50 protein-coding genes, 3 tRNA genes and 3 pseudogenes are annotated in these 53,410 nt (G+C 47.0%); 33 read left to right on the top strand and 23 right to left on the bottom strand.

Annotated features, from left to right (window positions below; all coding sequences use genetic code 11):
- The 3 genes and pseudogenes from H6F56_RS26525 to H6F56_RS21725 form a co-directional block, all read left to right on the top strand.
- Positions 1-165: pseudogene (locus H6F56_RS26525) on the top strand (IS630 family transposase); the annotation flags it as partial.
- A gap of 140 nt (positions 166-305) precedes the next feature.
- Positions 306-1,943: a CHAT domain-containing protein gene (locus H6F56_RS21730; RefSeq protein ID WP_190672662.1), complete on the top strand. Its 1,638-nt coding sequence runs from the start codon at positions 306-308 to the stop codon at positions 1,941-1,943.
- Between the two features lie 99 nt (positions 1,944-2,042).
- Entirely contained in the window at positions 2,043-2,663 is a 621-nt protein-coding gene (locus tag H6F56_RS21725; RefSeq protein WP_190672658.1) for a hypothetical protein, read from the top strand.
- 121 nt (positions 2,664-2,784) lie between these two features.
- Here the strand turns inward: H6F56_RS21725 and H6F56_RS21720 are convergent, their stop codons facing one another.
- From H6F56_RS21720 to H6F56_RS26985, 4 genes are all read right to left on the bottom strand, one after another.
- Complete coding sequence (locus H6F56_RS21720) at positions 2,785-4,125, bottom strand: PrsW family glutamic-type intramembrane protease (RefSeq protein ID WP_190672637.1); 1,341 nt, start codon at positions 4,123-4,125, stop codon at positions 2,785-2,787.
- A gap of 93 nt (positions 4,126-4,218) precedes the next feature.
- The gene (locus H6F56_RS21715; protein ID WP_190672634.1) at positions 4,219-4,422 is read right to left on the bottom strand and encodes a hypothetical protein; all 204 of its coding nucleotides are present in this window, start codon (positions 4,420-4,422) and stop codon (positions 4,219-4,221) included.
- 163 nt (positions 4,423-4,585) lie between these two features.
- Positions 4,586-5,152, bottom strand: coding sequence for a peptide deformylase (gene def, locus H6F56_RS21710; protein WP_190672681.1), 567 nt, complete (start codon positions 5,150-5,152; stop codon positions 4,586-4,588).
- 7 nt (positions 5,153-5,159) lie between these two features.
- Positions 5,160-5,282, bottom strand: coding sequence for a hypothetical protein (locus H6F56_RS26985; RefSeq protein ID WP_255513766.1), 123 nt, complete (start codon positions 5,280-5,282; stop codon positions 5,160-5,162).
- A gap of 12 nt (positions 5,283-5,294) precedes the next feature.
- Here H6F56_RS26985 and H6F56_RS21705 point away from each other — a divergent pair, with 12 nt between their 5' ends.
- Both H6F56_RS21705 and H6F56_RS21700 read left to right on the top strand, forming a co-directional pair.
- A complete protein-coding gene (locus H6F56_RS21705) occupies positions 5,295-5,579 on the top strand; it encodes a hypothetical protein (RefSeq protein ID WP_190672631.1) in 285 nt (94 codons plus the stop codon).
- Between the two features lie 336 nt (positions 5,580-5,915).
- Positions 5,916-7,964, top strand: coding sequence for an ATP-binding protein (locus H6F56_RS21700; RefSeq protein ID WP_190672627.1), 2,049 nt, complete (start codon positions 5,916-5,918; stop codon positions 7,962-7,964).
- A gap of 48 nt (positions 7,965-8,012) precedes the next feature.
- On the opposite strand, the gene H6F56_RS21695 is transcribed toward H6F56_RS21700, so the two are convergent.
- Complete coding sequence (locus H6F56_RS21695) at positions 8,013-8,891, bottom strand: sugar kinase (protein ID WP_190672678.1); 879 nt, start codon at positions 8,889-8,891, stop codon at positions 8,013-8,015.
- 372 nt (positions 8,892-9,263) lie between these two features.
- Here H6F56_RS21695 and H6F56_RS21690 point away from each other — a divergent pair, with 372 nt between their 5' ends.
- From H6F56_RS21690 to H6F56_RS21660, 7 genes are all read left to right on the top strand, one after another.
- Positions 9,264-12,785 (top strand): PAS domain S-box protein, encoded by a 3,522-nt coding sequence (locus H6F56_RS21690; protein ID WP_190672625.1) that lies wholly within the window; start codon positions 9,264-9,266, stop codon positions 12,783-12,785.
- 65 nt (positions 12,786-12,850) lie between these two features.
- On the top strand, positions 12,851-13,711 hold the full coding sequence (gene rsmI / locus H6F56_RS21685; RefSeq protein ID WP_190672621.1) for a 16S rRNA (cytidine(1402)-2'-O)-methyltransferase: 861 nt from the start codon (positions 12,851-12,853) through the stop codon (positions 13,709-13,711).
- A gap of 334 nt (positions 13,712-14,045) precedes the next feature.
- Positions 14,046-14,759 carry a hypothetical protein gene (locus H6F56_RS21680; RefSeq protein WP_190672618.1) on the top strand — a complete coding sequence of 238 codons (714 nt, stop codon included), beginning with the start codon at positions 14,046-14,048 and terminating at the stop codon, positions 14,757-14,759.
- The gene (locus tag H6F56_RS21675) at positions 14,729-15,019 is read left to right on the top strand and encodes a hypothetical protein (RefSeq protein ID WP_190672615.1); all 291 of its coding nucleotides are present in this window, start codon (positions 14,729-14,731) and stop codon (positions 15,017-15,019) included. The genes H6F56_RS21680 and H6F56_RS21675 overlap by 31 nt, the downstream gene beginning before the upstream one ends.
- Positions 15,020-15,269: 250 nt before the next feature.
- Positions 15,270-16,004: a hypothetical protein gene (locus tag H6F56_RS21670; protein ID WP_242032118.1), complete on the top strand. Its 735-nt coding sequence runs from the start codon at positions 15,270-15,272 to the stop codon at positions 16,002-16,004.
- Positions 16,005-16,176: 172 nt separating this feature from the next.
- Entirely contained in the window at positions 16,177-17,616 is a 1,440-nt protein-coding gene (locus tag H6F56_RS21665; protein ID WP_190672612.1) for a phosphoglucomutase/phosphomannomutase family protein, read from the top strand.
- Positions 17,617-17,651: 35 nt separating this feature from the next.
- Positions 17,652-17,987 carry a LapA family protein gene (locus H6F56_RS21660; protein ID WP_242032117.1) on the top strand — a complete coding sequence of 112 codons (336 nt, stop codon included), beginning with the start codon at positions 17,652-17,654 and terminating at the stop codon, positions 17,985-17,987.
- 22 nt (positions 17,988-18,009) lie between these two features.
- On the opposite strand, the gene H6F56_RS21655 is transcribed toward H6F56_RS21660, so the two are convergent.
- The 3 genes from H6F56_RS21655 to H6F56_RS21645 all read right to left on the bottom strand — a co-directional run bounded on the left by H6F56_RS21655 (position 18,010) and on the right by H6F56_RS21645 (position 20,978).
- On the bottom strand, positions 18,010-18,906 hold the full coding sequence (locus tag H6F56_RS21655) for a transposase (protein ID WP_190672609.1): 897 nt from the start codon (positions 18,904-18,906) through the stop codon (positions 18,010-18,012).
- Positions 18,907-19,086: 180 nt separating this feature from the next.
- Positions 19,087-20,157, bottom strand: a complete 1,071-nt coding sequence (locus H6F56_RS21650) for a hypothetical protein (protein WP_190672606.1) — start codon at positions 20,155-20,157, stop codon at positions 19,087-19,089.
- A gap of 143 nt (positions 20,158-20,300) precedes the next feature.
- Entirely contained in the window at positions 20,301-20,978 is a 678-nt protein-coding gene (locus H6F56_RS21645) for an Npun_F0813 family protein (RefSeq protein WP_190672603.1), read from the bottom strand.
- 384 nt (positions 20,979-21,362) lie between these two features.
- On the opposite strand from H6F56_RS21645, the gene H6F56_RS21640 reads away from it, so the two are divergent.
- A tRNA-Arg gene (locus H6F56_RS21640) sits at positions 21,363-21,436 on the top strand.
- Between the two features lie 166 nt (positions 21,437-21,602).
- Here the strand turns inward: H6F56_RS21640 and H6F56_RS21635 are convergent.
- The 3 genes from H6F56_RS21635 to H6F56_RS21625 all read right to left on the bottom strand — a co-directional run bounded on the left by H6F56_RS21635 (position 21,603) and on the right by H6F56_RS21625 (position 23,083).
- Positions 21,603-21,674, bottom strand: a tRNA-Thr gene (locus H6F56_RS21635).
- A gap of 56 nt (positions 21,675-21,730) precedes the next feature.
- Positions 21,731-21,815: transfer RNA gene (locus H6F56_RS21630), tRNA-Tyr, on the bottom strand.
- A 140-nt stretch (positions 21,816-21,955) separates the two neighbouring features.
- Positions 21,956-23,083: a hemolysin family protein gene (locus H6F56_RS21625; RefSeq protein WP_323799341.1), complete on the bottom strand. Its 1,128-nt coding sequence runs from the start codon at positions 23,081-23,083 to the stop codon at positions 21,956-21,958.
- A gap of 504 nt (positions 23,084-23,587) precedes the next feature.
- On the opposite strand from H6F56_RS21625, the gene map reads away from it, so the two are divergent.
- A complete protein-coding gene (gene map, locus H6F56_RS21620) occupies positions 23,588-24,415 on the top strand; it encodes a type I methionyl aminopeptidase (RefSeq protein ID WP_190672601.1) in 828 nt (275 codons plus the stop codon).
- A 355-nt stretch (positions 24,416-24,770) separates the two neighbouring features.
- A pseudogene (locus H6F56_RS21615) lies at positions 24,771-25,054 on the top strand (IS701 family transposase); the annotation flags it as partial.
- 7 nt (positions 25,055-25,061) lie between these two features.
- On the opposite strand, the gene H6F56_RS21610 reads toward H6F56_RS21615, so the two are convergent.
- Positions 25,062-26,771, bottom strand: a complete 1,710-nt coding sequence (locus H6F56_RS21610) for a hypothetical protein (protein WP_190672598.1) — start codon at positions 26,769-26,771, stop codon at positions 25,062-25,064.
- On the bottom strand, positions 26,755-28,809 hold the full coding sequence (locus H6F56_RS21605) for a hypothetical protein (protein WP_190672595.1): 2,055 nt from the start codon (positions 28,807-28,809) through the stop codon (positions 26,755-26,757). Before H6F56_RS21605 ends, H6F56_RS21610 begins: the two co-directional genes overlap by 17 nt.
- Before the next feature lie 82 nt (positions 28,810-28,891).
- Between H6F56_RS21605 and H6F56_RS21600 the strand changes: the two genes are divergently transcribed.
- From H6F56_RS21600 to H6F56_RS21585, 5 genes and pseudogenes are all read left to right on the top strand, one after another.
- Positions 28,892-29,080: a hypothetical protein gene (locus H6F56_RS21600; RefSeq protein WP_190672592.1), complete on the top strand. Its 189-nt coding sequence runs from the start codon at positions 28,892-28,894 to the stop codon at positions 29,078-29,080.
- Positions 29,081-29,143: 63 nt separating this feature from the next.
- Positions 29,144-29,355 (top strand): annotated as a pseudogene (locus H6F56_RS21595) (transposase); the annotation flags it as partial.
- Positions 29,356-29,661: 306 nt separating this feature from the next.
- Positions 29,662-29,847 (top strand): HepT-like ribonuclease domain-containing protein, encoded by a 186-nt coding sequence (locus tag H6F56_RS27395; protein ID WP_416361005.1) that lies wholly within the window; start codon positions 29,662-29,664, stop codon positions 29,845-29,847.
- A gap of 125 nt (positions 29,848-29,972) precedes the next feature.
- Positions 29,973-31,385 carry an amidase gene (locus H6F56_RS21590; protein WP_190672589.1) on the top strand — a complete coding sequence of 471 codons (1,413 nt, stop codon included), beginning with the start codon at positions 29,973-29,975 and terminating at the stop codon, positions 31,383-31,385.
- Positions 31,386-31,459: 74 nt separating this feature from the next.
- A complete protein-coding gene (locus H6F56_RS21585) occupies positions 31,460-32,299 on the top strand; it encodes a 7-carboxy-7-deazaguanine synthase QueE (protein WP_190672586.1) in 840 nt (279 codons plus the stop codon).
- A gap of 163 nt (positions 32,300-32,462) precedes the next feature.
- On the opposite strand, the gene H6F56_RS21580 is transcribed toward H6F56_RS21585, so the two are convergent.
- Positions 32,463-33,125, bottom strand: coding sequence for a DUF3318 domain-containing protein (locus H6F56_RS21580; protein ID WP_190672583.1), 663 nt, complete (start codon positions 33,123-33,125; stop codon positions 32,463-32,465).
- Between the two features lie 393 nt (positions 33,126-33,518).
- Here H6F56_RS21580 and H6F56_RS21575 point away from each other — a divergent pair, with 393 nt between their 5' ends.
- Positions 33,519-34,988 (top strand): CHAT domain-containing protein, encoded by a 1,470-nt coding sequence (locus H6F56_RS21575; RefSeq protein WP_242032116.1) that lies wholly within the window; start codon positions 33,519-33,521, stop codon positions 34,986-34,988.
- A 20-nt stretch (positions 34,989-35,008) separates the two neighbouring features.
- On the opposite strand, the gene H6F56_RS21570 is transcribed toward H6F56_RS21575, so the two are convergent.
- Entirely contained in the window at positions 35,009-35,875 is an 867-nt protein-coding gene (locus H6F56_RS21570; RefSeq protein WP_190672580.1) for a lipid kinase, read from the bottom strand.
- Between the two features lie 248 nt (positions 35,876-36,123).
- Positions 36,124-36,924, bottom strand: a complete 801-nt coding sequence (locus H6F56_RS21565; protein WP_190672577.1) for a Uma2 family endonuclease — start codon at positions 36,922-36,924, stop codon at positions 36,124-36,126.
- A 162-nt stretch (positions 36,925-37,086) separates the two neighbouring features.
- Here H6F56_RS21565 and hemC point away from each other — a divergent pair, with 162 nt between their 5' ends.
- The 7 genes from hemC (at position 37,087) to H6F56_RS21530 (ending at position 45,360) form a co-directional block, all read left to right on the top strand.
- Positions 37,087-38,064 (top strand): hydroxymethylbilane synthase, encoded by a 978-nt coding sequence (hemC, locus tag H6F56_RS21560; protein ID WP_190672575.1) that lies wholly within the window; start codon positions 37,087-37,089, stop codon positions 38,062-38,064.
- Positions 38,065-38,284: 220 nt separating this feature from the next.
- Positions 38,285-39,046 carry a glycosyl hydrolase 108 family protein gene (locus tag H6F56_RS21555; protein WP_190672572.1) on the top strand — a complete coding sequence of 254 codons (762 nt, stop codon included), beginning with the start codon at positions 38,285-38,287 and terminating at the stop codon, positions 39,044-39,046.
- Positions 39,047-39,148: 102 nt separating this feature from the next.
- A complete protein-coding gene (gene glgA / locus H6F56_RS21550; protein WP_190672569.1) occupies positions 39,149-40,573 on the top strand; it encodes a glycogen synthase GlgA in 1,425 nt (474 codons plus the stop codon).
- Between the two features lie 177 nt (positions 40,574-40,750).
- On the top strand, positions 40,751-42,301 hold the full coding sequence (locus tag H6F56_RS21545; protein WP_190672566.1) for a bifunctional metallophosphatase/5'-nucleotidase: 1,551 nt from the start codon (positions 40,751-40,753) through the stop codon (positions 42,299-42,301).
- Positions 42,302-42,707: 406 nt separating this feature from the next.
- Complete coding sequence (locus H6F56_RS21540; protein WP_190672564.1) at positions 42,708-43,673, top strand: peptidoglycan DD-metalloendopeptidase family protein; 966 nt, start codon at positions 42,708-42,710, stop codon at positions 43,671-43,673.
- Between the two features lie 182 nt (positions 43,674-43,855).
- Positions 43,856-44,389, top strand: a complete 534-nt coding sequence (locus tag H6F56_RS21535) for a peptidoglycan-binding domain-containing protein (RefSeq protein WP_190672561.1) — start codon at positions 43,856-43,858, stop codon at positions 44,387-44,389.
- Between the two features lie 11 nt (positions 44,390-44,400).
- On the top strand, positions 44,401-45,360 hold the full coding sequence (locus H6F56_RS21530) for an NAD-dependent epimerase/dehydratase family protein (protein WP_190672558.1): 960 nt from the start codon (positions 44,401-44,403) through the stop codon (positions 45,358-45,360).
- A 161-nt stretch (positions 45,361-45,521) separates the two neighbouring features.
- Here the strand turns inward: H6F56_RS21530 and H6F56_RS21525 are convergent, their stop codons facing one another.
- Positions 45,522-46,016 carry an acyl-CoA thioesterase gene (locus H6F56_RS21525; protein ID WP_190672556.1) on the bottom strand — a complete coding sequence of 165 codons (495 nt, stop codon included), beginning with the start codon at positions 46,014-46,016 and terminating at the stop codon, positions 45,522-45,524.
- A gap of 365 nt (positions 46,017-46,381) precedes the next feature.
- Between H6F56_RS21525 and H6F56_RS21520 the strand changes: the two genes are divergently transcribed.
- Entirely contained in the window at positions 46,382-47,218 is an 837-nt protein-coding gene (locus tag H6F56_RS21520; RefSeq protein WP_190672553.1) for a universal stress protein, read from the top strand.
- Positions 47,219-47,311: 93 nt separating this feature from the next.
- Here H6F56_RS21520 and psbM read toward each other — a convergent pair whose 3' ends face one another.
- Both psbM and H6F56_RS21510 read right to left on the bottom strand, forming a co-directional pair.
- Positions 47,312-47,428: a photosystem II reaction center protein PsbM gene (psbM, locus tag H6F56_RS21515; RefSeq protein WP_190672550.1), complete on the bottom strand. Its 117-nt coding sequence runs from the start codon at positions 47,426-47,428 to the stop codon at positions 47,312-47,314.
- A gap of 45 nt (positions 47,429-47,473) precedes the next feature.
- Positions 47,474-47,770, bottom strand: coding sequence for a 2Fe-2S iron-sulfur cluster-binding protein (locus H6F56_RS21510; RefSeq protein ID WP_190672547.1), 297 nt, complete (start codon positions 47,768-47,770; stop codon positions 47,474-47,476).
- Between H6F56_RS21510 and H6F56_RS26980 the strand changes: the two genes are divergently transcribed.
- On the top strand, positions 47,760-47,894 hold the full coding sequence (locus tag H6F56_RS26980; RefSeq protein ID WP_255513765.1) for a hypothetical protein: 135 nt from the start codon (positions 47,760-47,762) through the stop codon (positions 47,892-47,894). The two genes, H6F56_RS21510 and H6F56_RS26980, sit on opposite strands and share 11 nt — an antisense overlap.
- 251 nt (positions 47,895-48,145) lie before the next feature.
- Here the strand turns inward: H6F56_RS26980 and H6F56_RS21505 are convergent, their stop codons facing one another.
- Positions 48,146-48,775, bottom strand: a complete 630-nt coding sequence (locus tag H6F56_RS21505) for a peptidoglycan-binding domain-containing protein (protein ID WP_190672544.1) — start codon at positions 48,773-48,775, stop codon at positions 48,146-48,148.
- A gap of 479 nt (positions 48,776-49,254) precedes the next feature.
- Here H6F56_RS21505 and H6F56_RS21500 point away from each other — a divergent pair, with 479 nt between their 5' ends.
- Both H6F56_RS21500 and H6F56_RS21495 read left to right on the top strand, forming a co-directional pair.
- Positions 49,255-49,425, top strand: a complete 171-nt coding sequence (locus tag H6F56_RS21500; protein ID WP_190672541.1) for a hypothetical protein — start codon at positions 49,255-49,257, stop codon at positions 49,423-49,425.
- A gap of 268 nt (positions 49,426-49,693) precedes the next feature.
- On the top strand, positions 49,694-49,873 hold the full coding sequence (locus tag H6F56_RS21495) for a hypothetical protein (protein WP_190672538.1): 180 nt from the start codon (positions 49,694-49,696) through the stop codon (positions 49,871-49,873).
- A 283-nt stretch (positions 49,874-50,156) separates the two neighbouring features.
- Here the strand turns inward: H6F56_RS21495 and H6F56_RS21490 are convergent, their stop codons facing one another.
- The 3 genes from H6F56_RS21490 to H6F56_RS21480 all read right to left on the bottom strand — a co-directional run bounded on the left by H6F56_RS21490 (position 50,157) and on the right by H6F56_RS21480 (position 51,546).
- Positions 50,157-50,396 carry a hypothetical protein gene (locus H6F56_RS21490; protein WP_190672534.1) on the bottom strand — a complete coding sequence of 80 codons (240 nt, stop codon included), beginning with the start codon at positions 50,394-50,396 and terminating at the stop codon, positions 50,157-50,159.
- A 17-nt stretch (positions 50,397-50,413) separates the two neighbouring features.
- The gene (locus H6F56_RS21485; RefSeq protein WP_190672531.1) at positions 50,414-50,602 is read right to left on the bottom strand and encodes a hypothetical protein; all 189 of its coding nucleotides are present in this window, start codon (positions 50,600-50,602) and stop codon (positions 50,414-50,416) included.
- Positions 50,603-51,312: 710 nt separating this feature from the next.
- On the bottom strand, positions 51,313-51,546 hold the full coding sequence (locus H6F56_RS21480) for a KGG domain-containing protein (RefSeq protein WP_190672528.1): 234 nt from the start codon (positions 51,544-51,546) through the stop codon (positions 51,313-51,315).
- Positions 51,547-51,868: 322 nt separating this feature from the next.
- Between H6F56_RS21480 and H6F56_RS21475 the strand changes: the two genes are divergently transcribed.
- Complete coding sequence (locus H6F56_RS21475; protein WP_190672525.1) at positions 51,869-53,047, top strand: PAS domain S-box protein; 1,179 nt, start codon at positions 51,869-51,871, stop codon at positions 53,045-53,047.
- Positions 53,048-53,410: the final 363 nt, after the last annotated feature.

Below are 53,410 nucleotides of genomic sequence, written 5' to 3'. Positions count from 1 at the left end.
CCCATCGAGAATTGCTGGTCAAAAATCAAAGGGATATTGCGGACGATAGGAGCAAGAACTTATCGAGCCTTGGATGAAGCGATTACACTAGCCTACCAACAAGTGTCCTCTCAAGACCTTCTTAATTGGTTTACTCACTGCTGTTACTGTACTTCATCTATTTGAGAAACGCTATAATTAATAGCAATAACTTTTAAAAAGCCAATCAAAAATCAGATAATTTAGTCAAGATGCCTGAAGAGCGAAATTTCAAACCGGCGATGGAACAGATAGACTGATAAAAAACCTCTTACCCCCGGTATTGAATGTCTCGGTCTGAGAGTCCTTGCCTCAGCATTTGCATCGCCCGCCTAAAAGCCACTGCTTCGGCAGAACACTTTGCTATCTGGGTTCTCAAAGCGCCTTATCCCGGTGGATACGTCCATCACGATTGTATGTTGCCGGCAGACTTGAGCCAAACTTGGTACGCTTGGCAACAGCTATTTTCCTTGGAAAGTATACCCTTGCCGGTTGCAGCCACCCAGTCGGCTACAGTAATTCCTGCCATTCCCCTAGCATCTGCCGGCCAAACAAGCAGTTACAGCGCACGCCTGATGCAACAACTGGGGTTAAGCCTCTGGCAATGGCTGTTTGCCGGCGTTATTCAAAACAGTTTCGCCCAAAGCCGAGGCATTGCCATTGGACAGGATAAACCCCTGCGACTGCGGCTGGAAATTCGCGATCCAGAATTAATTGCTTTGCCTTGGGAAATTATGCAACCCCAAGCCGGCCAACCGGCCATTTCTCTCAACCAGCAGCTTCTGTTTAGCCGCACCGTTAGTGATGTAGACCCCCTACCTAACCGTAACCCGGCTCAGTCCTTAAATATTCTGCTAGTTTTAGGAGAGGACGCCCTTGGTTCGGTTGGCGGACAGCAAAACCGGCTGCAACTGCAACAAGAAGCCGCCGCACTTGCTCAAATTCTAGAACAGTGCCCCCAAGCCGATATCACCGGCGAAGATACTTTTAGTGTCCCTTGCCAAGTCGATACCCTCATCCAGCCAACCCCAGCCGAATTAATCGAACGTCTGGAAAATGGCAACTACAATATCTTCTTTTATGCCGGTCATGGGGTGCCGGCTCCTGCTGGTGGCCAACTGCTGTTGCGTCCCGGCACCACCCTCAGCGGCACAGAATTGGCACAAGTCTTAGTTTCTAGTCGCGTTACCCTAGCTGTGTTTAATGCTTGCTGGGGCGCTCAAAGCGACCGCTACAATCATGCGCCTAGCCCTCGCAGCAGTTTAGCAGAGGTCTTGATCCATCATGGCGTCCCTGCCGTTTTGGCCATGCGAGACTCGATAGCCGACCAAGAAGCCTTAAGCTTTATTCAAGCCTTTGCCCAAGCCTTGGCGGAACGGATGCCGGTTGATCGAGCGGCAGCAGTTGCCAGACAACAGTTACTCACTTTGTATAAATTTAATCAGCCGGCTTGGACGCTGCCGGTGCTGTATATGCACCCAGAGTTTCACGGCGAACTGATCGAGCCGGTGGATGAAGTCTGTACAGAACTTCCCAAAAACTCTACCACCTGGATTGGGCAATCTATGCCGGGAGCGTTCTTGCGCCCCGTGGGTACGCTTGACAAAGTTTGGCCAATTCGCGGTGGTTTAATGCGGGTAGGCCGGCTTTGGGAGAACGACTTGGTCATTCAAGAGCGCTGGGTATCTCAAAGACACGCCGAAATCTTCTGCCGCGATACCGCCTCAAATGGTTATCCGTCACCCACCTACTTTCTGCGTGATTTTTCTCGTTATGGCACGCTCATTTTATTGCCGGCAGGTTGGCAAAAAATCCACCATCAGGAAGTCCCACTGCAATCGGGTGTTCAGCTAAAATTTGGCAGTTCCCAAGGTCAAACGTGGGATTTTGTGATTGACTCTCCTCAATCATCTATTCAAACCTAAACAGATTGGGGTAAAGTGCCCTTTATTGCGGAACGGGAAGGACTGAGGGTGTATCTACCCGTACCGAGGCTAATCCTTTCACGCACATAGCAGCCATTTATGACAAATAAACGCATTCGGCCTGAAAATTACCAGGATTCTCAATCGCAGGCTCAGCTAGAGCTGTTAGAAGCGCTCCTACTGGCTGACGTGACCTATCCGTGGAATCTAGCATCCCCTGAGTCAGAAACCTACTTGGCAGCTTTAGAACAAGAGTTTGTGCTTGAAGATTGGCCGGCAGACGAAGTGGAGGCGCGTTCCCAAGGTTTGTACACTCAACTAGAGCAATTGTGGCCTGTCGCAAATGTCGGCAGCAAGTCTATGCAACCCCTCAGCGCACTTGGCAACGATTTGCAGCAGCAATTTGCAGCCTATCTGCCGGCAAGCTGGCTAGAGACCATCGCCAACCAAGCCCAGCATTTGCTCTCAAGCAACCTTTCTGTTGCCGAAAAGCTCGTACATTGCGTGCAGCAGTTATTACCTCACTGGGCAGAAGAAGATTTACAGGTGTTAGCTAGACCGATCGCCTACGCCATGCGCGGCAGCGAAGTCGCCAGTGTAGAATCAACCCTTACTTGCACGCCTCCTGTACCTTGGGCAGAGCTATCAGAAATCGAACAAGCTCGCATCACTTTAGCAGTGGCTCGTTACGCTCTGACAAAATTACAAACTGAAAAATGAAGCGAGGAAAGTGAGAAGAAAGCCAAGCATAAAGCCTAAAAAATTAGATCGCTCTACCTTCTCACTTATATCTGTTTTGGTAACTCACGGTTCAGATACTGCCAACTCCCCAACTCAAGACTCACTTCCCAGAAAGGCGAGTCGCAAAATTTTGTAAGCGAGTGGGAGAAAGTGCCCTCGCTTTAAGAATAGCGGCTGCCAGAAAAGCGTAGGAAACCATCCCCACACAGGCTAATACCAGCACGCTGATGGAGCCGGTCGCATTCCACAGGGTATGAAGTCCAGCGGCTGTGAGGTAGCCCACTGCCAGAATTAGCCAGCGCTGATTAGGCTTGAGGACACTCAGACCGATGAAATACCCCAGATAGCCACTGTAAGCCATGTGGCCGGCGACAGAACCTAAAATGCGGGGAATGAGTAACTGCAATCCCGCCAGTTCCCCTAAGTCTTTTCCGGCTTGCAGGGTGACATTTTGAATAATCTCAGGAACGTACTGCCCTAAAGTTTCCAACAGGGTAAACCCTAAAGCAGAAGCCGTTCCCAACAAAATGCCATCTAGGGGTTCCCAGACTCCCAAACGCTCTCGCCAGGGAGATCGCAGCCAATAACCGATGAGAACAGCCCCTAACACCGGCAGCGCTTTGAGCAATTCTTCCATCAAGCCGGCACCAAAAAACATTCGCACTAATAGCGAAATGAAGCTCAGCGACTCATTGGCTGCCGGCAAACGTCCAGGCAGAATCTCACGAAATACCACAACAAAGCCTGTCAGGATGGGGCTTAGCAGGATTGCTATCGTCAAAAAGCAACAGCCTAAAAGCCACCACCAAGGCTTGTGCTTGCCACACAGTTGATAGACAAAGTAATACGCCACACCGCCCAAATAAGCTGCCAGCAGCAGGTTAAACGCCGGGGAGTTACCAATTGCAGCAAATAGCAACACTACGAAGGTAACGGTAACCGTCGCCGGCACCAAGTAAGCTTTGCTCCTCAATTCCCGGCCTGTTGAGAGAATGGGAAATAATTGGCTTAAGGTGACTGCCTCTGTTTGATTGGTGCCGGCATTCCCCACATTTCCTGCCGGCTGAAGCGTAACCAGTGTGGACTCAAAGATAAATTCTGGGCCATTGACACCCAGGGCAATTCGGTCGCCGGCTTGCAAAAACCGGCATCCCTGCAAGCGCTGGCCATTTATATATGTGCCATTCGCACTATTAAGATCGCAAACTTGCCACCCACCTGAATTTGAGCCGGCTTGAATTTGGGGCTGATAGCCAATTGTGGCGTGACGCCGGGACACACCGCCATACACTCCTGAATCCAAGATAATTTCACAGCTGGGTTCTCGCCCGATGGCCACCGGCTGTGTCTCAGATAGGGGGTAGAGGAAGGGTTGTGTGCCGGCTGCCACAGTCGTGTTCAGCTGGCGCAAAAATACACGATATTTCGGGTTGCCGGTCATTCCTATGAAATGCTGCGATCAACAGAACCAAAGCGTGAAGCGTGAAATACTTGCATCTCACGCTTCACGTTTAACCCTTCCAGTTTTCCCAGTTTATTGGTTGGCATTCGCGTCCCGCACAGCCGCATAAAAAAGTAACCCCACCGCCGGCACACTAATTGCCAAAATAATGCCGGTGACTGAACTCCCTAACTGGGGGTGGCCAGAAGACAGCTCAAAAATCGAACCCACAGCAGCAATCGCAGCCACACAGCACGCACCTAGAAACAAAGCACTTTTAGGAGTTCCTGTCATCATCACAAGCTAAAACCACAAGACTATCAAGAGCCTACCGCATCTAGGTTGCCAAGAAAATTCTGGAAAAAGAGAAACAAGTCAAAGCAAAGTGAAAAATGCCCTCATTGACAACAGACAAATCAAACAATCCTCACTTTGCACGTTGCACTTATGCCTAGACCCTTTACAAGGCAACAGGTTTAACAGCCCGATGGGAAAACTTATGCTTCGTTAGTTCCTCAGTTAGCGCTAGCTGATTTTCTACCCGATCAACAAATAGCACACCGTTGAGATGATCCATCTCGTGCTGAATTGCGCGGGACAACATCTCTGTAGCGATCATCATCTGGGGACGCCCCTGTTCGTCTTTATAGACCACTTCAATCATTTCTGGGCGTTTGACATCCATGTAAACCCCAGGAATACTCAAACAGCCTTCTTGGAACAGACAAACGTCGTCACTGTACTGCTTGATCGTTGGGTTGATCAGCACCAAAGGCGGTGTGGCTGGGTTATCCGGTTCGCAGTCCACCACAATCAGTTGTTTTTGAATCCCCACTTGGGGTGCTGCCAAACCAATGCCATCAGCGCTGTACATGGTTTGTAGCATTTCTTTTACCAGCTGGCGGATTTCCCGATCTACCTTGGCAATCCGTTTGGCATTTTGGCGTAATGCCCGATCCCCTAGATAGTGAATGTCCAGTGGGGGTGTTTTTAACTTTTTCTTCTCAACCAAAACTTCAGCACTCATGGGCTTTTTATCTTTCACTGTTCCCTTCAATCTTATCTTGACATTTTTCTAGCGCTAAGCCGGCAGCCTTCACTTCAGGATTTCCCCCCAATTTTTGGGACGGTTGCAACTTGTTCCCGAAGTTTCTCATTAATCTCACTTTGTGGTTGCCTCGGCGTGCAGGACAGTGGCGGTGCCGGTTGCGGTTGAAAATTCAGGCAATTTTGCATCTGCGAGGCTGTTTATTGCCGATGCTCAGGCCGGCACTCGCCAGTTAGGGAGCTATTTCCCACAATTTTGGGGAACTTTACTTGAGACGCCGCAGACTGCTCAAATGCTGCCAGGGAAAAGTTGGCATGACTACCATTTGGCTAGAGTTGCCGGCAACGTCTGCAAAGTTTTTGGTCGTAAAAGGCCACCCCATCAACCAGCAAGTTATTCTGAATAAATTGCACGTATTGAACTAGAAAGCAATGCGACAACTACACGCCAGAAAAAGGAGAGGCCGACACATACAGCAATTATTGCTTTAACGGCTCATGAGATGGCAAGTGGCTGTGAGATGGATTTATCCTCAATCAGCGAGGTTGCTGCCCAGCTATAGCGTCAGATGCCTCAACACACGCTATTTCTAACTTTTGAAATTTTATTAAATTTAATAATTGATTTTGATAAATTGAAGCTTTTATTGAAATGTATTTCACCTCAATTAAGAACGAGAGTTAGTTTTTATTCTTGAAAAATAAAAAAATTAACAACGAATTTAATAAACTATTTATTTGATATGTCTAAGATTTTAGTAGTTGATGATGATTTGACCATTCAGTTAGTTTTGCGGCACTTACTAGAGCGTGAAAATTGTGAAGTTAGGGTCGTTGGTGATGGAGAAGAAGCCTTACTCGAAGTCCACAGATGGCATCCCGATTTAATGATTTGCGATTGGATGATGCCCCGTCTCGACGGGTTGGAAGTATGCCGGCGGGTGAAAACTAATCCAAAACTGGCCACAACCTTTGTGATTCTGCTAACCGCACGGGAACAGGTGTCTGATCGCGTCAGAGGGCTAGATGCTGGGGCAGATGAATTTTTGACTAAACCCATTGAACCGGAGGAGTTACTGGCACGGGTAAGAGCCGGTTTGCGTTCACGGCAATTAACGCAACAATTAAGTCAAGCAAACCAACATTTGGCAGCACTGGTAGAAGTACAGCGCCGATTGCTAGCTTTTAACAGTGATGACAACTGCTACAACCAAATTGTAGAACTGCTGGGAAAAACTGCCGGTGCCAGCCGTGTTTATGTCGTCGAAAACTGCTGGAATATGGCAGGCACTCTGTTAGGAGAGGAAACTCATCAAGCGCCGATTGTCTATGCCCAATGGTGGGCTAATGAAGAAAAAAGTCAAGCAGAAAAAATTAAAATAAAAGATTCTAATCGTTTATTTTCTACTTTATGTCTGTTTCCTTCTCGGTGGGTAGAAATGCTAGCAAAAGGCGAGATTATTGCGGGGTCTGCCTCTGAGTTTCCCCCGGAAGAACGTCTCATTTTAGAGCCACTGGGTATTGTCAAAATTTTGCTTTTGCCTCTCACAGTTAATGGGGAGTTTTTCGGTTGTCTCGGCTTTGAACATTGCGATTGTTCAGAAGCTTGGTCTGCGTCAGAAATTGAGTTTTTACGGGCAGCAGCATCAGCTATTTCGCTGCATCAAGAGCGCTCAAAGGCTGTGTCAGCACTCCGGGAAAGTGAGGCTCGGTATCGGGCTATTGTTGAGGATCAAACTGAACTTATTTGTCGTTTTGCGCTGGATGGCACGGTGACTTTTGTTAATGACGCTTACTGTCGGTATTTTGGCGTAACTCAAGAGGATTTGAGAAATAAATCTCTTGTGCCGCTGATTCCTGATATTGAGCGTAATCCTTTTAAATATCCCTTTATTTCTCGCGAACAAAAAGTCGTTTTACCTTCAGGAGAAGTTCGCACTCAACATTGGACAGGTCGCGCCATCTTTGACTCATTAGGCCGCTTTATTGAGTATCAAGCTGTAGGCATAGACATTACGGAACGCAAGCGAGCTGAAGAAGAAACGCTGAAAGCACTTGCTAAAGAAAAAGAACTAGGCGAACTTAAAAATCGCTTAATCTCGATGGTTTCCCATGAGTTCCGTACTCCCTTGACTACTGTACTTTCTTCTGCCGATTTACTGGAATATTACCTGCAACAAGAGCCATTTGAAAATTCTGACAAAAAGCTCCTCGAATACATCCAGCGAATTCAAGTAGCTGCCGTTAATATGACAGAATTGTTAGAAGATGTTTTGTTTATCGGTCGTACAGATGCCGGCAAACTTCCTTTCAATCCTCTGCCGCTGAACTTAACACAATTTTGCAGTCAGTTGGTAGCGGAAATCCAGCTTTGCGTGACAAGCAACCACAAGATTCATTTTGTAGAAATTCACCCAAATATTCTCACAACCTCTGATGTGCCGGCTTGTATGGACGAAAAGTTACTGCGGCAAATTCTCAGCAACTTGCTCTCTAACGCGCTTAAATATTCTGCTGAAGGAGGAGAGGTTCGGTTGGAACTGATTTGTCAGGAATGCGAAGCAATTTTTCAGATTAAAGATCAAGGCATTGGTATCCCAGATGAGGATATCACTCATCTATTTGAGTCTTTTCATCGAGCTAAAAATGTTGGCAATATCGCTGGGACGGGTTTAGGATTAGCAATTGTCAAACGGTGTGTAGATTTACACGAGGGTGAAATTTCTGTGGCAAGTAAGGTTGGAGTGGGAACCACGTTTACTGTGACGTTGCCGCTGATGCCGAAGCGGTAATTTTATATTTTTTATGAATCTATTAAATAAGAATTTAATAATAAATCCTTATAAAATGTCGGCTTGAGTTTCTTCCTTCATCCATTGGCGGGTGCCAAAAAATTGACAGGAACGGGAGGCAACTTTCGCAGATAATGTTAGGGCATTGGTAAAATTCTCTTGGAGAATGTAGTGGCAAAACGCGCCGTGAAAAATGTCACCGGCACCCAGGGTATCTACAGGTTTAACTGCCGGCACCGGCACCTCACCGATCTCGCCCAGACTAAAATATTGAATTGATTTTTCCCCGTAAGTAATAGCGATGTGGGGAATTCCTAGCCCCTGAAGATAAGCAAAAACTTCTTGAGGCCGGCAGCAGTTGGGAGGATGAAAGTTGGCTGAACAAATTACATAATTTACCAAAGGTAATATTTCTTCAAAACCTGCTTTCCAGCTTCCCCCATCAACTACGATTGGGATATTTTTTGATTGAGCTTCCTGAGCGATGACTTTACTGATTTGCATTTGATGGCCATCGATTAAAATAATACTAACATTTTCCAAATCCAGTGTCGGCAGTTGTTCAACAGCAATTTGTGATTGAGTTGCGTTGATAGAAACAACAGCCCGTTCCCCGGTGCTTTGAGTAACAATAATCGAAGAAATTGCGGGAGGATCAATCCGCTTGGGATCGGAATCTGCAATTTTCACGCCATGACTTTCTAAATCAGCGCGAATCAATTGGGCGATTGGATGAGCGCCTACAACCCCCAGTAATGTTGCCTGATTGCCCAAGTGGCTGAAGGTTATGGCAGCATTGGTAGCAGGGCCGCCCGCAGCAGCCATGTAATCGGAGGCCACAATTTTTTGATTGTTGTGAGGAGGACTTGCCGCTAAATAAACTAAGTCCAGAGTTGATAATCCTACGAACAGTCCGTGCCTAGCCAATTGTGCGCCCACGATTCAGTTTCAACCTCTTCTACCAGCTTCGATTTCGGCTGCTAACATTGATGGTGATATCAACGATTAAACCCGCAAGCCTTTCTAACTATCGTTCACCGGCAAATTGATAGAGAGTCGGCTTTTAAAACCAGCGGATATAATAAGTTAATAATTATATTATCTGCTGCGTAGAAAAAACAAAATTTTTCACGAAGAGTGAATTTAGAAAATCTTTGTTTGCCAGAAGTCAGCCTTCAAATGGCTATTCTCAAAGCATAAAATCCTGTCCGGCTGAACTCAGAAATTTGTCCCAACCCCAAGCCTGGGTTGCCTTCGATGTTGGAACTCCTAAAAAACATTTTTTTCTTGAACCCGTTGATGCCGTTCGGTTCTTACTTAGCCTCGGCCTTTATGCCCCACGGGCACTGCTATCTCTGGAAGCCAGAGTTAGTGGGGGTACACTTCCTGTCAGATTTTCTGATTACCCTGGCCTATTATATAATCGCCCTCAGCCTCGGCTACTTTGTCCGCCAGCGGCATGATGTGCCTTTTTCCGCGATGTTCTGGCTGTTTGGGGCGTTTATCGCCGCCTGTGGCACCACCCATCTGATGGAAGTCTGGACGCTGTGGCATCCAAGTTACTGGCTGTCGGGGGGCATTAAAGCGGTTACAGCGACCGTTTCCCTGTACACGGCTGTGGCACTGTTTCCCCTGATCCCTCAAGCACTGGCACTGGCGAGTCCTGCCCAATTAAGAGCAGCTAACGAAAAGTTGGCTCAAGAAATCAAAGCGCATCAGCGCACGGAGGAGGCGTTGCGAGAGAGTGAAGCCCGCTTCCGCTCAATTTTTGAGTCCGCCGCGATTGGCATTGCCCTGGGAGACTTGGAAGGGCGGATTTTAGAGACAAACTCCGCATTCCAGCAGATGCTAGGTTACAGCGAGAGCGAGCTGCGCGGAATAGGTTACCCAGCATTGACTGCCCCTGACGATCTCCATGCTGATGAGGCATTTTACCGGCAACTCGTGGCAGGGGAACGCGACAGCTACCAGCTAGAGAAGCTATATATCTGCAGTGATCGGCAGCTAGTGTGGGCCAATCTCACGGTTTCGCCCATCCTAGACGCTGAAGGAATGCCGCAATACACCATTAGCATGGTGGAGGACATCAGACAGCGCAAGCAGGCACAGGAAGAGATTCGCAATTTAAACGCAGAGTTGGAAGCACGCGTAACCCAGCGAACTGTACAGTTAAGGATTGCCAACGAACAATTAGAAACAAGGGCGCGGCAGCAGCGAGCGGTAGCCCAAGTGGGCCAGCGAGCACTAGCCGGCGCTGAGCTTTCCTGTCTGATGGATGAAGCAGTCACGCTGGTTGCCCAAACGCTGCAAGTTGAGTATTGCAAGGTGTTGGAACTCCTGCCAGGGGTGGGCGCGTTTCTTTTACGAGCCGGCATCGGGTGGCAACAGGGGCTAGTTGGTTACGCCACAGTGGGTGCGGATCTCAATTCTCAAAGCGGTTACACCCTGCAAGTGGGTGAGCCGGTGATCGTTGAAGACTTACGTGAGGAAACGCGGTTTACCGGACCAGCGCTGCTGCACGAGCACGGCGTAATTGCCGGCTTGAGCGTAACGATTGCCGGTAGAGATCAGCCTTTTGGGGTTCTGGGGGCACACACGCGCTCCCACCGGCAGTTTACCCAAGATGACATTTATTTTCTCCAAGCTATCGCCAACGTCCTCTCTACAGCCATTGAGCGCCAGCAAACCGAAGCGGCGCTTTGTTCAAGTGAGGAGAAGTTCCGCCAGATCGCAGAAAATATTGTCGAGGTCTTTTGGATCGCAGCAGTTGGCAAGAATCAGCTCATTTACATCAGTCCGGCTTACGAAAAAATTTGGGGACGTTCCTGTGCTGAGTTATACCAAAACCCGCAGACTTTTCTCGACACTATCCATCGAGAAGATTTGAGATCTTTCTTAGCTGCTAGCCAAAAACACCGTCTGGGCCAGTATTTTGATCACGAGTATCGAATTATCCGACCCGATGGCTCAGTGCGCTGGATCTGGACAAGAGGCTTTCCCGTTAGAAATGAGGCGGGAGAAGTTTATCGCACTGCTGGAACTTTGGAGGATATCACCGAGCGCAAACAAATGGAACAAGCGCTATTTCGGGAAAAGGAACTCGCTCAAGTTACATTGCAATCGATTGGGGATGCGGTGATCACGACTGATGCGCTTGGCAAAATTGTTTATCTCAACCCAATTGCAGAAAAGCTCACCGGCTGGAAAATCGAAGACGCCAAAGGAGTGCCTCTAATTGAGAGATTCCGCATTGTCGATGAAACGACACGAGAGCCGGCGGAGAACCCTGTGGAAACCGCTTTCAAAGAGCGGCGTATTGTGGGTCTTGCTAACCATACCCTACTGATTTCTCGTCATGGAAAAGAATACGCGATTGAGGACTCTGCCGCTCCCATCCAAACCAAAGATGGACAAATTTTAGGCGTAGTTTTAGTGTTTCGAGATGTCACGGAACGGCGTAACTTAGCCCATCAATTATCTTGGCAAGCCAGCCATGATCCGCTAACGGGACTGGCCAACCGTCGGGAATTTGAGCAATATCTAGAGCAATGCGCGGTTACGGCTACGACGAAAAACCAACAGCACACGCTATGTTTTTTGGATCTGGATCGGTTCAAAATTGTTAACGATACTTGCGGTCATGTGGCTGGAGATGAACTTTTGCGCCAAGTTAGCACACTGTTACAATCTCGCTGTCGCAAAACGGATATTCTCGCGCGTTTAGGTGGCGATGAATTTGCTTTGCTGTTAATGCAATGCTCCTCGGAAAAAGGCCAGCAAGTTGCCCAGACGCTGCTCGAAAGCTTTCAAGAATTCCGCTTTATGTGGCAAGAAAAAACGTTTAATATCGGTGCAAGTATCGGTTTGGTAACAATTAATGCCGAGCTGATGAGTCTGACGGCTAGCACCTCGACAGATAGCTTGCTAAGTGCGGCGGATGCCGCTTGCTATGCGGCTAAAAATCGAGGACGAAATCGCGTACATATTTATCAGCCAAATGATAGCGAGGTGGCTCAGCAGCGCAGCGAGGCACAGTGGGTAACGCGGATTAATAAAGCTTGTGAGGAGCATCAGTTCTGTTTGTATTTTCAACCGATTAGCTGTCTGACGGTTGGCTGTGAAGTGGGAGAGCATTACGAAGTGCTGCTGCGTTTGGTGGCAGAAAACGGGGACTTGATTCCACCGATGGCTTTTCTACCGGCTGCTGAGCGATATAACTTAATGCCAATGATTGATCGCTGGGTCATTAACAAGTTTTTTGCTTATTTGTCTTATGTCATTGGTCACGGTTCATTAGTGCCTGATGCGGGACAGTGGAGAAAAAATCAACCCCATAATCTTTATGCCATCAATTTGTCGGGGGCGAGTGTGAATGATGACGAATTTATTGATTTCTTGCAAGAGCAGTTTTCAATTTATCAAATCCCACCCCAGACGATTTGTTTTGAGATTACTGAAACCGTGGCCATCTCCAACTTAGCAAAAGCAGCACAACTGATTCGCAAATTAAAGGGTTTAGGCTGCCAATTCGCTTTGGATGATTTTGGAACCGGAATGTCTTCTTTTGCTTATCTCAAAAATTTGCCGGTGGATTACTTGAAAATTGATGGTAATTTTGTTAAGGATATCGCAGACGATCCGATTGATTTTGTCATGGTGGAAGCGATTAATCGAATCGGTCATGTGATGGGATTGAAAACGATTGCTGAGTTTGTATCTGATAATATTATTTTGGAGAAGATTAAAAGTTTAGGCGTAGATTATGCACAAGGTTATGAGATTGCTATGCCGCAGCGACTGCTCACAGTTGAAGATCAATGATTTAAAATTGAGAGCACTCGCGACTGTTAATTTTCGATTTTAAGACTTCATTTTTGACGATTCTAATGGAAACTGAACCAACGCCCAGCACACTTTATGTTGTGGGCACGCCGATTGGCAATCTGGAAGATATGACGTTTCGGGCGGTGCGGATTTTGCAGACGGTGGATGTGATCGCTGCTGAGGATACGCGCCACACCGGCAAGCTGTTACAGCATTTTCAAATTAAAACTTCACAGATTAGCTATCACGAACATAACCGGCAGCAACGCATTCCTCAGCTGGTTGAAATGATGCTTCAGGGACAGACAATTGCTTTGGTGACGGATGCGGGAATGCCGGCAATTTCTGATCCGGGATATGAGTTGGTTAAGGCGTGTATTGAGGCGGGAATTACAGTGGTGCCGGTTCCGGGACCGACTGCTGTCATTGCGGCGCTTTGTGCTTGTGGTTTGCCGGCAGATCGGTTTGTGTTTGAAGGTTTTTTGCCGGCAAAGGGTAAAGATCGGCAATCTCGTCTGCAAGCTATACAAACTGAATTTCGTACCATGATTTTATATGAAGCACCGCACCGGCTGCTGCAAACTCTACAAGATTTAAAGACTTTTTTAGGAAATAGCCGGCAGATTGTTGTCGCGAGAGAGTTGACGAAGTTGCATGAAGAGTTTTGGCGGGGAACGCTTGAAGAAGCGACTGCCCATTATGATGGGAATTTTCAAGTGAAAGGTGAGATAAGTTTGGTGGTTGCCGGCTGCGAGATGGAGGTGCCGGCAATTTCTGAGGAAACGCTCAAAGCGGAATTACAAGCGTTGTTAAATCAGGGAATTTCTCGTTCTGAAGCCAGCCGGTTATTGGCGCAGCAAACATCTCTTCCTCGACGGCAGATTTATCAGCTGGCTTTGACGATTTTGGATGAGAATGATTAGCGGGAGGATCAGGAATTTTTTTAACCACAGATTTCGCAAGTGAAACTGGAATCTGCTTTGCTTGTCATTCAAGTTCCACCTGCATCTACAGATACAGATGTTGGCGATAACTGGGGGGGCAGGGATAGGCAGATAAGCGCAGATGAATGTTAGTAAAATATTAAGTTTAAGAATTTTTTTTAAATTGAATCAACAATTAGCAGAAACAGAAAAATAAGGTGAACCGGTTGTGGGTGATTGGGCAGCTTAAGAACAATAAAACGAAAAAGATCAGAAGCAAAACTTTTGAAAATTTAAGCTTATATAATAAACTTACCGTTGTTTAAAGAAAAATATGACATTTCATTGGGTACTCACCGGCATATTCATCGTACTCACCGGCTCTACTGAACTAGCAGCAGAAAACTCCCCTGCATGGAGTACCACCGCACTGCCGGCACCACCGCTTCCAGGCAGTATCATCACACCCCAGTCGCTGGCGGCACCGAGTCCCGGCAACCTCGTCGCCTCTCAAAACCTACAAATCTCAGCCAGTGGTATTGGATCTGCCAAGTTGGGAATGACATTCGGAGAACTTAAACAGCAGTTAGGTGCAAATACTGAATATACAACGTTGCGTTACATGGTGGACTTTGACGCAGTAGCCGTCAGCCAAGGCGGAATCGTGCAATATTACATTGTCTACCCAGCCAGAGAGGTGCTTAAAGATTCCGATATTATCGCAATGTTAAGCACCGAAAATTCCCAATATCGAACCGATAAAAACGTTGGCCCCGGTACATCGATCAAAAAAGCTGAGGAAGTTTACGGAGACGCTACCTTAGGTTACAATCTCGCCAACGAAGGCAGAGAATATGTCAAATTTGCCAACCAACCGGCGAATATCGTTTTTCGCCTAGGTTCGGCTGGAGGTAGAGGTGAGAACCGCTTAGCAGGAATTTATCCGAATACCAGTGGCGAATATCACCAAACAAAGGAATATCGCGAAAAAGCCACCATTCGCGTAGTATCTGTTCAGTGTCCACGCGGAGACTGCTCAAAATTGTAGACATTACCGGCACCCATCGCAAAAAAACAACCCCGTATAATGGGAATTTTCAAGTGAAAGGTGAGTTGACTTTAGTGGTTGCCGGCTGCGAGATGGAGGTGCCGGCAATTTCTGAGGAAACGCTCAAAGCGGAATTAAAACCACTATTAAATCAGGGAATTTCTCGTTCTGAAGCCAGTCGGTTATTAGCGCAGCAAATGTCTCTTCCTCGACGTCAGATTTATCAGTTGGCTTTGACGATTTTGGATAATTTAAGTTGATTTTTGAACCACAGATCCCGCAGGTGGAATTGGAATGTGCTTTGGTCACCATTAGGGAGATAAGCGCAGATAAATGTTAGTAAACTATTGAGTTTAGGAAGCTTCGGGAATTCAATTAACAACTATCAGAAAAAAAACAAGGTGAACCGATTGTGGGTTCCTGGGCACCTTGATGAAAACAAAAGATCAAAAGCAAAAATTTTGAATTTTTAAGCTTAAATAATGAAATAACCGTTGTTCAAAGAAAAAGATGAAACTTCATTGGTTACTTACCGGCATATTCATCACACTCGCCGGCTGTACGAACCCGGCAGCAAACAATTCTCCCACATCTACCACTACGCCGCTGCCGCCACCACCTCCACCACCGGGCAGCATTGTCGCACCTCAGTCATCGGCAGAGTCTCCCAATGACACACCAGCCAAGGACACACCAGCCGGCGCGAATAGCCAGACAATCTCAGAATTAGGGATTGGATCTGCCACAGTGGGAATGACTTTAGGCGAACTCAAGGAGAAACTCGGTAAAACTGCCGAATTTACAGTCCAGTCGCCTTACATCGTAGATTTTGACGCGATTGCAGTTAGCGAAGCGGGCACGGTGCAATATTACATCCTCTATCCAGCACAAACGCCCCTAGAAGATTCAGATCCCATCCGATTTTTACTGACGGATAATCCCAGCTATCGAACGGACACAGGAGTTGGCCCAGGTACGCCCCTCAAACAAGCTGAGGAAGTTTACGGCGATGCGACCTTGTCTTACAGTCTCGGCAACGAAGGCAGAGAATATGTCAAATTTGAGAAAGGGCCGGGTAAAAATATCGCGTTCAGGCTGGGGGCGGTTGGCGATAACAGTTTGGCCGGGATCTATTCAACCTCGACAAACGAATTCCAAGAAACTAACGAATATCGCGAAACCGCAACAATTCGCTCAGTGCTCGTTGATTGTCGGGGTCAAGAATGCGCTAAACCTTCAAACTAACCTCACCCTTAACCTTCATTTGCCCAGAAATTAGACTGTAGGGCAACGATTGTGCCGGCAATCCCCCATGCCCCATGCCCCATCCCCCATCAAAACTCATTCGCGTGGCTGCATTCCTACGCTACCGACCTTCCGGTACTATAAAGGGTGAATCGAGGAGTAAGAGGCAGATATGAGTGCAGCCAGCAATTCAGGACAAATCAAGTTTGGAACCGACGGATGGCGCGGCCTTATTGCTAAAGACTTTACCTTTGCCAATGTGTGCAAGGTAACTCGCGCGATTGCCAGCTATTTAGAAAATGCTTACAGCAAAGACCGGCCCGTTTTGGTTAGCTACGACACCCGTTTCTTAGCCGACCAATTTGCCCACACGGCGGCTGAAGTGCTCGCAGATTTGGGTTGGACTGTCAAGGTTGTTGACCGCGATTGCCCAACGCCGGTGATTGCCTACAACGCCAAGCACCTGAACTCTGCCGGTGCGCTGATGTTCACCGCTAGTCACAACCCAGCGCCCTACTGCGGCATTAAATATATCCCCGACTATGCAGGGCCGGCCACAACCGAAATTACCGATACCATTGTGGCCAATATTGAAGGGGCATCTGATGCACCCCCTTCAGGCAAAAATTCTGACAAAATATCCACCTTCGACCCCAAACCCGATTATCTCAAGTTTCTCTACACCCTCATCGACGTTGAACGCATTCGCAGCGCCAAGCTGAATGTGAAGTATGACGCCCTCTACTCCACCTCCCGTGGCTACCTGGATACCGTTCTAGAACACTGCGGTTGCCAGACAGAATCCTTTCACACCTACCGTGATGTACTCTTTGGTGGCGGAATGCCCGAACCCAAGGGAGAACAATTAGTCGAACTGGTGGAATCTGTCAAGAAAGATAGCGCTGATTTAGGGTTGGCAACCGATGGCGACAGCGACCGTTTCGGCATTGTAGACGAACAGGGCAACGTCCTGACCCCAAACACCATCCTGCTGCTGCTAGCGCGTCACCTCGTCAAGAACAAAGGTAAAACCGGCGCAATTGTCCGCACCGTTGCCACCACCCACCTGTTAGATAACCTGGCTGCCACCTATGGTCTCCAAATCTATGAAACTGCCGTCGGTTTTAAATACGTCGGCGAAAAGATGCGGGAAACTGCGGTACTCATCGGCGGCGAAGAATCCGGCGGATTGAGCGTTATCGGCCATATTCCAGAAAAAGATGGCATTTTAGCCGATATGCTGGTTGCTGAAGTCATCGCTTATGAAGGCAAGCCCTTATCTCAGCTTGTAGCAGAAGCGATTAGGGAAGCCGGCGGCCCGCTCTACAACACGCGTCTGGATCTGCACTTAGATGATGCCCATAAGGCGGCTGTCCTTGATTCTTTCACCAAGAACCCGCCGAAGGAAGTGGCCGGTATTGGGGTTAAAGAATTAGGCCGCAAAGACGGAATTAAACTTTATTTAGAAGATGGCGGTTGGGTTCTGTTGCGTCCCTCTGGCACAGAACCTTTGATGCGCGTCTACATGGAAACCAATTCTCCTGAAAAAGAAGCCCAAGTCGCCGAATATATGCAGCGCGTGATCAACGATCTGCAACCTGTAGCCGTCTAAGGACGCAGCAACGCAGAGCAACACAGAGGTAGCAAATGCTAATCTGTGTTCATCTGCGTTTATCTGTGGTTTTATCCATGAAACCCATTGCTCCTGTCATCACTTCCTTGGTTGTGGCCATTTGGTTGGTCGCAATGGCCATCCTTTCCGTGCAAAATGCCACACCAGTCTTTTTAAAATTTCTGCGTTTCCAATCGATTCAGATGCCGGTGGGCGTTGTTTTGGCCATCAGTGCCGGCGTCGGGTTGATTGCCGGCGCAATCGCTCAACTGCTTTGGCGCAAATCCGATAACCCAGACACGTTGCCTGGATCAAAAAGCCGGCGAGGAAACGCTTATCAAGTTTCCCCAGATGATCGGCAAACCTGGTAACGAAACACTTGTTTCTTGACCTCTACAGGGAATAAACCTGACCGTCAATCAGCAGGCGCGTGATTCCTTTCGCTTGTAGGTAAGAACTTGTTTTTTGCAACATTCTGCCATCAGGAACCTTCACCACCCGCTGGCTGCGATTAGAAAACCGGCGGGCAACCCGGTGATTGTCAAAAACCGGCAGCGTTTTTTGCTGAATCTCTAAGGTGGGAATTTCCCCCAAATCGCCAAAGTCTCTCAGGGGTCGAGTAATCAGTTCTGCCGCCCGATCTACGACTAAATAGCAAGTTTTGGGAAGCGTCGCTTCCGACAAGGGCAAGACTTGAATGATGCCTGTTGGCCGCACTTTCCGCTGCGGCAGTGGCATATCATCATCATCAAGGTCATCCCCGTTGTAATCGTCTAAATCATCGTCATCCTCATCTAAATCTGAGAAGTCCTCCTGATCTAGAATCTCTTCCCCCAGCATTTCCTCAAGGACTTTCACCTCGGCTTCCGACTGTTTGTCCAGTGACTCGACAGTGGAATGATTCACCAAGTCTAAATTCTGTAACAATTCCAGTTGGATTGCATTCTGGGCGATGGCTTGAGTGTCTGCCTCTGTAGCCTCAGAGGTTCGGTGCCGGCGGCGAACTTTCGGAACTGGCAATGAAGGTGCGGCTTCTATTTCTAACTCCACCGGCTCTTCAACTTCCTCAACCTCGGCAGCATCTGGCACGTTACTGGCGCTATTTGCAGAGCGCTTGTGCTGAACGAGTTCTTTGTATTCTTCATCCGAAAAGCTGCTTTTGAGGATGCGGCTAATCGTCGAGTTACTCACCCCATAGCGATTCGCCAAGGTGACAGTGGTTTCTCCTGGCTGCCGGTATTGATCGAGAATCTCACGTTTATCAGAATCGGATAATTTTCTAGGAGTCATGCCGCTAAGCCACGCAAAAGAGCGAAACTGCTGAGAGATAAGTTGGCCACTTCTATTTTAGAGGCGCTGAGGGTCATTGGTGATTAATGCTCAAAGAGCGCTAAGGGCGGTTTTGTCAGATTGTAATGGTGGAAACCGAAATTAACCGGCACGCACCCACCCTTACCTGCTGACAAATGACTATCCGCGCTGTTTGCGTCCAGGCCGGCGAGAGCGGGTGGAGATGTCATGTTCCAAAACAGCACCAATGCCAAACAAGACGCCCATGAACACAAAAAATACTTCTAGAAGGCTGCCGCTTTGGTACTCGCCTTGAATCCGAGTCTCGGCGTATTTAAACCACATATCCGCAATGTAGAGCGAAAAAGTAGCGGCAGCGATCATCCGCCAAGAATTAGAAAAGCGACCGCCCCAGAAGGCTAGCAGCAGGGCTGTGGCAATAATTAGCAGGAAGACATCGCCAATGATGTAAAACAAATTCACCGGATAAGCATACGGTTCGAGTTGCTTGTCGAGTGCTTGAACCCATGACGGTGCGGCAGTTGCTTCCTCCGCTTCCTCCGCTTCCTCCGCTTCTTCCGCTTCCTCGGTAACAGCCGGCTTCGCGGGTGCCTTGGCAACAGGTTTAGAACCCGGCTTGATCGCCGGCGCTTTGGGAGCCTTTGCTGTCGGGGCAACCGATGTGGCCACTTGCTCAGTTGCCGCCGGGTTTATTACCCCTGCCGGTGTGATTTTGTTGGTGGGGGTAGCCACCCATACCGCTAAAGCAATCCCACCCGCCGCAATTGCCGCCAGCACCGCCCACTGCCAAATTTCCAAATTCAGCCGTCTGGAGATCACAGCTAAAATCATCCCCCACGCCAGTAAAAAGTATGCGGCAATATAAAATACATCCCCAAGGGACACATCGGGATCAAGACCCCACACCACTTCCCAGCACCCAAACAGCAAGTTCCCGATTAAGTATGACAACACGCCCAAACCAATCCCCAGCCAGACATTCCGCCCGCTGACAATTTGAGGGCTGCGCCAATTTCTCAAACACAGTAAAGCTGCTGCCAGTTGTGCGCCCAATTCAAAAACGTAAGTCCCAATTACATACCAAAACGGCAGATCTTGGCCCTTGGGGGGAACGCTAAACAGTAGAAAAAACAACAGGGATAAAACAGCCCAGACAATCCCCGCCATGACGATCGTCTGGGCTGAGAGGAAGGATTGAGAAGTCGATGATTTTTCTGATGTGCTGCTCATAGGGGTCTCAAGAGGTCTAACTAGCAATTTTGTTGCTAACAACTGGGTAGATGCGAATTGACCGGCTTATAAATATCTCAACTCCCGTCTGTCATCCAGCGTCGCATATCTCGGTGGGCTGCGGCGAAATTGTAAACCATTCTTTAACCTGTCGCCCACAACTGGCCGAGGCGCGATTGGTTCAACCAGCTGATAAACTGCTTGCGCTCACTGTCGGGCATATCTTGAAGCGCGTCAATGACTCGCTCTGTAAAGCTAGCGTTACCGAAGTACCCCTTGCCCAAGCGATGCAGTTCTTGCAAGAGGGTATTAAGGTGATGCTCCTGCCACGAGGGCATCTGGGTACTCTCTAGGGGATCTTGAGTCAGCAATTGATTGATTGCATTTGCCGAGTCGGTTTGGGGGAATTTCCACTGCCGAAACACATCCGTGATGTCTTTCTGGAATGAGCTGGCTTGTCTTGGACCCAGCAAGTCTTCTACGTCAAAGTAAATTGCCTGCAATAGTAATAGGCTCGCTTGAATAAAAAATGGAGCGACCGCGACACTGCTGCCGCCACCACCACCTTCTTCATTCAGCTGATCGATGCGGATTTTGCCCCAGACACTGTATCGATCTGGCTCTTCGAGCAGCACACACGCTTTCCCACGGTTATCTGTCAGATCCCGCCAGAAAGCTTTGGCTTCTTCCTCCTGCTTGGCGCTGAACACGCTGATTAAGCGAAAGGTCTGCCCCTGATAATTGAGAATGGGAACCTGCTGGCCCGTTTTGGGGTGCTGAATACTAGAGATATCAACATCCTGCCGTTTCAGAATAAACATGACAATGCCAATTAAGTCCTGTCAGAGCCGGGGGTGCTGTGAGAGTACACGATCATCACTCAGCGACGGTCTCGATTTGCAGAATGCCTGATTAGGGAGTTAGCCGAGTCGCCTTCGCGTTGATTAACACCCTATCTTAATGCATGCTTTATTATCTGGTTTTTAGTGTACATTTATCCTAAAGCGAGTTGCACCTCATAGTCCAAGGGTCAAGTCTGTCTTGTTAGCTTGCTTCTAGCCGGCTAGCCCAGATACAATTTTGATACCCTAAGCTCATAGCTTAAACAGAGCTAATTGCCTTATCATACTAGATGGTCTGAGGCTCTTATCACTCCGTCCCTTGCTTGGTGGTATTCGGCTATGCCGGCACACCCGTACAACTTTCCTCCAGTAGCTCAGCCGGATAGAGCATCGGTTTTCTAAACCGAGAGTCGTAGGTTCAAGTCCTACCTGGGGGGCTTCAACAATTTTTAAATCTGAAAACGCGCTAAAGTTTTGTCCTTCCTGCCGGCTGCACAACTCGCGGCTGAGCGCTATCAACCGGCCAAATCCCCACACTTACAATAATTTAAGGGTTCTGATGGTTTATAACCGCCAGAACCCTTATCCATTCTTTTATTTAAAAGCCCGTGATGAGGATTGAACTCATGACCTCACCCTTACCAAGGGTGTGCTCTACCACTGAGCTACACGGGCAAGGAGGATTTTGGATTTTTGATGAGTCATCTCAAATCTAAAATCTAAAATTTTCGTGGTGGGCCGGGCTGGATTTGAACCAGCGTAGGCGTAGCCAGCGGATTTACAGTCCGCCCCCATTAACCGCTCGGGCACCGACCCTCTCTACCCACGGAAACTAATCCTAGCACAACAATTCAGAAATACCAAGCTTTTTTTTGAAATTTGATTCGAGCCGCTGAAATCCAGGCTGTGGCAGCCTTGCGGTTCGCTTATCGCTAGCCAGGAAAGGATATCTACACTTACCCCCGGCCAAATCGAGAGGGAGTGCCGGCAGTCCCAGCCTTTCTGACTAGACGTGCCCAAACCGGAAAATCACTTTCATCGTAAATTTCGCCCACGAGTTCTTCGAGAATATCCTCAAGGGTCAGCAACCCCACAGTGCCCCCGTATTCATCCACCACAATCGCAATGTGCAGGCGCTGTTGCAACATCTCCTTAAGCAAATCAGCCACGCGCTTCGTTTCAGGGACATAAACCGGCGGGTCCATTGTTTCTGTCACACGTCCGTTGCCAGCGCCTTCTTTGTGCAAAGCGGTGAGATGCTGCAGCGCCCGCTTGAGGTGAACAATGCCCACAATTTGATCCTTTGACTCCTCTTGCACTGGAATGCGAGAAAAGCCGGTTTCTAAGCATAAATCCACGACATCTTGTAGCGTCGCCTCGTGGGAAATGGTTCGCATCTCAATCCGAGGTTTGACAAGCTCACGCGCACTGAGCCGGTCGAGCATTAACGCTTTATTCAACAACTGGTGTTGGTGCAAATCTAGCTGGCCCTGGCCGCCTAAAATCTCAATCATCAGCTGCAAGTCTTGCAAGGACTCTCTTTGCGGCACCGCTCCCCCTTGAAACAAACGGATGACGACCTGAACAATGCTTTCAAACAGATAAATCAGCGGGCTAAGAATAATCGAAAGCCAGTAAATGGGGCGAACGACGATCCTAAAGATCGGCATCACATTATTGATAGCCAGGGATTTTGGCGTAACTTCCCCAAAGATCAGCACGAGAAACGTCACAACCGCAGTGGCAATTCCCAAGCCGGCATTGCCTAGCCACAGAGCAAATAGATTGCTGGTGAGAACTGCAGAAAAATTATTGACGAGATTATTGCCCACCAAAAGCGTGGTGATAAACCGGCCCCGCTTTTCTAGCACCAGCCGAAACAGCCGCTTAGGATCTCCTTCCTCTTGAATCAGCGCCCTGAGTTTGAGGTTGTCAAGGGCTGTAATAGCCGTTTCAGAACCTGAGAAAAGGGCCGAAAGCACCAGCATCAATACCAGTATGCCAATGTCGAGCCAAACACTTCCCAAGACCGGGCCAATCTCAGCAACGGCTACAATGTATGACTGAATCGGTTGAGAAATCACCAAACCTCCGGGTAGCGCGGCTGCTGCCTGCGTCTGCTTCGCACAGGTTGTGAAAGCATATCCTTTGGCTTTAATTCAGATAGGTTGAGTGTTATGAACAAAGCTTAATAGGGGAAAAGATTGTCTGAATGCCACGACGGCTAGTTCCAATCCTATTTGAATCCCTCATAGAGATTCAAAATACTGGGAGTGGCATATTTTAACAATGTTTAGCTCATAATTGTAGCACTGTTTGCGCCGGCAGGCGATAAATTATCGTCACAACAAAATGAGCCGGGGGCATTTCTGGCTGTCGTTAGCTGGATACAGGGAGGAAGTCACCTGGATCTGTTAACTTAGTTAAAGACTACTGAATTCATTGGTTTAAACAGCTAAATAGCTGGCAAGTCGGCAGCAATTGTTTCCCATTAATTCGGTATCTAGCGCAGCGGCTCATCCCTTCAGTGTTGGGCTGACAATTCCTGAGTTCGGTTGAACCCTCACCCCTAGCCACATATCGGTAATATGAACATTCTTGGCAATCTTCTTTCCCCATCCTCCCAACCTCCCCGTGTGAAAAAGCAGCGCCGTGGCGTTGAGATTAAGTCGCAGCGCGAAATTGAAATTATGCGGCAGGCGGCGAGGATTGTGGCAACCGTACTCAAAGAAATTTCTGAGATGGTTGAGCCTGGAATGACGACGGCTGATTTGGATGCTCACGCAGAAAAGCGGATTCGTGAAATGGGCGCGACTCCTAGTTTTAAAGGCTATCACGGATTTCCCGCCTCGATTTGCTCAAGTATTAATAATGAAGTAGTACATGGAATTCCTAGCCGGAAAAAGGTGATTCGTGCCGGCGATGTGTTGAAAGTAGACACCGGCGCTTATTACGAAGGCTTTCATGGAGATTCCTGCATTACGATCGGCGTAGTTGAAGTAACACCAGATGCGGCTAAGTTAATTCGGGTGGCTGAGGAAGCGCTTTATAAAGGCATTGAACAAGTGAAAGCCGGCAACTACTTGCTTGACATTGCTGGTGCCATTGAAGACCATGTGAAGGCAAATAGCTTTTGTGTTGTGGAAGATTTCACCGGGCATGGTGTGGGACGAAATCTACATGAAGAACCCTCGGTGTTCAATTTCCGTACTCGCGAGATGCCAAATGTTAAGCTTCGCGCCGGCATGACATTAGCCATTGAACCCATTTTAAATGCCGGTTCTCGATTCACTAAAATTTTAAGTGATAAATGGACGGCAGTCACTGTAGATAATGCTCTATCCGCTCAATTCGAGCATACGGTACTGGTGACTGAGGACGGTTATGAGATTTTGACAGATCGAACGAAAGTTTAATCAGTCGCGCTTTACCTGCGTTTCGTCAGATAAAATAAGCATTAGAGACGTTGCCGGCAACGTCTTTTATTGTTTTTGAGTAAGCAGTTTTTAGGATGAAAAAGTTAGAAAAAATTAAGCATTCCTGATTGCTGATTGATTGGCTTCAATTGCATGATTTCCAATTCTCCAAATCAGTCTTAACGGGACTTAAACGAAAAGTGAGAGTAAATTCCGGTCTAATCTAGACATAGAAGAGATTTTACGTTCGAGATTGACTCATGAAAGAGACAACTCCCGCCGCCATGCCACCTTGCTTTGAAAAATGGTGCCAAGGTCTAATGATGTCTGGAGGCATCAAGCTCAAAAAAGAGAGTTTAGGAACTATAAAGAATGGTTAGGGCTGTCTGAATATCAAGTCAGAGATTCTAGAAGCCTAATGGGAAATTTCATTCTAGTGTTTTGTGCCTATACATTTATTTTTTGGCACACCAAAATGGGAGGATTAAGAAGGCGTTGGGCTAATAAACCTTTAAACACCTTGCTGAGGCATTACAAGCGTTTCGCACAGCCATGTCTTATCGTTTTGTGGAGTGGCTCTATCAAAATAAGGACGTATTCTTCGCTTTTAAAAAGGTTTTAGGGTTCATTTGGGCTTGATTTCTGTTTAAGTCCCGTTATCTTCTTGCAGAAACTGATGCCATAAACATGGAATAACTGGTGTCCGAAAGTGGCGACTTGCAATAGCTGCCAGAGAAAAGCAACGGTAAGCTATACAGGATATTTGCTCATAAACTTTCTGCCTGTCTTCACGCAATCTAAGAATTCTCTGTTTCACATCATTAATTGACTGATTCAAAGAAAGAGCAATACTTACTCCACTCTCGTACCCTGCATTAGTGCTATAGAAAAATTTATCAGTATTTTCATCTGGAAACCACAACATGAAATTGGTGTGTGAAAATGTCTTGTTGACATGATTTTGAAATTCCTGATACTCATCTGGCAAATTCAGGATAACGTACCAGTCAGCAAGCATAGGTATGATTGTTGAAGCTCTGGTTAATTGATCCTTTGGTGGAGCTTCCCCAACCGTCATGGCAATCAGATCATCGTAGGAATTTGTATGGATGGGAAAACAACGACCGAGTTTGTAAGCGCGAACAATACTAATGCTAAGCTTGTCAAGCCAAAACTTAGCACTATCTAGATATTCTCCCAATATTAGTAAAATTAAGCCGAGAGTAATGTCATTACAATGACTATCATATCGAGGTGTGAAAGCAGAAGGATTATTTGCTATCAAGGCATCAAGCATTTGAGCAATAGCTTTAATCTCCGTTGCGTAGCTTTCTCTTATCTGCTTATCCTGAGAAACTACAGCTAAATTCCAAAGTGCAATACCCAGAGTTCCTAAAATACCTATAACTTCAAACGTGCGGAGAGGATATTCTATTTCTTCTGCTTCAGCATAACCGAATAAGCCATTTTCGACAAAGCAGTAAGGTTGAAGTTTCTTTGCAAATGCCTTCAAAATATTCAAATATGTAGCGAAAAGCTGATGGTACTTCTTCAAAACTGTAGACTTGTTGAAGAGATTATTTTTGCTTAACCATTCCCAGGTGCGGAGGATAGTTCTTTCGGCACAAAGTAAAGCAGGTCTTAAGTTATCCGCTTCCGAACACCAATGGAAAACTATGTTAAGACTTAAGTTGAGAGCAGCTAAAGCTTTACTACGTTCTTTATTCACTTTAGCTGCATTTTCATTTGAAATATCTCTTCCCCAAAGAGTATCTTCTATCAGTGCATAAAAATATTGGGGTGCTTCTTCATTTTGATCTGCTAGTGCAATTGTTTTCCGAAGATACTTGCGGGATTGTTCTGTAAAAAGATATTCATCGAAAAGATATGTTTCAATTAGAAGTGCGAGCTTGTCCGCACCCCAAAAATCAAACTCTATTTCTCCAAATTTTGTATGGTTTGCTTTGTAGCCTTGCCAGTTTGGCTCAACATCCTGCTTGATATCGCCATTACAACAAACAATGATTTTCTTTGGTAAATTCCTATGTTCTTCATCAATACACCGATTCAAATAAACCTCCAGAATTTCATTCAGAGAAGGACGTAGAGCTTGTTTCCCATCATCCCAATTTTGACGAGATAAATCACCTTTCTTAACTGTGAGTAAAAACAGCTTGTCAATTTCATTATCTGGATCTAATCCTCTAGCAGCAATATCAACCCCATATTGTCTTACGCCAACCTGAGCTTTACTCAATGGCTCAATTCCCATTGCGAGTAGGAGATCTGGGAGAAGAACATCTAGTTCTCCTGACTCCTTCAACATACTTAGATACTCTCTAATGACTAGTTTCATTTTGTTGATCTGTTTCCTTGTCTGTTGTTGATAGCCCAGCATATTGCCACTGCCTACGCAGATAAGCTTGCCCAACAGGGTCAATCAATTCGCCTTGTGGTATTTCGGTGGATGCTGAAATTGGAACAAAAGGTGTAGGATCTGTAAACTGTCCGTCTCGTTCCATCGCTGTAGCCTTACCATACAGGAATAAAACCGAGGGGATGATTTTCAATATTGACTGCTCTTCCACCTGTTCTATAATTCCCTTCTGCTGCTTCCATTTTGCCAATCTGTATAGATAGGTTCTTTGGCTAGAAGGTTGAAACTCTCTAAGGCGTGATAGTTTAGTGCGATTCTCCAAATAACTTTGAGACTGGGATAAGGCTTCCTGAATGACTTTTGTCTCAATTTCGGTTACGTCGTCTGCTTTGGCTCTGTCCTTAAGGTACTCTCCAGCTTCACCAGGATAGTTGAAGAGGACGTAACTAGTAAGTAAGTTTGTTACCAGATCGATAATTAGTTGAGAGGCAGGCTCTCGCTGTAGAGCTGATAAAAGGAGGGCACATAGAGAAAAAGCATCTATGACATAGCCCACGATTCGACATAAGGCGAAGCTTGTGGTTTCCTCGTCGAGCGTATCTAGCACCTCCTTACTTAACACAAGTGTCGGATTTTTAGCTCTCTCAAGTCTGTCACCTACTTTAACAGGAATAGAAGTGAAATAATTATTAAGCTCAAAGGCGATAAAATGTAGATACTGTTCTCTTGAAGCGACCCATCGAGTAAATGAAAATATCAAAGTTTTGCGCTGTAAATTCCTCAATCCATAAAAGATTTGATTTAGTCCTTCGACTAATCGCTCATTGCCCTCATGATGCTCGAAATACCAGTGGGCTGCTATTGCTTCAACTAGCTGTAACGCAAAGTCTGGTTGAGCCTTTATATATTGCTCTATGCAGTGATCGAGCGTCCTGAGTTCTTCTAAAGAGAAGCTCTGTGCTTCAATCAGCCTCATTAGAGCTTGTTGATACCATTCCTGAGTATATGCCTGTCTAGCTAATTGAAAGAGAGAAGATAATGCGGTCTTCCAAATAACGGGATTAGAATCTACTACAAGTTCAGCAAATATACTCTGTACTTCATCTGTATGTTTTACCAAATATTCATAAGACATAACCAACATCGCGTCAGTTTCAGGATTGGAAGCCGACCGTAATATCTGAAATCTATTTAATGTTGAGCGTAAGAGCGTTTTTGACTCATCGTTTTCATAGTTAAAGTTACCCAAAGCTCGAATTCCCACTCTACGAAGAATAAGTTCTACTCGGTCGGAAAGAGCTAACGCTCGTTTATGCGCTTCTGGAAGATCTGTTATTGCTATTGCTTTTAAGGTGTTGAAAATCAGCCCAGCAGCAGGCATACTGGCGCGAGACATCAGTGAGTTGTAGAGGGTATCGGCAATATCCCTTCCTCTTGCAGAAATTTCTTCAATAGCTGCGTATATTGCAAAATTTCCTTCATCAAAATCGACACCCATAGCATCAAGTACGGAGATGATTGCTTCAGCTTCAACGTCAAGCTGAGGAAGAATTTCCCAGAAACAGTTGTATAATCCTTGAAAGGAATATCTTGATTTTTCGGAGTTTCGCAGTACTGATGCTTCAACTACGCATTCAGCTAAGTCTTTGCCGTATTCTTGAGCAAGCATAAGCAAAACTTCATTCTCTAGATTGTTCACACTACTGACTCGTAGACTTAACCTTTCAGTCTTTTTGTGAATGTCTACTAATTCCTCTACGTTAGACCAAGCTCTCTCCATAAGGCTTGCAGCATGATGAACCAAGTAATCTTTGAGGATTTCTGGATTTGGGAAAAATAGCTTCTCTTCCTCCTGTGATAGAAATCCAAGTCCAATAGCTTCTTCTACTCCTATTCCATCACCTTGATCTAACTGAATACTGTTTGAAGCTTCTTCATAAATTTTTGCAGCTACCCGTTGCAGAGCAGCGTGTGCAGTGGGGTTGTCTTGTTGAATTTTCTGTGAGTAAGAGTTCATACGGTTTACAGTAGTATTCAAGCCACTAATTGAGTTTCTTTTTTACAGCGTGCAATTGCTGGTGGCGCTCACACTGGACAGGATGAAGGGATGCGAGCGCTTATTCACCGTCATATCCCTCCTAACTTCTCCAGCAACGCTTGCAAAACCTCAATTTGTTGCTGTAACCGCCAACCTCAACGGCAAAGCGATTCCCTACGGGACAGCTTCCCTTCACGCTGGCTACTTGAATGCCATGCGTCACGGCAGCACCGATATAATTCCAGCTTAGTTCACCTAGGACGTGTCATCAATTAGATAAGCTAGAGCAAGAGTGAGAAGAAAAGGCTGAGCAATGACACGACGGTATGTCCTGCGCGATGACCATTGGGAGCGGCTCAAAGACTTGTTAGCTGGACGAGAAAGAACGGTGGGTGCGACGGCCAAAGACAATCGATTGTTTGTCGAAGTGTGCTGTATCGCTATCGGGCAGGCATTCCTTGGCGTGACTTGCCGACGCGATTTGGCGATTTCCAGGTAGTGCAATCTTATCGTTTTGTGGAGTGGCTCCATCAAAATAAGGACGTACTCTTCGCTACCGGCAGCATCGGCGAATCGGGTGGTACGGGGGCAGATAAGCTATTCGGATAGGTCTGCTGCCTATGGGGATGAGCCAGTGTTAAGCTAATTTGTAATTAATAATACAAAAAAAACTTGGTTGCAGCGGGTTTAGTTTTATCGATAAATTAAGGCAGCGACTGAAGTTATTAAGACGAACAAGAAACAAAAAATCGCTTAATTGACGGTTACAAACAGGTTTTGAAAAGTTTAAAAGTATTAATAAAAATATTTGTCGTAAGGCCGACTTGAGAAATTATTGAAGAGACTGTTAAAAATATAAGCAAATCGCTGAGAAGCAAGTATCCAAAGATACAGTGGAAAATTAGAGCTGAAATGCGAGAGAAGTTAATCCATGAGTATTGGAAAACTGAGAACTTTCTCACTCCCAGAAAAAAGAAAATTTACCTAAATTTTTTAGTCGCTGGCGCAATCGTGTAGTTAAACAACCGGCTTGCCTCGATTGAACCGGCATCCTAGGGTGAAAAAATTACTCAAGCAAGGTAGGATTTCAGTATTCACACCCATAGCTCCTATTAGAAAGTTACAAATATAAAGAATTAATTATGAATCAGGAAGAATTAGCGTTTACACCGGCACTCGAACAAGCCCAGCTAATCCGCAGCAAACAAGTATCGCCGGTGGAATTAGTCGAACTTTATCTCAAACGCATAGAACGGCTTGACAGCCAACTAGGTAGCTACTTCACAGTTACCGCAGACCTCGCCCTTACTGATGCCAAAATTAAAACAGAATATCTTGCCAAATTCGGAGACTCTTCAGAACTGCCGGCCTTCTTTGGCGTACCCATTTCCGTTAAAGACCTCAACCCAGTTGCCGACGTCCCTTGTAGTTACGGCACAGCAGCACTGCGGAGTCAGGTAGCGGCCCATGATGACAACGTCGTAACAAAGATTAAGCAGGCCGGCTTTACGATTCTGGGCAAAACCGCTACAGCCCAGTTAGGAACAATGCCTTATACAGAACCCCAAGGCTTTTCCCCAGCCCGTAATCCTTGGAACCTCGATTACACCCCAGGCGGTTCTAGCGGGGGTGCCGCAGCAGCTGTGGCAGCCGGTTTGTCCCCCATCGCCCAAGGTTCTGATGGCGGAGGTTCTATTCGTGGCCCTGCCCATTGCTGCGGAATCGTCGGGCTGAAACCCTCACGAGGACGGATATCCAGTGCGCCGGTAGGCGATTATCAAAGCGGGATTGCCACGAGTGGCCCTTTAACCCGCACGGTTGCTGATGCTGCCGCCTTCCTTGATGTTGTTTCAGGCTACGTCACTGGCGATCCCTACTGGTTGTCAAAGCCAGAAACCTCGTTTTTAGCAGCCACCCAAGACCGGCTGGATTCGTTACGAATCGCTTTTTCTACGACGCTTGCACCTGTGGGTGACACTGCGCCCATCTGTGGTCAAGCTGTGTTAGATACCGTCCAATTACTTGAAGAAATGGGTCACAGTGTCAGCGAGGGATGCCCGGATTTCGCCGGCTTAATTGAACCGTTTACAGTGGTTTGGCAAGCCGGTGTGGGTGCCTCTGGGGTTCCCCCGGAATTGTTAGAACCGATGAATCGCTGGCTGCTAGAACATACCTGTACAGCCGGCCAGTATTTGCGGGCTGTGGCGCAAATGCAAATGATTGCCCGGCGAATTGTCGGATTTTTTGAGAACTTTGACGTATTGGTGCTGCCGGTTTATATGTCTCCTACCATCCGCGTCGGCGAATGGGCCAATCTGACGCCAGAAGAAACCATGCACAAGGTGATTCAATGGGTTGCCCCCTGTCCAGCTTTCAACGCGACGGGGCAACCGGCGATCGCCATCCCTGCCGGTTTCGATAGTGCAGGGATGCCGGTGGGCGTCCAACTCATCGGTAGGCCGGCAGCAGAAACCACGCTCTTGGCTTTAGCCGCTCAAATTGAAGCCGCGAAACCTTGGCGCGAACACCGGCCTGCTTTTGCCCAGCAAGCCTGAGTTTTCAGCGCCCCATGCCCCATGCCCAGTTTTGAGTTCTGAGTCCTCAGTCCCTAGCTATTCTTGTCATAATCGTGCAGCTCGACAAAAATCAACAACCCGTTTTTTCCACCTCTCCTTCTCTCCCCCTCTCCCCATATCCCACGGCAAGGCTGATTGAAGTCTTTTCCGCGATCCAAGGAGAGGGGCTAAATGTGGGCACTCGCCAACTTTTTATTCGCTTTGCGATTTGCGATCTGCGCTGCCGGTTTTGCGATAGCGCCCATACTTGGCACGCACCGGCAACCTGTCAAATTGAGCGAACAGCCGGCCTGCGTGACTTTGAAACTCATTCAAATCCGGTAGAGATGGCAACTTTGCTGGAATGGGTGAGCCGGCAAAATCAACCGGGACTTCACGACAGCATCAGCATTACCGGCGGGGAACCGCTGCTTCATGCCCCTTTCTTGGTAGAATTTTTGCCCCAAGTTCGAGCTGCAACCGGCTTACCGATTTATCTGGAAACAGGGGGACACCGTCCAGAACAGTTGGCGATGATTTTGCCCAATTTGGACTTGGTGGGCATGGACATCAAGCTGCCCAGCGTCAGTGGGGAATCTCACTGGCCCGCTCACGCAGAGTTTTTACAGTTATGTCATGCTTCACAAGTTGAAGTATTTGTCAAGATAATTATTTCCCATCAAACTGACCCAGCCGAGTTAGAAAAGACGGCTGAGTTAGTGGCAGGGGTGAATCCTGAAGTGCCGGTGTTTTTGCAGCCGGTGACGGCGCTAGGCAAAGATCAAGGCAAAAGCGTGGCTTTATTCTCGCCGCCTTCCCCAGAACAAGTGCTGGAATGGCAGGCGTTGATGAAGTGCCGGCTCAAGCACGTTCGCGTTGTGCCGCAAACACATAAAATGCTGGGGCAATTGTAATTTTATTAGAACCTTAGATGATTTGGGAGGTGTTGGAGAATGGGGCATGGGGCATGGGGCATGGGGAATGGTTAATAAATAATAGAGAATGCTCTCCCACTCTTCCACTCTCCCCCACTCCTAAGCCCTCACTCTTCCCCTCTCTACTCAGCACTCAGCACTCTTAATAAATACTCTCGGATTGTATGTTGGGTTCGCGACCAGATTTGGCTTTGGTTTTCGCTTTGTTGGCACTGCGTTTGAGAGCTTGTAACCGCGCCTCATATTTAGAACGTACCCGCTTTTTAGGGGTTTGCTCGATCAAGGCTTTTAAAGCGCTGCCTAAGCTTTTGTAGGCATTGGGGAGGGAATAACCGAAGCGAGTGGCGAGTGCAATGGCTTTTTCATCAGCATCAATTGCTTCAGTAAGTTGCTTATCGCCATTATTTTTTTCATACAGCCGGTAGCCGGCTACCCCACATAGGGCCAAAGCTAACACCAGCAGCAACCCATCCTGAACCCAGAGTTCGCCCACAGCACCCCCCATGCCAATAGCGAGCGCTGCCATTTCCCATCCCTCTTTGGGAATCGTGTCATTTTGAATTCTGGCCACTTCATGCCAAAACAACAAATTTCGCTGATCGAGGGCCAGTTGCTCCCAGCGAATTAGGTCAATCTGAATCTCCACCTGATCTTTGCCAATTTCTTCGGATCGCAGCAGAGGGGGATTGATCTCAGTGGTTTTCTCTACCATGACCCAACTTTGCAATTCCGGCGGCAGTAAGCCTTTCAAGCGCCGGAGTTCATTCATTTCGGCTTTAGCCGTGGAGGTTGCATAAGATGTCATAGAATCCAGCCCTAGGAGGTTTCAAATAGAAAACAAGCCTTGTCCTTTGAAGTATTGTAAAACTTCACCGAATATTATTGCCGGCAAAGGCGAGAGCTTGCCGCCCGTTATTGTACAGATAAGTATCCGGCACTCGTTTTACCTCTGCCGGGGATGTGCGCCTTTCCTTAATAAAAATTTTACCTCTGTGCTGGGCTTGTCTGTGAGGGAGGCGCGGCAAGCCGGCTTGAAGTGTTCAATAGGCTTTTGTTGTAGTTGAAACCAAGACAGTTGAGTCAAATCGCCGCGATTGACTGGAAATTTGCGATGAGCCGGTAATCGGACGAATACTTTTGTTAAACTACAGCCACAGAACTCTAAATCAATTAAGGTAGTTTAGCCTTAGTGAGAGCCATGAAATTAACAGCGAGATGGATTAGCCAATACCTCAAGGCAAAAGGCGCTGAAGAAGGCAATTGTCGCAAGGCAAAGGGTTTGCGTAAATATTTTTTACTGTTTAGTTTTGTTGGGTTGCTTTTCCCTTGTTTAGTGTCGGCACAATCGTCTGTCTTGGCTGTCGGCAGCGCAGATCCGATTATTACTCCAAAGAAAAGTTTCTCAGAAATTGAGATTAATTGGAGCAATAACTTGCCAATACTGTTTAAGGTCATGAACTTAGCTGAGACAGTGCAGCAATTAGAAAAGCACTGGGAAAATGTCTATGAAGGTTATTGGGGAATCAATTTCTCTGATGAGGTAATGACGGCAGATAAGATAGCCGGTGTTTTGTCAGAAGTTGAAAAGCAATCTCAACTAAAGTCGGCTCTCATTTATATAACGTCTACCAAAGAGCAGCTAGAACTTTTGCTAGTTACTCCCAATGGTAAATTAATTCGTAAAACCTTACCAGAAGCCAATCAAGAAGCACTGCTGAAGGTCGTTAAAGAGTTTCGCAATACTACAGCAAATCTAGCAGAAACACGCAGGAGTTCTTATTTGCCGGCTGCTCAGCAACTCTATGAATGGATGATTGCGCCCTTAGAATCAGAATTAGAAAGTCAAGGAATAGATACCCTACTATTATGCTTGGGTAAACACTTAAGCGCGATTCCTTATGGAGCGTTGCACGATGGAAAACAGTTTTTAGTAGAAAAATATAGTTTCACCCGAATTCCTGCTTTCAAATTAATAGATCCAGTTTATCAAAATATTCAAAATTCACGAGTTCTAGCAATGGGGGCTTCAGAATTTCAAGAACTCACACCCTTGCCGGCTGTGCCGGTGGAATTGTCTAATATTACAGAACAAGTGGGAACTGGTCAATCTTTTTTAAACCAAACATTCACGCTAGAAAACTTACAATCTCAACGCCGGGAGCAGCCTTTTCTGATTGTGCACCTCGCCACTCATGCAGAGTTCAAACCAGGGCAACCAAGTAACTCGTTTATTCAGTTTTGGGATAGTAAGTTAACACTCGATAAAATGAGAGGGCTGGGTTGGAATAATCCTCCGGTTAATTTGCTTGTGCTGAGTGCTTGTAAAACTGCTTTCGGGGATGATAAAGCCGAGTTAAGTTTTGGGGGCTTAGCCGTTCAAAGTGGCGTTAAATCAGCGCTAGCGAGTCTGTGGTATGTTAGCGATACCGGCACTTTAGCGTTAATGAGTGAGTTTTATCAGCATCTACAAACAGCACCGATTAAAGCCGAGGCGCTTCGTGAAGCTCAAATTGCCATGATTCAAGGAAAAGTCCGCGTAGAAAATGGCAACCTACAGGGATCAACCTGGAGTTTGCCTCTGCCGGCAGAATTGAAAGCCCTTGAAACTCAAAATTTATCCCATCCTTTTTATTGGGGAGCCTTTATGATGATTGGCAGCCCTTGGTAAGCTTTAGCTCTCTGCCGTACTTACTCCGGCACGAAAACAGATAATGCTTGTGGGATAATTTGAAATTGTGCGGGTGTGTTGCCGGTTAATTCGCCATCCGCATCAATTAAGTAAGAGCGGCGCGTTTGTATCTCGATAGTTTGGGCTTGCAATGTCCGCACACCACGACCAGGTTTGCCTTTAATAATCGCCGGTAATAGGGGAATTAGATCCCACCAGTGTTGAATTTCTACGCAATAGAGATCCAGCCTTTGGTCATCAATTGTCGCATTTTCAGATACGCTCAACCCACTGCCATAATAGCGACCGTTGCAGACAGTAATTTGAACAGTTTTAACGCGAATATACTCGTTATTCCCTTGAATATCTGCCCAAAAAGGCCGACTTTGCCAGAGGACTTGTAAAGCGGTGGCAGCATAGGCGACTGATCCCCAACGTCGCTTAAATTGTTTTGACACTCGCTTATTAATTTCAGCACTCAATCCTATGCCGGCAACATTGAGAAAGTATTTGCCATTGACGCAGCCGATGTCTATGGTGCGGCGTTTACCTTGGGCGATAATTTCACAAGCTGCCGGTAGGGACTGGGGAATTCCTAAGTTACGGGCTAGATTATTCGCAGTACCTAATGGCAAGATTCCTAAAGGCAAGCCGGTGTCTACCAAGCCATCCAAGGCAGCATTGATCGTGCCATCCCCACTCCCAACAATCACACAATCGATTTGTTGCCTATAATGTCGGATCAGATCAGGCAATGCTTTTGGGTTTTCAGCAGACTCCTCTATCAGTTCTAGACCCAATTCTTGCAATTGTTGAAGAGCTTGCAGCCGGCCTTCCTGTCCCAGGCGAGCGTTAGGATTAACTAGCAGCAGTGCGCGTTGACTCATTCGGCCTCATGGATCAGCAATCCAGCAAGATTATTTTCTTTATTGTCTGGCTAAATGTGCCGGTTGTCATAGGGAAGTTGAACAGTCGAGCACTTCACCCCCTCATTTCCTCAAAAGCTCATTATCAACCATTCGTCCTAAAAAGCCGGCTGCATTTGCAGAAACCATGACATATGGACACTTATTGAGTTAAAGAATATCCACCTCACAGTTATTCAAAAATCAATTTCGCGTCCAGCATTTACCTACTACAAATCAATTCCTAAATCCCGCAATCTCTGCGCTAATTCCTCAGCTCGTCTTTCAGCATCTTCCGCACGTTGTCGTTCCATTCCTAACTGCTGTTGTGCCGCCTCAACCTGCTGCTGTGCCGCCTCCTCTTCAGTCAAAATCCAATTTCCTTCAGCGTCGTACCAACGTAACCACAAGCGATCTAAACCTTCATAAACTCCCTGCCATAAGCCTAAACCTAATTCAATATCAGGCATCCAAATTTTCGGTTCATTTAATTCTAATTCCTGATAGTTACCGGCTTGTAAACTAAAGGCTCGCAACTGGTTGTTGTAGCGATTAAACACGACATAATAAGGAATCCGCAAAATTCGCTCGTAAACCTCCCACTTCCCAGGCGGTTTATTCGCATCCCGCTCAGTTTCTCCCAAGTCTTCCTTTTCTGTTCCTGGTGATAGTAATTCCACCACGACAAAGGGACTGACTCCTTCTTGCCAAATCACATAACTCATGCGGAGATCATGCCCATCGTAGAGCCTCGGCACGCCTACGACTCCAAACCAATCTGGGCGTTTATACCTATTTTGGTGATGAACATCGTAGTAAAGATTTATGTCGCTGCCGGCAAACACCTGATCTGGAAAATATTGGCGAGGGCGGAACGTGCGACGCAGCAATTCTGGTTGGAAATAATGAAATACGTCAGGCAAACCAGGTTCCTCCGGGTTTTCGCTGGGCAAATCATACATTGTAGGCAGGGTTTCCCTCGGAGAAAGGGGCGGATCGCTTTGCTCAACCGGGTACTTGACTCGAAACATAACAAGCCTCACTTCCACTGAGGGAGAAAGTTTATGTAGGGATATTCCATGCCGGTGCCATTTCTACTTTATCCCCCAAATTAACCCCAAGGTATTTAGGAGTCACGCACTGCGGTAGCCTAGATAAAGTGACTTTATTCGCTCATTTGGCGCGATCGTTCTATGTCCCCAATCGTATCTGCCCCTACTCGCACAGTTCGCATCGGTTCCCGCAAAAGTCAACTCGCCCTTGTCCAAACTTACTGGGTGCAAGAACAACTCCAGAAACACTACCCAGATTGCACGTTTGAAGTCCACACCATGTCTACCCAGGGCGATAAAATTCTGGATGTCGCCCTCGCCAAGATTGGTGACAAAGGACTTTTTACCAAAGAACTTGAAGTCGGAATGCTCCAGAATGAGACGGATTTAGCCGTGCATTCCCTCAAAGATTTGCCCACTAACTTACCCGAAGGCTTAATTCTCGGATGCGTTAGCGAAAGGGAAAACCCAGCAGACGCGCTGGTGGTGCATGAAAAGCACAAAGACAAGCAACTGGAAACGTTGCCGGCAGGTGCAGTGATTGGCACCTCCTCTTTGCGACGCCTTGCTCAACTGCGCCACCACTATCCCCATTTGGAATTTAAAGATATTCGGGGCAACCTCAATACCCGACTGGCGAAACTGGATGAGGGCGGGTATGACGCGATTATCTTAGCGGTTGCCGGCCTACACCGGCTGGGAATGAGTGATCGCATCCACCAAGTCATCCCGGCTGAAATTTCCCTCCACGCCGTCGGACAGGGCGCACTCGGCATCGAATGTCGTGCCGGTGACACGGAAATTTTAAATCTTCTTAAAGTCCTCGAACATACCCCCACCGCCCAGCGCTGCTATGCGGAACGCGCTCTTTTACGCACACTTGAAGGTGGTTGTCAAGTTCCTATTGGCGTCAATACCACAATTGAAGGGGATCAACTGACCTTAACGGGCATGGTAGCCAGCCTTGACGGCAAGCAATTGGTTAAAGATACCATCACCGGCCCTGCTGAAAATGCCGAACAACTTGGCATCGAACTTGCTCACAAATTGCGGGAACAAGGCGCACAAGAAATCTTGGCAGAAATCTTTGCCCAAATTCAACGGGAGCAAAAACATTAGATCCAAGATTTTAGGTTGAGAATTCCTGGTGAGAATTACAATCGGTTGAATCTCACCAGTAGCTCAAAACTATAAAAACCGCAGGTAAATACAGTCGGTAGCAGATATTTCTAAAACCCCACAAATATCGGCGTATGCATGAAAGCATCTACCGCTTATATTGTGGCGCAAGCATTCCTGCCGGCAATTGATCTGCGGTTTTAAATTCAAAACCGAAAATATGACTCAACCCATTGATGCGTTTAAAACAGCACTTCAGTTCACCCTCAAATGGGAAGGAGGTTATTCCCCCAACGATGTGGGTGGCGCGGTAAATCGCGGAATTACTCAAGCCACCTACGACACCTATCGCCAAAACAAAAGTTTACCCCTACAGACAGTTAGCAAAATTACCAAAGCCGAAGTCGAAGAAGCTTATCTTGAACTTTACTGGAAGGCTTGCAAAGCTGACTTAATGTGTTTGCCTTTGGCGATTGTCCACTTCGACACAGCCGTAAATTTTGGCGTCACCGGCAGTACCGAATTTCTGCAAGAAGCACTGGGCGGCGTGTCGGTAGACGGCGATTTTGGCCCCAAAACAATGGCAGCATTGCAGCAAGCAAATAACTTGGAAACAGCCAAGCGTTACTGTCAGTGCCGACTCGACTATCGGCAGCAGCGAGTCAAATCAACCCCTAGCCACAAAATCTTTTTAGAGGGATGGCTAAATCGGGATAAGGACTTACTGCGCTTAATTAGCCAGCTTAACAACGCAACCTCTGCCGGCGGGGATGTAGCGGTTGCGCAGGCTAACAACCCCACTGCTAAACAGACAAACCCTCAGCCAAATCTACCTGCTTTAGAAGAGCAAGGGAGCAAGGAAGAGTCTGTCAGTCCCCAGTTAAGCCTCAACTCGGAAAAGAAAGACAAAATTGTTGAAAAACTAGCCCAAGTCATCAACCTGCTTGAAGAAGTCGTGGTGACGCTCAAACAGTCTCAATAAAAGAATTCAACCCAGCGTTAGTGCCGGCGCAGAGTACAGCTGTGCTATCGCACAGGTATGATGACGGTACAAACTGACCATATCAGGGAACACCAAGAAATAATGCGAATTCTTTTTGTTGCCGCAGAAGCGGCTCCCATAGCAAAAGTGGGTGGCATGGGCGATGTTGTCGGTGCTCTGCCTCAAGTGTTGCGAAAAATGGGGCATGATGTCCGCATCTTCATGCCTTACTATGGCTTCGTGCCAGACAAAATGAAGGTTCCCAAAGAGCCTGTCTGGCAGGGATATGCCATGTTCCAGAGCTTTTCCGTTTACGAAACCGTTCTCCCCGGCAGCGATGTCCCCCTGTACTTATTTGGCCATCCCTCCTTCTTACCTCGCCGCATCTACTCGGGCGATGACGAAGACTGGCGCTTCACCCTGTTTGCCAATGGAGCTGCTGAGTTTGCCTGGAACTACTGGAAACCCCAGATTATCCACTGCCACGACTGGCACACCGGCATGATCCCCGTGTGGATGAGCCAAGATCCTGATATCAGCACTGTCTTTACGATTCACAACCTCGCCTATCAAGGGCCGTGGCGCTGGTATTTAGATAAAATTACCTGGTGCCCTTGGTATATGCAGGGTCATAACACGATGGCGGCTGCTGTTCAGTTTGCTGATCGCGTTAACACCGTCTCCCCCACCTATGCCGAGCAGATCAAGACAGCAGCTTATGGGGAAAAAATTGAAGGGTTGCTATCTTTTATCAGCAGTAAATTAAGCGGCATTGTTAACGGGATCGATACCGAAAGCTATAACCCCGCCACTGACAGATATCTCCCTGAAACGTTCACGACTGAGACTCTTGATAAACGCATTGTGAACAAAATTGCTTTGCAAGAAGAAGTGGGCTTAGAAGTCAACAAAGGTGCTTTCTTAATTGGCATTGTGACGCGGTTGGTAGAACAGAAGGGAATCGATTTGATCTTGCAGATCCTTGATCGATTTATGGCTTATACGGATTCCCAGTTAGTTTTGCTGGGCACCGGCGATCGCTATTACGAAACCCAAATGTGGCAGATTGCCTCCCGTTTCCCCGGTCGTATGGCCACCTATTTGCTGTATAACGATGCCCTTTCGCGGCGCATTTATGCCGGCTGCGATGCTTTCTTAATGCCGAGCCGGTTTGAGCCTTGCGGCATCAGCCAAATGCTCGCCATGCGCTACGGTTGTGTGCCTATCGTGCGGCGCACCGGCGGCTTAGTGGATACAGTTTCTCACCATGATCCTAATATTAATGCCGGCACCGGCTACTGCTTCGACCGCTACGAACCCCTAGACCTTTACACCTCTATGGTACGCGCCTCTGAAGCCTACCGTTTCCACGACAAATGGCAGGAGTTGCAAAAGCGGGGGATGCAACAAGACTTTAGTTGGACTAAATCCGCCAAGGAGTATGTCAGACTGTACAACTCAATTTTAGGCATCACCGAGGAACCAGCAGATCCGCAGCCACAGACAAAATTGGCGAAGGCAAAATAGGGAATGGGGCATGGGGAATGGGGCATGGCTGCGCCAACCTAAAGGTATGGATATTTCTCCCATTCTCCCCCTCTGTGTACGGGCGTTAGCAGCCAGCAAAAATGGTATACAAGACGCCCCTAGGAACCCCTCTCCCGCTCTCTATCTACTCAATTTTTATTTTTTTAGATGCCGGCTATGAAACGACAATGGCAAGTGTTAATTCTGGTGCTGCTGGTATTGGCGATTGCTTTAATCAGGCCGGCTTTCGCCCAACCTGTTGACATCACATTGTTGCAGTTCAATGATGTTTATGAAATTACGCCGGTTGCCGGTGGAAAAATGGGGGGATTGGCGCGTGTTGCCACTATCCGCAAGCGTCTTTTAGCGCAGAATCCCCACACTTATACGATTCTCGCCGGCGATTTTTTCAGTCCTTCCGCACTTGGCACTGCAAAAGTTAATGGTGAACCCCTTGCCGGCCAACAAATGGTGGCAGTGTTGAATGCAATGGGGTTAGAATACGCAACCTTTGGCAATCACGAGTTTGACCTTAAAGAAGACCAGTTTTACCAGCGACTTAAAGAATCTCGGTTTAAATGGTTTTCTAGTAATGTATTTGACGCTGCCGGTAAATCTTTCCCAGATGTACCGTTATCTGAAATTATTAGTGTTAAAAGTAAGAAGGGAAGGGTCGTTAAAATTGGATTAATTGGCGTTACCATTGACAGCAACCGCCCCAATTATGTTAGCTACCGCGATCCAATTGAAACGGCACGAGAACAGGTGCAACCGCTTAAAGGTCGAGTTGATATTATTGTTGCAGTTACTCACCTGAATTTGGCGAAAGATCAAGAACTGGCTGAATCTGTCCCTGAAATTGATTTAGTTCTGGGGGGACATGAACATGAAAACATTCAGCAGTGGCGTGGCAGCGATTTAACTCCCTTATTTAAAGCAGATTCTAATGTCCGCACTGTTTATATTCATCACTTGCATTACAACCCAAAAACCCGCAGCCTTAAAGTTGAATCTCGCCTGACGCCATTGACATCTGACATTCCCGAAGATCCTGAAACTGAAAAAGTGGTTCAGGAATGGCAAGAACGAGGTTTTCAAGGATTTCGTGCGAATGGCTTTGCACCGGAAAAACAGATAACGACAACGGCTGTAGCGCTTGATGGTTTGGAAGCAAGCGTCCGCAACCGGCCTACTTTGCTGACTGAGTTAATTGCAATGGGAATGTTGCGCGAAGTAACCAATGCGGATCTCGCTATTTTTAATGGGGGTTCGATTCGGATTGATGATGTGATTCCACCAGGGCCGGTGACGGAATATGATGTAATTCGGATTATGCCCTTTGGTGGGAATGTTTTGGCTGTATCAATGGAAGGTCAGGTGCTTAAACGGGTGCTAGATCAAGGAATTGCTAACCAAGGCACCGGCGGCTATCTGCAAACGGCTAATGTAAGTTTGAGTCCAGAGAGTCGCACTTGGCTGATTGCCGGTGAACCACTCGACCTCAGCCGGCGCTATCTTGTGGCGATTAATGATTTTTTGCTAAAAGGCAAAGAAAAGAATTTAGATTTTTTAACTCCTGAACAACCAGGTGTGCAAGTGATTGAGAAAAAGCGCGATATGCGTTTTACTTTGATAGACGAGTTAAAACGGCAAAATTCTTCGGTTTCTTCTAAATTACATCCTCAAGTAAAGCAATCGTTAGCCTTGCCGGCAGTTGTTCACAGATAAGCGAGGAAAGCGGGAAAGATGTGGTTTCTTTCCCCTCTTTTCTCAGGAATGATAAATATTATAATAAATCAGGATTGCGAAAAAAACAGAGAATATATGCGAAAACCTTAGCAAACGCAAACTTTAAATATTTGCTTAATTGTTATGAAAATTTTTCAGGAACATTAAAATTCTCAATTTTATCTTATAGCTAAGTTGACTGAGGAGTCCTATCTGTCAGCGTAAAAGCTTGAAGATAAGGTTTGTGCCTGAAAATGGCACGAAAACTTTTAGATTGTCAAAACGTATCGTTTGTAAAATTATTAGGTTTGAGTGAAGTGGTAAAATGCTGAAACTCCATAAAATCTCTCAAGTGATTTTTAAACCAAAATCTCCAGGCAAAAACCTAAAATTGCGGTTTTTTATCATGACTCTGCTGTGCTTGGGAATTGGCACTATAGAAACTCACGTTAACGCGCAGCAAACGAAAAGCGCGAACTGCCAACCACCGGCACTGTCTCGCGTGAAACGGCACACGATTGCTGCCGGCGAAACGCTGGAAACTATTGCGAGTCAATACAATCTCATTCCGTCAACACTGATGGGGATGAACCCAATTTTGCAAAAGGGTGAGGTGCCGGTGGGAAGTGAAATTTTGATTCCGCCTTACAATGGCATTCGTGTAGAAGTTCCTGCCGGCAAAACGTGGGAAAGTATCGCAACGGCCTATAATGTGCGTCCGGACGTGCTTTTCGAGGTCAATGGCTGCCAACCGGCCCCGCCAGTGGTGTTTGTGCCGGGAGTGAATTGGTCGCCAAAAGATCCAGCAGAACAAAATGCGCCGAGTACAACGGATCGGGATGCTGGTGCGGTTGTCGGCTATCCTTTGTCAGAAGAAGCCCCTGTGATTTTGCGCTATGGCTGGCAACTGATGCCATTGCGGGGTGAAGTGGGATTCCACAGTGGAATAGACTTGCAAGCGAAGGTGGGAACCCTAATTTTGGCAGCCGGCACCGGCATCGTCGCATTTGCCGGCGAACAAGGAAATTACGGGAATTTAGTGGTTGTGAATCACCCGCGCGGAAAACAAACTCGCTATGCACACCTTGACACTATTTCCGTAAAAGCCGGCCAGCAGGTTAACCAGGGAGAGTCCCTGGGTACAGTGGGTTCCACCGGCAGTCCTGATGTCAACGAAGCGCATTTGCATTTTGAAATTCGCTATTCCACTCAACTGGGTTGGGTGGCAGAAGATCCGCAAAACTACATCGGATCAATGCCGGTGACGCAATCATTGTCAGTGTCAGCAGAAGATCCGCAAAACTACATCGGATCAATGCCGGTGACGCAATCATTGTCAGTGTCAAATGACAGCACTTTTCCAACCAAGTGAGATCCAGAAAAACTGTATAGGCCGGTTTAAAATAATCTCGGTTGGCAAAGTGACAATTGAACGCTCAAATCTGCCCCAGACATCGGTGTGGTAAGCTACTGGCAAACCGCGATAAGTCTGAACCCAAAAGCAAGCTAGACTCGCTGTAAGCGCAAACGTAAATTGATAGCGGAGGTCAAACAATGGCTTTAAAACTTGGAGATCGAAGTTCCGAAGTTGAGCAATTAAAGCGACAATTAGAAACTTTGGGATACAGTATTGGGCGAATTAACGCTGAATTCGACGCGCGAACCGATGACATTGTCAAAGCTTTTCAAGAAGAGGCAGGGCTGAAAATTGACGGGATTGTTGGCCCAACAACCAGCGGGGCGCTAAGTCAGGCAACTCAGGGAATGGTCAGCATCCCGAATATCGGAGGAGCGCTGGAACAGTTTGCCGCTCCCGCTTCGCGCCCTGAAGCCAATATCAGTGGGGATTTTATCGAGGGACGCTGGCCGGCATGGCGTGTCATTGTTAGCGGTCTGAACGGTCGCAGTGGCCCTGGGATGGAATATCCCGCTGAGTATGTATTCCCAAACGGTCAGACGTTTTCTCCCCATCAAGACTACACCCATCCCATTCAATTTGATTGGGTAGGTAAGCCCTGGATGGTCGTCAATGAAAGGGGTGCAGCGTTCTTCGTGAGAGCAAACCGTAAGTTTATTGAACCAGTTTAATCAGGGTGGTTATGAAAGCACTTGTTACCGGCGCAAATGGATTCACCGGCTCTCACTTAGTGCGGCTGCTGTTGGCGCAAGGCCACTCAGTCATCGGCTTTGTGCGAAAGTCCAGCGATTTATCTCGCCTTGCAGATTGCAATATCACGCTCGCTTATGGCGATATTACCGACAGCGAAGCCTTGAAAGCAGCAATCGCCGGCGCGGATACTGTCTTTCACACAGCGGCTTATGTGGAACTGGGTATAGTCAATGAGGGGCAAATGCACCGGGTGAATGTGGAAGGAACCCGCGCCGTACTGGAAGCCGCAAAAGCTGCCGGTGTGAAAAAAATGGTTTATTGCAGCACAATTGGGGTGTTTGGAGATACCGGCGGACAGGTTGTGAGTGAAACGTTTAAACGCACGCAAACCGGCTTCTCCTCTGCCTATGATCGCACCAAATACGAAGCGCAGCAGTTGGTGGATCAATTTGCTAAGGAAGGACTGCCGGTGGTGAGTCTTCTGCCTTCTGGAATTTTTGGCAGCGATGACCCGCATTTTGGGCCGGTGATGAAGCAATTTCTCAAGGGAGGTTTGAAGTTGTGGGCAGGAGGCGATCGGATCACCGGCATCGTTCACGTCGATGACTTGGCCACCGCGATGATTTTGGCGGCAGAACGCGGCAAACCGGGGGAACACTACATTATCTCTGCCGGCGATCTCTCCACTCGCGAAATGTTTGGGATTTTTAGTCAGGAAACTGGGATTAAAGTGCCGGCTGAAGCCCCGAAATTTATTGTTAGGCTAGCCGGCAATCTCCTCGATCCGATTGGACGTTTTTTCTCCTGGCAACCGCCTCTCAGCCGAGAGCGAGTTCACTATGTTTATGATCGCTGCGTCCGAGTAGATGCCGGTAAAGCGCGACAAGAACTCGGCTGGCAACCACGTTCAGTTGAAGAAACCCTGCGAGAGATAGTCAAAAGTATTTAGATCGTCGGTTCTTTAGAGGCAAAACATTCGGGGATAACTGATCGTGTTTAGCGACGATTTTTATATCCAAATGCTTTGCCCTAAGTAAGTTTCGTAGTTTCGTGGCCGATTAATCTGAGTTCAACGCTGTGATTAACGACAATCAGATCACCCTCACAGAACTAGCGCCCCCCCGTAAGTCGGGCTAGCGCATCTTTAACTGCCGGCGGCAGTTGACGCAGAATCTTACCCTTTTCTCGGTCAACCGCCACCAACGTCACCCGACCCGTCAAATATAGCTGTTGGCCATCGGGCGACTGAATTTGATAATCCCAATTCAGCCGCACCCCCTCCAGATCGTCCATGCGCGTCCTGACGACAACAGCCATTCCCATCTGCACAGAACGGTGGTAGCGCACGGTGAGTTCCACCACCGGCAGATCGCATCCTAACGCGACGAGATCGGCAAAGTTGATGCCAAGCGAGCGCAAGCATTCCACCCGCGCCTCTTCCATCCAGGCAATGTAGGAACCATGCCAGACATTGCCGCTATAGTCTGTGTGGTGCGGCTGCACTCGTACTGGATACTCAAACCAGGTTCCTGATGTCGCAGACGAGAGTTTGTCCAGTGCAACAGTGGGTTGCAGTTGCGGTTGTATTTGGTTTTGCTCAGACACTTTACAAATTGTTGAAAAACGCTAAATTTCTACAAATTCCGAGTGCGGACTCAATTTTATCCTTAAATCGTAGATGGCCGGCTCACTAAACCTGTTGCAAAAATCCTAGAAGATGGAAATGCCTACTCTCATCTGTGGGTTAGCGCAGGCGCGAAGCAGCCGGCAACGGCAGACTGAGAGAAAATTTAGCTTGAAACCCGCCTGGAGGCAAGAGGAGTGCTTGTAGTCTCCCGGCCACAGAGGGAGCGTTAGAGCGAGTTTTGCCACAAAGCTAGGATGTAACAGAGATTCTTTCCCTTTAACAAGTCAAAGAAATTACCGAGCCTGATGCTCAACACACCCAGCTATTTTAAGGAGATGAACCAATGATAGAAAAAATTTTGATAGGCGTTGCCGGTCGCGGGCTGTGCGAACAGATGCTGAAGATGCTGATGGAAATTCCTTCAATCCAAAAGGCATCCGTCACTGTGTTGCACGTCGTGCCAGAGCAAGTCAGCGCCGACGCAATGGCTGCAAAACTGGAAGAAGGGGGCAAAATTCTTGCTGAAGCAATTCAGAGTTTGAACTTAGACCCCAAAAAAGTTACGGCAAGACTGAAGCAAGGCGACCCCAAAACCACTGTTTGTGAAATCGCTGAGGAAATCAATGCTGACCTGATTATCATGGGTTCGCGCGGCTTAGGCCGGCTGCAATCGATCTTAGAAAACTCTGTCAGTCAGTACGTTTTTCAGCTCACCTCTCGCCCGATGCTCCTGGTTAAGGATGACATTTATGTCAAACGGATCAAAAGCATCATGGTGGCGATGAACAAATCCGACTCCGCCCAGAATTGCTTAAAGCTGGCTTTATTCTTGCTGCGAGATATCAAAGGAGGGCAATTGGTACTCTCCCACGTCAACCCCCCCGATCCGACCGCCAAACCTGAAGCTGACCCGGTTTTAGCGGCGGCAGTGGCTGAGGCGAAAAAGTACGGCGTTGCTACGCGCTGCCTCACTGCCAAAGGGAAAGCCGGCGAAGAAATTTGCCGCATTGCCGAGGAGTCAAATGTTGACCTGTTGATGCTCGGTTCCCCAGATCGCCGGCCTTCAATTGCGAAAAGCTTTGTCGATCTCGACCGGCTCCTCGGCAATTCTCTGTCAGACTACGTCAGAGTTTATGCCAACTGTCCGGTGTTATTAGCCCGGAGTGTGGCTGAGGCATAGCGCACACAGTCCCCATCCACTTCAAAACAGCAAAGGCACCAACGGAAAACTATCCGGGTGCCTGTGTTGTCTTAAGCCAGTTATAGCCAACTCCTAAGAACCTCTTTTGCTCTCGCGGCTAGCCGTTTGAATGTAAAGAATCAAGAGGAAAACGGCTGGGACTAGCACAAACAGGATACTCGCAATAAATCCTAAATCATTAACTTCCATTAAACCGGCCTCTGTGTTATCTGAAAATTCCGTAATTCTAGAATATCACGGCTTTGTTTTCACAGTGACCGGCCCATTGACGAGGGTTTGGCAGGCTAAACGATAAGTTTCAGGTTTCTTCTTCAATTTGCGATTTTCTACCTCAGTGCGAGGCGAGACATTTTCCATCCCTTCGACGATTTCCACCAAGCAAGTGCCGCATTGACCGTAGCCCCCACAGTTCATCATCTTTCCCCAGGTTTTGTAGAGGTCGATGCCATTTTCTAGGGCTTTGAGCCTTAAGTTCGCCCCATCTGCTGCAACCACTTCCTTGTTTTCTTGTTCAAATTTGATGTTACCCATTCTGATTCTCCTTGCTGTGGTGTGTCAGATAGCTGCACGGGTTTTGGCTCAATGCTTGGGGACATTAGCCCTTGTCGATGCCGGCAAAGCTAAGTGGTGCGATCTGTCTCGACGGTTTAGCTGATGCCAACACTCAGACTTGACAGTGGCATGAGCGGTTTATTATCAATCGCTTTTGTTTCTTTACCTACATTTTATTACGAAATGTTAAAAAAAGTTAAATTAAAATAAACCGTAAAAGAGCCGGCACCAACGACAGGTTGATGCCGGTTTCATTTAATTTCATGCGCCTTTGAAGATTTGTCGCGACGTGCCGGCACGCCTATTGGTGTGAGCTACTACCGATAGTTGCGGTAAGCGGCTTCGTTCCCCAGTCTATGACAGGCGAGCGGGTGAGGGCGCAATGGCTACAGTTTGTATCACCCCAAGCGTCCGAGAGCCGGCAATTCCATCACTCTTTAACCCGTAATATTGTTGGAAGCGCTTCACTGCTGCCTCAGTTAAGGAGCCATAATATCCGGTCACCGGCCCATTATAAAAGCCAGATGCACGCAACTTATTCTGGAGGTTCACCACATCTTGGCCATTAGAACCGCGAGAGAGGGTACGACTGGGATAGCCAGTACCGCCACCGCTACCGTTTGGCAGGTATGACAGCGTCACCGAACCGGCAACGCCATCCACAGATATCTTCTTAGCTTGCTGAAAGCGTTTGACTGCTGCCTCAGTCAGGCTGCCAAAGTAGCCGGTGACCGGGCCATTATAGTAGCCGGCATTGATTAAGCGAGTTTGAAGATTGGTGACTTGTGCGCCACTATTCCCACGACGCAGTGCGGCAAAAGCGTTGCCGGCCATGCTGACAATACTCAACGCCATTGCTAAGGACAGGAAACGAATAAAAGTACGGCTAGAAAGCTTTTTCCAGTTGATGCCGGCTAAATTTAGCTCGCTGTTGGCAGGTTCTTCATACGCTACTGCTAGATGTGTGTAAGCAAGAGTTTCCATAATTTCCCCCTAAATTGTTAGAAAATTCAGTTCAAGAAGTCGTTTTTTTTGCTTTGCTTCAGGTGTACTCGATCCCAAAGCTCAAAGCCCAGCAGTTTTGCTTGTAATACAAAATTCTTACCAGAAAGCAATAAAAAGTCTTATTGCTTAACAAGCCAAAGCTGTCAGGTGCTTAGTAGGCGATTTTTGGCAGGTTATCAGCTTTTCAAAATCAAACAGTTTTAAGGGTCATAGCCTTTTAAGAGTTCTGAAAAAGAAAGCCGATATTCATTTGATGTAGAGTGGGTTACTGAAGGAGTGAGATTCAAGAAATGATAAAGTAAGAATGTGATCAACGCGGCTTGAATTAGTTTTTCCCACATCGATTTGCTCCCCTGATATCTTAAAAGCGTGTCTCACTTGTTGCCCAATTTATGTTAGTTACATTGAGTGAAGCCTTCAGTTGTGTGTCACTCTCTAAATTGACAGCCGGAGAGCAGATGTTGAATTTGACTGGCGGGGTGAGTGCCGGCTTAAACAATTCCTGTCGGCATCCCGAATTTAAAGCGACACAACCCGTATTGATGAATTTGGTAAAAGTTAAGCGGATGGCTGATGAAAGTAGACAATTTATTAAGTGGCACATCTGGTTTCTCTGTAAAGCTACTTAAAAAACATGGGATGTGCTGATTGATAGCCGGCTCAAGTATATAAAAGCTTTTTAAAATCGGTTAAACCACATTTAATTCTCTCCCTATCTTCCCATCTCCCTCTCAGTCTTCTTCGCAAACCCAGGTTTGCCAGGGACTTTGGTAGCGATCGCAGCAATGGGAGACGAGTGTCACAGGTGCCGGCGACAACCGTCACACAAGTCTCAGGGAAAACACGGCATAGTAGGTATACAGGAGTTGTAACGCAATAAAGGAGGGTCATCAGAATATGACCGCACACAAAACTCAACAACTCACAATTATGGCCAAAAAAGAGTTTGCGCCGGCACAGACACAGCTTCAGTCTGATAAAACTGAGGAGAAACTGTCTGAAGATATGAAAGCTTTAGTCCGTGCTTTAGCAGTTCATTCGATTTGGGCGAAAGTTGGGTTGCTTGATAAGAAGTAAATACGTTCTGAGTGTGTTCGCTTCGCCCACTTCACACCCTCGCCGGCTTGCTGCGGTGCCGGCAGATTATCGAACTTGTTAAACGCATTCACAAAATACTCAAAACAATTGCCCCTATGCTGAAATACATAGGGGCATTGGCTTTCACAAGCCGGCAATCTGAGGGAACGGTCTGCCGATGTTCTCTAATACTACGAGAAAGCTTGTAGTGCGGGCATCTTGCCCGCTATAAATATTACAACTAATTGAATAAAATGGCTATTTCCAAGCAGGATAGAGTCATTTAATCAGACATTAGCTCTTTCTTGCTGCGCTTTAATTCCTTCCAGAGGCTTTCGATATCTTGATAGGCTTGCTCTGGAGAAATTTTACCGCCAGTTTCTAAAGCAGAGATATAACTAATTCTCTGAGAAAATTCTTGCAGATTTGCATTAAAAGCGAGCTGTTGCGGGGTAAACTCGCCTTGGTAACGGCTCCGGGGATAAAAAAAGCTAAATTTATCTACAGGTTGAGAATCAAACATTTTCCTTCACTCTTCTTTTAGATCTTTGATAGGTCTCTCTTTGCGGAGGTTACTTGATATTTGCAGCCGGCTAAACTGATATCTTTCCAGATTTCCTTAGCTTGACAGTGACGAGGTAACCCTGGCAATTCCCAAACATCAGATGCGTAATCATCACAACAAGATAAAGTTAATCGTTGTTGGCTGTAAGTTTCTTCAATGGCCATTCTGTGTTTCTCAAAATGAAAAAAAAGTTTGGGAGAATGCCAAGCGCCAAGTAGACGAGGTACTTACAACAGAGGTTGACTTATTCCCTATTGCAATCCTCCCAACTATTTTGCTGTTAAATGTGAGTTGCTATCTCTATTTAATAGAATAACGGCTAGTTTCTGATTCAACTCTCTATCTGAAGAATAGGTTTATTGTAAAATTTTTTAGTATCAATTAATACACAATAAAATATATTTTTTGCTGGGCGGACGCTAATCTTATATTACAGTGAATTTTGTCTATGATTATCATTTTAAATAGCAATGGCAAAAACTTTAAAGCTTCTTTTAATATTCTATACTGACATTTGACTAAACTTTAGTTTCTAGATTTATAGCGACTTGCATTCATACTGGCCGGCAGTTGCCCCTATACAGACGCAGGCGATGCCGGCAGCGAGACAGCAATACCAATCTAATCACACCTCTGAGTGCGACGTGGGATGAGATGGCGAGCACCCAGCAATTGATATTTAGCCGGCCAAAAAAATACCCCAGTTTTTGAACCGGGGTTGGAGTTCATCGGGTGTAAGCACTGCGCTGTTAAAGGACAGGACAAGGTCAGAAAACCTAAAGAAATGCTTGGATAAATTCTATGGATGACTGATTCTAGATTTTAAATCAGCAATAGACAGCGCTTGCGAAATATTCTTGTGCTGCAAATGTAATTACTCCTTACTTTTCTTGCGGCTTTTTTTGCCACCTTCGCGGCCAATTGCAGCCATGTGTTCCCGATTTTTGCTTACAGCTTCACCACCCTTGCGGCCAGCTTCTCTAGCCTCCTCAGATGAGAATTCGTGCGCGGTTCCTTTTTCATGTGCTGCATGACCGCCCTTGCTAGCGATCTCACGCTGCTTGTCTTGATCCATCGAGGCAAAACCACGCTTGCTGGTGTCTGACATGACCTTAATCCTTGTATTTCTAGAATATTTGACATTTTTAACAAATTATCGCTGCTGCCCTCTTGAATCATCTGCCTGGAGAGACACAGCAGCATTAAATTTAGCTGTGCCAAAGAACACAAGAAATTCTTAAAAGGCTAGGAAGGTTGACTTCAGCCTTTTTATTAGGCCGGGTTGTTTTTTTATAGGATTTTTGTGTAAAATTCTATAACTCAGCTAGAGTTATTCGGAATTTCTTCAAAAATCTCTCATTGGATTGTGGTAAAACTAGCTCGAACGTTTGTATGCTTCAGTTGCTAGGCACAAAAGGTAGAGGTGGACAGTGAATGTAAAGTTATTTGCGAAGAAAGTAGAGACGTTTCACTGGCAGCTGGCCGAGCTTTATCAATACGCTTATTCTTCCGTTGAGGAGCAACCGAATTTGCTGCCGGCAGCCTTCAAGGAACTCGGCATCGCCTCTGAAGAATTGCAAGTAGCCGTGGAAGAGCTACAGCTGAAGAATGAGGAACTAACATCAGCACGAGCGGCGTTAGAAGCCGAACGTCAGCGCTATGAAGATTTGTTTGAATTCGCCCCAGACGGCTACATCGTAACGGATCGCGACGGGAAGATCATCGAAGCAAACCGGGCCGCCGCCCAGATGCTCAACGTTTCGCAGATGGCATTAGCCGGTAAACCGCTGGCCATTTTCATTCCCCCAGAAGAACGCAAGGACTTTCGCACCCAAGTAAATCGGCTGTACCACGACAATCAAGCGATATGGGGGGAAATGCGCCTACAGCAGCGTCACGGTGAAATGTTGGAGGCGGCGATGAGAGTTGCCACTATCCGCACCCCGAACCAGCCAGTTGTCCTACTGTGGCTGCTTCGTGACATTACGGAGCAAAAACGAGCGCAAAGAGAAAATAATGGCAGCGACGGTAGCCAAGATCGTCCTGCTTATGTCTACACCAAAGGGGAAATTATCTCCCTCAAGCCCCAAGTAATTTGGCAAGTCTCTAAGGGATTGGTCAAGTTAAGCACTCTCTGTGCAAATGGCGAAGAGGTAATCGTGGGTTTGTTAGGGCCACAAATGCACTTTGGACTGAGTTCTACTTCCCTACAAACTTACGAAGCAAAAGCACTTTCCGACGTTCATCTGGTGTGTTTTTCTGAAGCAGAAATCACAGCTTCGCCAATTCTAGCCCAAGCTCTTTTAACTCAAATGAACCAACGCCTACAGCACACAGAATCGTTATTAGCGATTTTTGGACAGCGGCGTGTCATCGACCGATTAACCTGTTTGTTGCATCTTCTAAAACAGCAAATTGGTGAACCTGTAGATGAAGGAACTCGTTTGAGTGTTCGTCTCACCCATGAGGATCTGGCTAACACTTGCTGTACCACCAGGGTGACAATCACGCGGCTACTGAGTAAATTACAACAGCAAAGAAAGATCCTGTTTGATAGTAAGCAGCACATTGTTTTAAAAGATGTCAGTATTCAGAATGGCAAGCTTTAATGCCAGACTCTACTACGGGCGGAAAAAGCATGATGCTTGCTCAGTTAAGAGTGGCGGTGCCGGCAACCGCCACCTAGACATCACACTTTTCTATTAATACACTTGCTGGCAAAATTGGATAACCGATGCCACATAAGAAAAAAAATATGCCGACTTTTTAAGCTAAATTCCGCTGCAACCTGCGTTTCTATTGCAATATAATTTAATTTCTCAAAGTCCGAACGCTCGCCTTTTCCTAAACTTACACAATTACAGCAAATTCGAAGTCTATGAGGTACAGTAGCAGCAATGTGTAAACCAATTTTTGAGATGTTCGAGATTCATTAATTGAAGTGCTAGTTTAATTAAACCATCAACTCCAGA

This window comes from Microcoleus sp. FACHB-672 (assembly GCF_014695725.1).
GTDB lineage: Bacteria > Cyanobacteriota > Cyanobacteriia > Cyanobacteriales > Oscillatoriaceae > FACHB-68.
Note: the sequence above shows the minus strand (reverse complement) of the source record. Positions and strands in the feature narration are given on the sequence as shown.

Coding starts and splice junctions, on each gene's coding strand:
- H6F56_RS21660 (WP_242032117.1), top strand. CDS start 17,652: ATGCTAATCTGTGTTCATCTGCGTTTATCTGTGGTTTTATCCATGAAA.
- H6F56_RS21480 (WP_190672528.1), bottom strand. CDS start 51,546: ATGTCAGACACCAGCAAGCGTGGTTTTGCCTCGATGGATCAAGACAAG.
- H6F56_RS21540 (WP_190672564.1), top strand. CDS start 42,708: ATGACTCTGCTGTGCTTGGGAATTGGCACTATAGAAACTCACGTTAAC.
- H6F56_RS21670 (WP_242032118.1), top strand. CDS start 15,270: ATGAAACTTCATTGGTTACTTACCGGCATATTCATCACACTCGCCGGC.
- H6F56_RS21545 (WP_190672566.1), top strand. CDS start 40,751: ATGAAACGACAATGGCAAGTGTTAATTCTGGTGCTGCTGGTATTGGCG.
- H6F56_RS21565 (WP_190672577.1), bottom strand. CDS start 36,924: ATGTTTCGAGTCAAGTACCCGGTTGAGCAAAGCGATCCGCCCCTTTCT.
- H6F56_RS21700 (WP_190672627.1), top strand. CDS start 5,916: ATGTCTAAGATTTTAGTAGTTGATGATGATTTGACCATTCAGTTAGTT.
- H6F56_RS26980 (WP_255513765.1), top strand. CDS start 47,760: ATGTTACCCATTCTGATTCTCCTTGCTGTGGTGTGTCAGATAGCTGCA.
- H6F56_RS21530 (WP_190672558.1), top strand. CDS start 44,401: ATGAAAGCACTTGTTACCGGCGCAAATGGATTCACCGGCTCTCACTTA.
- glgA (WP_190672569.1), top strand. CDS start 39,149: ATGCGAATTCTTTTTGTTGCCGCAGAAGCGGCTCCCATAGCAAAAGTG.
- H6F56_RS21580 (WP_190672583.1), bottom strand. CDS start 33,125: ATGACATCTTATGCAACCTCCACGGCTAAAGCCGAAATGAATGAACTC.
- hemC (WP_190672575.1), top strand. CDS start 37,087: ATGTCCCCAATCGTATCTGCCCCTACTCGCACAGTTCGCATCGGTTCC.
- H6F56_RS21665 (WP_190672612.1), top strand. CDS start 16,177: ATGAGTGCAGCCAGCAATTCAGGACAAATCAAGTTTGGAACCGACGGA.
- H6F56_RS21650 (WP_190672606.1), bottom strand. CDS start 20,157: ATGAGCAGCACATCAGAAAAATCATCGACTTCTCAATCCTTCCTCTCA.
- map (WP_190672601.1), top strand. CDS start 23,588: ATGAACATTCTTGGCAATCTTCTTTCCCCATCCTCCCAACCTCCCCGT.
- H6F56_RS21495 (WP_190672538.1), top strand. CDS start 49,694: ATGACCGCACACAAAACTCAACAACTCACAATTATGGCCAAAAAAGAG.
- H6F56_RS21725 (WP_190672658.1), top strand. CDS start 2,043: ATGACAAATAAACGCATTCGGCCTGAAAATTACCAGGATTCTCAATCG.
- psbM (WP_190672550.1), bottom strand. CDS start 47,428: ATGGAAGTTAATGATTTAGGATTTATTGCGAGTATCCTGTTTGTGCTA.
- H6F56_RS21510 (WP_190672547.1), bottom strand. CDS start 47,770: ATGGGTAACATCAAATTTGAACAAGAAAACAAGGAAGTGGTTGCAGCA.
- H6F56_RS21575 (WP_242032116.1), top strand. CDS start 33,519: ATGAAATTAACAGCGAGATGGATTAGCCAATACCTCAAGGCAAAAGGC.
- H6F56_RS21680 (WP_190672618.1), top strand. CDS start 14,046: ATGACATTTCATTGGGTACTCACCGGCATATTCATCGTACTCACCGGC.
- H6F56_RS21600 (WP_190672592.1), top strand. CDS start 28,892: ATGAAGGGATGCGAGCGCTTATTCACCGTCATATCCCTCCTAACTTCT.
- H6F56_RS21715 (WP_190672634.1), bottom strand. CDS start 4,422: ATGATGACAGGAACTCCTAAAAGTGCTTTGTTTCTAGGTGCGTGCTGT.
- H6F56_RS21690 (WP_190672625.1), top strand. CDS start 9,264: ATGCCGTTCGGTTCTTACTTAGCCTCGGCCTTTATGCCCCACGGGCAC.
- def (WP_190672681.1), bottom strand. CDS start 5,152: ATGAGTGCTGAAGTTTTGGTTGAGAAGAAAAAGTTAAAAACACCCCCA.
- H6F56_RS21555 (WP_190672572.1), top strand. CDS start 38,285: ATGACTCAACCCATTGATGCGTTTAAAACAGCACTTCAGTTCACCCTC.
- H6F56_RS21490 (WP_190672534.1), bottom strand. CDS start 50,396: ATGTTTGATTCTCAACCTGTAGATAAATTTAGCTTTTTTTATCCCCGG.
- H6F56_RS21535 (WP_190672561.1), top strand. CDS start 43,856: ATGGCTTTAAAACTTGGAGATCGAAGTTCCGAAGTTGAGCAATTAAAG.
- H6F56_RS21570 (WP_190672580.1), bottom strand. CDS start 35,875: ATGAGTCAACGCGCACTGCTGCTAGTTAATCCTAACGCTCGCCTGGGA.
- H6F56_RS21720 (WP_190672637.1), bottom strand. CDS start 4,125: ATGACCGGCAACCCGAAATATCGTGTATTTTTGCGCCAGCTGAACACG.
- H6F56_RS21645 (WP_190672603.1), bottom strand. CDS start 20,978: ATGTTTATTCTGAAACGGCAGGATGTTGATATCTCTAGTATTCAGCAC.
- H6F56_RS21500 (WP_190672541.1), top strand. CDS start 49,255: ATGTTGAATTTGACTGGCGGGGTGAGTGCCGGCTTAAACAATTCCTGT.
- H6F56_RS21590 (WP_190672589.1), top strand. CDS start 29,973: ATGAATCAGGAAGAATTAGCGTTTACACCGGCACTCGAACAAGCCCAG.
- H6F56_RS21730 (WP_190672662.1), top strand. CDS start 306: ATGTCTCGGTCTGAGAGTCCTTGCCTCAGCATTTGCATCGCCCGCCTA.
- H6F56_RS26985 (WP_255513766.1), bottom strand. CDS start 5,282: ATGAGAAACTTCGGGAACAAGTTGCAACCGTCCCAAAAATTGGGGGGA.
- H6F56_RS21505 (WP_190672544.1), bottom strand. CDS start 48,775: ATGGAAACTCTTGCTTACACACATCTAGCAGTAGCGTATGAAGAACCT.
- H6F56_RS21655 (WP_190672609.1), bottom strand. CDS start 18,906: ATGACTCCTAGAAAATTATCCGATTCTGATAAACGTGAGATTCTCGAT.
- H6F56_RS21605 (WP_190672595.1), bottom strand. CDS start 28,809: ATGAACTCTTACTCACAGAAAATTCAACAAGACAACCCCACTGCACAC.
- H6F56_RS21610 (WP_190672598.1), bottom strand. CDS start 26,771: ATGAAACTAGTCATTAGAGAGTATCTAAGTATGTTGAAGGAGTCAGGA.
- rsmI (WP_190672621.1), top strand. CDS start 12,851: ATGGAAACTGAACCAACGCCCAGCACACTTTATGTTGTGGGCACGCCG.
- H6F56_RS21485 (WP_190672531.1), bottom strand. CDS start 50,602: ATGGCCATTGAAGAAACTTACAGCCAACAACGATTAACTTTATCTTGT.
- H6F56_RS21520 (WP_190672553.1), top strand. CDS start 46,382: ATGATAGAAAAAATTTTGATAGGCGTTGCCGGTCGCGGGCTGTGCGAA.